This window comes from Sapientia aquatica (assembly GCF_004358105.1).
GTDB classification, from domain to species: domain Bacteria; phylum Pseudomonadota; class Gammaproteobacteria; order Burkholderiales; family Burkholderiaceae_D; genus Solimicrobium; species Solimicrobium aquaticum.
On the sequence record NZ_SMYL01000004.1, the window covers coordinates 1 to 57,671 of the forward strand.

Consider the following 57,671-nt stretch of genomic DNA (forward strand, 5'->3'; position numbering starts at 1 on the left):
CAACGTTGTTGACTTAAATCCAGACAAAACTAACAAGGAAACATTAAATCATGAGGAGGTATATCAAGAACTGAAACTGGCGGCATAAAAATTTACTTTTAGGCGACAACTAGCTTGAAAAACTCCGTGGTATTCCGTTGGAGTCGATCCCGAAACAAGAACCTGCATTATCAGTTCATGGCTGGAATGGCGTTGTTTCATCAATTGACATGCTGATTTATTGTGGCTCCAGAATATTGGATATAGGAATTGATAGGATTCAAGCTCCTCTGGTGGCCAACATGCTCATGAGTTTATCGATGTGGGATGTCGAGTTAGCCGAAACATTTTTCACAGAGGGCGTCAAATTTCTCTACAAACCTAATGGGCTCTTAATAGATTTTGCAAAACAACGAGGCTGGGATACTTTGACGGAAAGAAATGACAGCACATTCTGGCACCACGGTGTCGTCGATTCATTTGACGGAGTTGAGTCTCATCACGCGTCTTGGCATAGCATAAATGGGGGAGAAAAAAAAATTGAGAAGCTTATATGGTCAGCTCAAGTAGCAATATTGCTTCCCAAAATTGAAATGCATCGTCACAAATTGGCACCGATAATTTGTGAAAAAGTCAAATTTCCTTATAACGAAGATGGCTATATTTTCCAAGATGTAAATGATGTCGAAATTGGAAGCCTGGCCTATTTTGCGTCGAACCCGAGAATGATAACTCCAGGCCGCATTCCTGAATTCGCAAAAAAATTACGAAATCTACGCAATGATTTAGCACACATGAGAATTTTGGAAGAACATCGCGCAACAGATTTGGAGCTGCTTTCTTCTTTTGATCCCCGCAAACGATAGGCTAACAGAAATATCGGTGGATTTATGGCGTATTAATACTTACCGCAACTCAGCATAGTGCCCAGCGTTGAAAACGTATTAAAAACAGCTGGTATTCGATTCAAATTTTACGTATTTAAATAATTAAAACTATATATGGCTATCAAAAAATCTGATCTTTATTCATCACTATGGGCATCTTGTGACGAACTGCGTGGCGGCATGGATGCCAGCCAGTACAAGGACTACGTCCTGTTCATGCTGTTCATCAAGTACGTCTCGGACAAGTACGGGGACTCTGATGACTTTGCACCTCCAGTCACCATTCCGCCCGGAGCCAGCTTCAAGGACATGGTCGCCCTCAAGGGCAAGAGCGATATCGGCGACAAGATCAACACGCAGGTCATTCAGCCGCTGATCGACGCTAACTCGCGCCTTGCCCGCAGCGACTTCCCTGACTTCAATGACCCGAACAAGCTCGGTGAAGGTCAGGCGATGGTGGATCGCCTCAGCAACCTGATCGGCATCTTCCAAAAGCCCGAACTGGATTTTTCGAAGAACCGTGCCGAGAACGACGACATCCTGGGCGATGCCTACGAATACCTGATGCGGCACTTCGCCTCTTAGAGTGGCAAGAGCAAGGGCCAGTTCTATACCCCATCCGAAGTCAGTCGGATCATGGCCAAAGTTGTCGGCATCTCCCCATCCAATGCCGTGGCCTCGACGACTGCTTATGACCCCACCTGCGGTTCGGGCTCCTTGCTGCTCAAGGTGGCTGCCGAAGCTGGCAAGCACATCACGCTGGAGGGGCAGGAAATGGACGTGACCACCGCTGGTCTCGCCCGTATGAACATGATCCTGCACGACTTCCCGACGGCCAACATCCTGCAGGGCAACACGCTGGCATCGCCCAAATTCAAGGACGGTGAGTCACTGCGCACCTATGACTACGTCGTCGCCAATCCACCATTCTCAGACAAGACCTGGAGTACCGGCCTTACCCCGGCCAGCGACGCCCACCAGCGCTTTGCGTGGGGCGAACCGCCCAAGAAGCAAGGCGACTATGCCTACCTGTTGCACATCATTCGCTCACTGAAAAGTACCGGCAAAGGCGCATGCATTCTCCCGCACGGCGTCTTGTTCCGGGGTAATGCCGAGGCTGTCATCCGTGAGAAGCTGGTGCGATCCGGCGTCCTCAAAGGCGTCATCGGCCTTCCGGGCAACCTGTTCTATGGCACAGGCATCCCCGCCTGCATCTTGGTGCTGGACAAGGAAAACGCATCGGCCCGCAAAGGCATCTTCATGATTGATGCATCGAAGGGCTTCATCAAAGATGGCCCCAAGAATCGCCTGCGCGAGCAGGACCTTCACAAGATCGTCGATGCCTTCACCAAGTTGGCTGAGCTGCCACGTTACTCGCGCATGGTGCCGCTCACTGAGATCGCGGACCCGAAGAACGACTACAACCTCAATCTGCCGCGTTACATTGACAGCACTGAGCCTGAAGACATCCAAGACATCGATGGCCATCTGCGGGGCGGCATTCCTGAGCCTGATCTCAACGCGTTGGGCGACTACTGGAAGGTGATCCCCTGTGTGCGCAGCGCCCTGTTCGAATCAGCCGGTCGCGCTGGTTATGCACAGTTGAGGCTGCCCATCTCCGAGGTGAAGACCACCATCTTTGCGCATCCTGAGTTCACTGCATTCAATCAGGCAGCCACCAAGGTGTTTGCTGAGTGGAACCAGGCCAGCACCCCGTTGCTGAAGGCCTTTGCGCAAAACGGCCACCCAAAGCAATTGATCGAGGCTTTGTCTGAGGATTTGCTTACCCGATTCAAGTCGACACCCCTGGTCAATGCCTATGACGTGTATCAGCACCTCATGGATTACTGGGCAGAGACGATGCAAGACGACTGCTACCTGATCGCGGATGCAGGCTGGCACGCTGGTGCGCAGCCGCGCGAAATTCTTCAAGTCAAGAATAAGGACGGCAAGCTGGCTTGGCCCGAGGCACATGACTACAAGAAAGGCAAACGTCGCTTTAAGTCTGATTTGATTCCAGCCCCGATTTTGATCGCCCGTTACTTCATTACCGAGCGCGACGCCATTGAAACGCTCGAGGTCAAACTGGCCGAAGTCGAGCAGCAACTTCAGGAAATGATGGAAGAAAACAGCGGCGAAGAAGGGCTGCTGGCCGAAGTCATTGAGGGCGAAGGCGACAAACAAAAGATAACCGCCAAGGTCGTCAAAGCACGGTTGAAAGAAATCGGCAAAGACCCCGACTACGCGGACGAGCGCAAGGCGCTGCAGGACTACGCAGCGCTGCTCGACAAGCAAACCGATGTGAAGGGCAAGCTGAAAGCCGCGCAGGATGACCTTGAGGCCAAGCTGGATGCCAAGTACCCCAAGCTGACCGAGGAGGAGATCAAAACGCTTACGGTGGACGACAAATGGCTGGCGACCTTGGCCGATGCCGTGCAAGGCGAGCTTGATCGAGTTTCTCAGACGCTCACAGGCCGCATCCGCCAGCTTGCAGAGCGGTACGCCACGCCGTTGCCGACGCTAACTAAAGAGCTCACAACACTTTCAGCGCGGGTGGATGAGCACCTGAAAAAGATGGGGGCGGTATGGAACTGATACCTGGCTACAAGCAGGCCGAGATCGGCATCATCCCGGATGACTGGGATATTCGTCCGCTCTTGAGCACCGTCCGCATCGCAAACGGCCAAGTCAGTCCGAAGGTTGAGCCCTACAAGTCGATGGTTCTGGTTGCACCAGACCACATCGAAAGTTCAACAGGGAAACTCCTCGCTAAGGAAACCGCAGCCGAGCAGGGAGCGATTAGTGGGAAGTATTTCTTCGAGAACGGAGACATCGTTTACAGCAAGATTCGTCCATATCTGCGCAAGGCGATTTTGGCTGACTTCTCCGGGTTATGCAGCGCGGACATGTATCCACTCAGACCAGCCACGGACATTTCAGCCCGCTACATCTTGGCCGTCATCTTGGGCTATCGCTTTTCCAAGTATGCCGAATCCGTTTCGGTTCGCAGCGGAATGCCCAAGATTAACCGAACAGAAATGGCAGATTTCTCACTTGCTGTTCCGCCTCTCCCCGAACAACGCGCCATCGCGGAGGCGCTAAGCGATGTCGATGCGTTGCTCGCCACCCTTGACCACATGATCACCAAGAAGCGTGACCTCAGACAGGCGGCCAGGCAGCAACTGCTAACTGGTAAAACGCGGCTGCCAGGGTTTAGTGGTGAGTGGAATAAAAGAGCACTTGGGGGGCTTGGGTCAATCTACGGCGGGTTAACCGGAAAAACCAAATCAGACTTTGGGGTCGGTACTGCTAAGTACATCACTTTCATGAATGTGATGACCAATGCGGTTATCGATTGCACGGTTTTTGAGCAAGTTAACGTGGCAGCCTCTGAGACTCAAAACAGTGTGCTACGCGGCGACTTGCTTTTCAACGGCTCCTCCGAAACGCCTGAAGAGGTTGCATTTTGCTCGCTGATGGCTGAAGAGGTGCCGGATTTGTATCTCAACAGTTTCTGCTTCGGATTCCGTCTTTTCGACGATCAGCAAGTGGACGGTCTATTTTTGACTTATTACATCCGTGCCAATCCGGGGCGCGAAATGATGAAGTCGCTCGCACAAGGTTCAACGCGGTACAACCTCTCTAAAACAGCTCTGCGTGAGGCAGCGGTTCTGCTGCCCCTGAAAGATGAACAAGTCGCCATCGCCGAAGTTCTTTCTGGACTGGACGCTGAGCTGATTGCACTTGAAGCACGTCGCGATAAATGCCGCAACATCAAACAAGCCATGATGCAGGAGCTGCTCACCGGCAAAACGCGGCTGATTGCCAAGGAGGAAAGCCATGTCTGAACAAGCCCGCTCTGAGCGCAAGACGCAGAACCGCGTTGCAGCCCTGTTTTCGGATACGAGTCGCCCTGACTGCCTTGGCTACGATCACTTGGGTGAGTGGAGCAAACGCGACAACAACCGACCCATCGAAGCTGACACATTGCGCAGCAATCTCAAGAAGCGTGGCTATTCTGATGCGCACATTTCTGCGGCTCTGCAGAAGCTGCAGACTGCAGCAGATTCCACTGGCATCACCCTCTATCAAGCCAGTCTGCGCACGTACCAACTGTTGCGCTACGGCGTGCCCGTGCAGATTGCAGCCGGTCAGGCACACGAGACCGTGCATATCATCGATTGGGAAACGCCCGGCAACAACGACTTTGGCTTGGCCGAAGAGGTTACCTTGCGAGGTGGCTATGAACGACGGCCTGATCTGGTGGTGTACATCAATGGTGTCGCCATTGCAGTCATCGAACTGAAACGCAGCTCGGTGGAGGTGGCCGACGGTGTTCGCCAGCTCATCACCAATCAGGAAGAGATCTTCAACAAAGGCTTTTTCAGCACTGTGCAGCTTGTGCTGGCGGGCAGCGACTCCCAGGGGCTGCGATACGGCACCACCGGAACACCGGAGAAGTTCTTTGTAGAGTGGAAGGAGCGCAAAGACAAAAGCGCCACCACATCCGAGCCGCTTGCTGAGGGCGCGCTGCTAGATAAGCCGCTGGCGCAGATGTTTTACAAGGTGCGTCTTCTGGATCTGATCCGCAACTTCATCATCTTTGATGGTGGCCAGAAGAAGGTGCCCCGCGTTCATCAGTACCTCGGCGTGAAAGCCGCCCAGGAGCGAGTCAAGCAGCAGGAAGGCGGTGTGATTTGGCACACCCAAGGTAGCGGCAAGAGCATTCTGATGGTGCTGATTGCCAAGTGGCTGCTGGAGTTTGACCCGCACGCCCGCATCCTGGTCATCACCGACCGCGATGAATTGGACAAGCAGATCGTGGGTGTGATGAAGAATGCTGGCGTGATTGGCGAGGATGCCGCATCGCCGCGCATCACCTCCCGCGCGGAATTAGTCGAAAAGTTGGGTGCGGCCACGCCGCGCCTGATGTGCGCGCTGATCCACAAGTTTGACACGACCGATCTGAAGGGTGAGCCTCCCAAAGTGGTGGGCCGTGTCTACGTCTTCGTCGATGAATGTCATCGCACGCAAGGTGGCGACATGAACAAGCAGATGAAGCGTTGGCTGGAAGCCGCGATCTTCATCGGCTTCACCGGCACGCCACTGCTGCGCAAAGACAAGCAGACCACCCGCGAGGTGTTCGGCACCTACATCCACACCTACAAATTCGATGAAGCGGTAGCCGACAAGGTTGTGCTTGACCTGAAGTACGAAGCGCGTGATGTGCCGCAGCGCCTGACGTCAAAGAAAGCCATCGATGCGTGGTTTGATCAGAAAACTAAAGGGCTGAACAACTTTCAGCGTTCTGTTCTGCGCAAGCGCTGGGCGACGATGGAAGAGCTGATGAGTGCCGGTGAGCGCAAGCAACGCATCATCGCCGACATCATCCACGACTTCGGTGTGCAGCCGCGCCTGAACAATGACCGGGGTACGGCCATCCTGGTGGCAGCCTCCATCTACGACGCCTGCCATTACTTCCGCCTGCTTCAGAACACTTCGTTCGGCAAGTACTGCGGAATCATTACCTCTTACGAGCCCAATCACAACGCGATCTCGCGCGAGCCCAAGGATAGTGACGAGCGCTACAAGTTCGACACCTACACCCAGCACGTCCTGCAGAAAGATCAGACCACGAAGGACTATGAGGACAAGACCAAGCAGCGCTTCATCGACGAGCCTGCTAATCTGAAACTGCTGATCGTGGTGAGCAAATTGCTGACTGGGTTCGATGCGCCTTCTTGCACCTACATCTACCTCGACAACGAGCTGCGCGATCACAACCTGTTCCAGGCTATCTGCCGCACTAACCGGCTCGACGGGGACGACAAGGACTATGGCCACATCGTCGACTACAAAGAGCTGTTCGAGAAGGTGCAGGACTCCATCGCCGTTTACACCTCGGACGAGTTGGACATCGACGATGGTGGTGACGACGGCAATGTCACCGTAAAAAACTGGCTGAAGGAAGGCAAGGCGCAGCTCGATGCTGCCCGCGAGGCTTTGCGCTATTTGTGCGAGCCGGTGGCCACACCGCGCGAGATGGAGCAGTACCTGCATTATTTCTGCGGTGATGCCAACGATCCGGAGGCGCTGCTGAACACCGAGCCGCTGCGCATTTCGTTCTACAAGTCGGCAGCTGCGTTCCTGCGAGCCTATGCGGCAATTGCCCAGAACCTCGAAGAAGCAGGATATTCAACGGCTGACATCGCTGCCCTCGAAAAAGAAATTGAGTTCTACAGCGACACGCGCACTGCGATCAAAAAGCATTCAGGCGAAGAGCTGGACATCAAGCCTTACGAGGCGGACATGCGTCACCTCATCAACACCTACATCCAAGCAGATCCGGCTGAAGATTTGGGTAACCTGAGCTCGCTCTCACTGACCGAGCTGATCATCGAGACCGGCATTCACGACGCCATTGCCAAGAAGCTCAACCAAAAGGGAAAGCTGTCTCGGAATGCGATTGCTGAAGGCATCATCAACAACGTCCGCAAGACGATCATTCGTGACCAGCTGACTGATCCGAAGTTTTACGACGAGATTTCCAAGCTCCTCGAAGACTTGATCAAGCAAAAGCGCGACGACACCGATGCCTACGAGAAATTTCTCCATAAGGCAGAGGAGTTGGTGAAGAAGATGGCGGCAAAGAATACGGGTAGCCATCCCCATGTACTCAACGGCCACCCTGAGGCCATCGCCCTTTTCAACAATCTGGCTAGCATTGCTGCAACAACTTTCGTTTGTCCGACTGATGAGGATAGCAAGGCGACGCTCGCGCTTGAACTTGATCGGGCGATGCGAGAGCAGGCACCAGCAGGCTGGAAAGGCGACGACACCCGGGAGAAGCAGGTGCTGAATGCCTTGTTCCCCCTCATGTCGCGGGATCGAGTTGCCACTCAGGCTATTTTTGAAATCATCAAGAACCAACCGGGGTACTGATGAACGAGACGATCCAACTAGGCGAGATTTCGATAACGGTGACCAGGAAGGACATCAAGAATGTCCATCTCACCGTTCATCCGCCTGATGGACGTGTGACCCTTGCCGCTCCGAGCAATACACGCCTAGAAGTAGCGCGCGCCTACGCGATCTCCAAGTTGGCCTGGATTCGTGAGCAGCAGAGAAAACTGGAATGTCAGGCGCGGGAAACACCACGCCAGTTTATTGAACGCGAGAGCCATCGTGTTTGGGGGCGTCGCTATTTGATGACGGTCGATTATCAAGATGTGAAGCCCTCAGTTTTCCTCAGCAACAAGCGGATCAAGTTGATTGTTCGTCCTGGCTGCAGTGCAGAAAAGCGCGCAGAAGTGATGCATGAGTGGCACAAATCGCTAATGCATGAGGTCGTGCCACCACTGATTCAAAAGTGGGAGCGGAAGCTCAAGGTGAACGTTTCGGGCTACTTCCTGCAGCGGATGAAAACCAAATGGGGCAGTTGTAATCACGCAGCGGGAAATATCCGCCTCAATACGGAATTGGTGAAAAAGCCGAAGGATTTGCTCGAGTATGTCATTGTGCATGAAATGGCCCATTTGATTGAACCAACGCACAGCGATCGCTTTATTGCAATTCTTGATGAGCACTACCCTAGATGGCGCGAAGCACGTCTTGAACTCAATGAGCTACCACTGGCAGTGGAAGTTTGGAATAAGTGAACCACAATAAAATCAAGTTTCATCAGCACTTTTAAATTGAGTGTCAAAATTACCTAGAAAAATTATATGTCAATTCGAACAGCAGTATGGAAAGTAGGATCGCAGCCCCAAGTGCTTGCCGAATCAGAATTAGCAAGTGAGAAGTTGTTGGAAGATATGATTGTATCTGCTCCAAATTTGCTTTCTGAAGATTGGCTGCTCATTGGAAGGCAAGTTTCAACGTCTTTTGGTGGAATAATCGATTTATTAGCGATTGCTCCGGATGGTGGCCTGGTGGTCATTGAAATTAAACGCAATCGCACACCTCGGGAGGTGGTCGCGCAAGCCCTAGATTACGCAAGTTGGGTTCACACACTGAATGCTGAAGAAATAGCAAATATTTATTCGAAGTTTGCTCCTGGCAAAAATTTATCAAATGAATTCCAAAATAAGTTTGGACATGATCTGGATGCGGACTCAATAAATGAAAGTCACCAGATAGTGATTGTTGCCGGATCACTTGATGACAGTACAGAGCGTATCATCAATTATTTGAGTGATCGAGAAATCGCCATCAACGTTTTATGTTTTCAGGTCTTTTCAATAGGATCAGAACAACTCATTAGTCGCGCTTGGCTGCATGATCAACTCCAGGTGCAGGTCACGTCATCAGCATCAGTTTCAGGACCAACAGAACCTTGGAATGGGGAGTTTTACCACTCGTTCGGAGATTCAGAAAGCCGCTCATGGGAAGATGCCAGAGAATTTGGATTTATTTGTGGAGGCGGAGCTCCGTGGTACAGCAGAACGCTAAAATTACTTTCTCCTGGGGATAGAGTTTGGGTAAATATTCCTGGTTCAGGCTATGTGGGTGTTGGTAAAGTGATCGGAAAAATGCAACCTGCAATCGATTTTAAAGTTCAAACTCCAAACGGAGAGCAGTCAATTCTCGAAGTTGCGAAACGCGGAAGCTATCATTCTGAGCAAATCAATGATGCCGAGCGCTGCGAATATTTTGTTCCAATCAGCTGGCTGCAAACTGTGACTTTGCAGGAAGCAATACAGGAAATCGGACTTTTCGGAAATCAAAATACCATTTGTCGGCCTTCGACCTCAAAATGGCGTTCTACCGTCGAACGATTGAAGTTATTTCTACCAAAGTGGAACGGGTGAATGGCCGCCTTTTTTAGTATTGATAAAGTTGCTGAGTTCGGTGTCGGTGAAAATCAGTATGGCGGAGCTTCCCTGATTTCGTAGACGCTCAAAATTTCTGAGGGCGACAGATGACGCATACCAGGTTCATTGGATAGGATGGTTTTTTCAAGCTCAACTTGGGAGATCAATAAATTGAGGTAAGTGCCATTTTCCACCATCCTTTGTGCAACACTCGGCCAGCCCAACACCCAGCGGTTGGCGATGCCGATGGCAATTCTACCTAATTGTTCAACCTCGCTGGCAAGATCTGCGCCATACATTTCCCGGTCGTATAAATTTTCCATGAACAAATTATCCTAGTTAAGCCAATTTATAAATTTTCAAATTGTTCGGAATTTATTTGGTTAATCCATCAAGGTAATCAGCATATCTTTGCATCATTACTTTGCGCTCTTCAAGAAACATAGCCCTGTCATAGGCCTCGCCATAGGTGTCACCAGAGGCGTGTGACAATTGTCGGTCCGCTACTTCATGCCGATAGCCCAGTCTTTCCTTAATTACGCCCATTGCAAGTGACCTGAATCCATGGCCGGTCATTTTTCCGCTATAGCCCATTCGCTTTACTGCGGCCAATATCCCGAAATTAGTCGCAGGTATTTCATGATCACGGATATTAGGGAATAAAAATTTACTGTTCCCGGTATGTTCGTGAAGTTCTCTTAGCAGGGTCCAACCTTGCTTTGGAAGAAAAACTTGGTGGTCGACTTTACGTGGATTCAATTTCTTTTTACCCATTTTCATCCGCTGCCAAGGTATCGCCCATTTTTCATTTACCAAATCGATCTCTGACCATTCTGTCGTGGTCAATTCACTGGTTCTCACAAAAGTAAGCATCATTAATCTAAACATGATTCTAGTTGGCGCATACATCCGGCCTTCGATTTTTTCAAATGCTCGAATAAAGTCTGGTAACTCATCAACGGTTATCGCCGCATGATGCCCCTTACTGGTTGATTTAAGGGCGCCGCGCAAATGAGGGATTGGGTCGGCGTCAGCTTTGCCAGTCGCAATTGCATACCTAAATATTTGCCCACAAACCTGACCTTGGCGTTTTGCCATGTCAGTAGCACCGCGTTTTTCAATCTGGCGCAGCATTTCCAACAGAACCGGGGCCTTAATATCTGACACAGGAAGCTTTCCGATTATCGGAAAAACATCTTTTTCCAATCTATGGAGAACGTTTGCGGATGTTCGTGGTTGCCAGGAATCATTTTTATTTGCATGCCATTCGCGCGCCACAACCTCAAATGTGTTGGCGGAGGCAATCGTAGAGGCCATTTTTTCCTCCTTCCTAGCGTGCGCAGGATCGATGCCCTTAGCAATTAATCTACGAGCATCCAATCGCTTTTGGCGCGCCTCTTGCAACGTCACCTCTGGATAGGAGCCAAAAGATAATTTATTTGATTTACCGTTGGATGGCTGGGTGAATTTCATCCTCCAGAGCTTCGCCCCCAGCGTAGTGACCTCTAAAAATAGGCCTTCGCCATCGAATAATGAATAGCTTTTATCCTTAGGTTTGGCATTTTTTACCTGTATATCAGTAAGTGGCTTTACGATTTTTGGCATTTTTTAGACCTTCTCATTTTAAGCACAGTGCGTATGTGCTTAAGAATGGTCTAATGAGGGTAGGATGTCAATAAATGTTATAACACGCTAAAAAACAAAAAACCCGCATGAACACTGGGTTTCAGGCGGGTTATTGTACGTTTTAGGACATCTTAAAACATGTTTTTGGTGGTGATAGGTGGATTTGAACCACCGACCCCAGCATTATGAGTGCTGTGCTCTAACCAACTGAGCTATATCACCAAGAAGCTGAGCATTATGACTTTGGGGCGTTTTGCTGTCAAGAAAAAAGTGCTTTTGGGGCGTGATTTTGCTTGATTTGTGGCTCTTTTCACTAAGATTTCTGGCTTAAATTCACCGGATTACTCTTGTCTGCCGAACTCGTCGCCTAGTTCACGGCCGCGGTCGGAGGCGGCTTTTAGGGCGGTGACTATGGCGGCGGCTATGCCGCTGTGGTCCATGCTGGTGATGGCGGCGTGGGTGGTGCCGCCTTTGGAGGTGACGCGCTCGCGCAGGACGGATACTGGGTCGGCGGATAGCGCGGCTAGTTGGGATGCGCCGGTGAAGGTGGCGATGGCGAGCTGGGTGCCTTGTTCTGTGCTTAGGCCCATTTCTTGGGCGGCTTTTTGCATGGCTTCGATGAAGTAGAACACGTAGGCTGGGCCGCTGCCGGAGATGGCGGTTACTGGGTCGATTAGGGCTTCGTCGGCGATCCAGACGGTGCTGCCTACGGCGCTCAGGATTGCGTCGGCGATTTCACGTTGGGCTAGGTCAACGTCTGGCATGGCGTAGATGCCTGTGATGCCTTGGTTGATTAACGCTGGGGTGTTGGGCATGGTGCGCACAATGGCGGGGTGGTGGCCTAGCCAGCGCGATAAATCTAGGGCACGGATGCCGGCGGCAATCGAGATGATGAGTTGCTTGCCTATGTGCGGTAACAATTGGGCGGCTACTTCGCGCATTTGCTGTGGTTTGACTGCCAACACAATAACGTTGCTAGAAGTAAGTTGTGCGTCAATCTGCAAGGCGGTGCTGACGCCAAATTTGGTCTGCAATTGGGCCAGATTCGCGGAATTAATGTCGATGACGTGGATGTTGCTGCCTTCGACGCCTTGTTTGCACAGGCCGCTGATGAGCGCTGTGGCCATGTTGCCGCCGCCGATAAAGGCGATTTTGGTGCCGTTCAATTGATTATTTCGCATAGTTTCTATTTCCAAAAATGGCGCTTCCGATGCGCACGATGGTACTGCCTTCAAGAATGGCGGCGGCTAGGTCAGCCGACATGCCCATGGATAAGGTATCTAGCTGCAAGCCATGCTCGTTGAGTTGGTCTTGCAGCAACTTCATCTGACGATACGGCGCGCGTTGCAACTCCAGTGTAGGCAAAGGCTCGGGGATTGCCATTAAACCGCGCAGGCGCAGATGTGGTAGGCGGGCAATTTGCTGAGCTAAATCAAGCGCTTGGTCTGGCGTGGCGCCGCTTTTGCTGGCTTCGCCGCTAATATTGATTTGCAGGCAGATGTTGAGCGGGGGAAAACCGGCGGGGCGTTGCTCGGACAAGCGTTCGGCAATTTTTAAGCGATCTACCGCATGCACCCAAGCAAAGTGTTGGGCGATTTGGCGAGTTTTGTTGCTTTGAATCGGGCCGATAAAGTGCCATTCCAAGCCTAAATCGGGCGCTAATTGCAGGGTTAAGGCGATTTTATCGATAGCTTCTTGCAAATAGTTCTCACCAAAGGCGCGCTGCCCTGCTTGCGCGGCATCGAGCACGGCGTGGGCATCAAAGGTTTTGGAGACCGCTAATAGTTGAATTTGCGATGGCGGACGCTGCGCGGTGTGCGCGGCGTCGGCAATCTGTTGCTGTGCGGCTTGCAAGTTACTCGTGATTGTGGACATAATCGGGATAATTTTATTTCTTGCGTATTGGTAATATTTTCATGCGGCCTTGAATCGGGCCGATGTGATCAATTAGGCGCGGATTTACTGCAATTTTATGTATCGACTTTCGTGCAACGACTTATTTAATCAGCTTTTACAGACTGCCAGGATTATAAATGGATATCTCCGAACTACTCGCCTTCTCCGTTAAGAATAACGCATCCGATTTGCACTTATCCGCTGGCTTGCCGCCGATGATCCGTGTGCACGGCGACGTTCGTCGGATCAATTTACCGCCATTAGAGCATAAAGACGTGCACGCGCTGATTTACGACATCATGAACGATGGACAGCGCAAAGAGTACGAAGAATTTTTGGAATGCGACTTTTCGTTTGAGATCCCGGGCTTAGCACGTTTCCGTGTGAATGCGTTTAATCAAGAACGTGGCCCCGCCGCCGTTATGCGTACCATTCCGTCCAAGGTGCTGACGCTGGAGCAGTTGAATGCGCCGAAGATTTTTGCCGATTTAGCGTTAAAGCCACGCGGCTTGGTGTTGGTTACTGGCCCAACCGGTTCGGGTAAATCGACGACCTTGGCGGCGATGGTAAACCACGTCAATGAAAACGAATACGGCCATATTTTGACCGTCGAAGACCCAATCGAATTTGTGCACGAATCGAAGAAATGCCTAATCAACCAACGTGAAGTCGGCCCGCACACTATGTCGTTTAATAACGCGCTGCGCTCTGCACTGCGTGAAGATCCTGACGTCATTCTGGTCGGTGAGTTGCGTGATCTGGAAACCATTCGTTTAGCGTTGACCGCTGCGGAAACCGGTCACTTGGTGTTTGGCACTTTGCATACGTCATCCGCCGCCAAAACCATCGATCGTATCGTGGACGTGTTCCCTGCCGAAGAAAAAGAAATGGTGCGGGCGATGTTGTCCGAATCATTGCAAGCGGTTATTTCGCAAACGCTGTTAAAAACCAAAGACGGCGCAGGCCGCGTGGCGGCGCACGAAATTATGCTCGGCACACCAGCGATTCGAAATCTGATTCGCGAAAGTAAAATTGCGCAGATGTATTCCGCAATTCAAACCGGTAGCAACATCGGTATGCAGACCTTGGATCAGTGCTTAACTGAACTGGTTAAACGTAATCAAATTTCACTTGGCGCAGCGCGGTTCGCGGCCAAAATCCCAGAAAACTTCCCTGGCTAATTAAAAGAGAGAATCCACGATGGAACGCGATCAAGCCACCAAGTTCATGACCGATTTATTGCGTCTGATGCTAACTAAAAACGGCTCAGATTTATTTATCACGGCTGACTTCCCACCCGCCTTTAAGATCGACGGCAAAGTCACGCCGGTATCGAATCAGCCATTATCGGCCACGCACACGATTGAGTTAGCGCGCGCGATTATGAACGATAAACAAGCGGCGGCTTTTGAACAAACTAAGGAATGCAATTTTGCGATCAACCCAGCAGGTTTGGGGCGCTTCCGCGTGTCTGCATTTGTGCAGCAAAGCCGTGTTGGCATGGTGTTGCGGACGATTACTACAACGATTCCCAAGTTTGAAGATTTAGGCTTGCCAACAATTTTGAGCGAAGTAGCCATGACCAAGCGCGGTTTGGTCATTATGGTGGGTGCGACTGGCTCAGGTAAATCGACCACCTTGGCCGCCATGGTGGGGCATCGTAACGCCAACAGCTACGGCCACATTATTACGGTTGAAGATCCGATTGAATATGTGCATCCGCATAACAATTGCATCGTCACCCAGCGTGAAGTTGGGATCGATACCGAAGACTGGTCGGCGGCGTTAAAGAACTCCTTGCGTCAAGCCCCCGACGTGATTCAGATTGGTGAGATTCGCGACCGCGAAACCATGGATCATGCGATTGCTTTCGCTGAAACCGGTCACCTATGTTTAGCCACGTTACACGCCAACAGCACCAACCAAGCGCTAGACCGGATCATCAACTTTTTCCCTGAAGAGCGTCGCCAACAATTGCTCATGGATTTGTCGCTCAACTTGAAGGCCGTGATTTCGCAGCGTTTAATTCCGTTGCGTGGCACCAAGGGTCGCGCCGCGGCGCTAGAGATTTTGCTCAATACACCGTTGATCGGTGACTTGATCTTTAAAGGTCAAGTGCACGAGATTAAAGAGGTGATGAAAAAATCGCGCGAACATGGCATGCAGACATTTGATCAATCCTTATTCGAACTGTACGAAGCGCAAAAAATTTCGTATGAAGATGCGTTACGTAACGCCGATTCGGTCAATGAATTGCGTTTAGCAATTATGTTGCACGGCAAAGAAGCCAAAGAGCGTGACCTCAACAGCGGCACGCAACATTTAGGAATTGTATGACCAGTGTTTATGATTTTTCAGCAGTGAGTTTGTCGGGCCACCCAGTGTCATTAAGTGAGTATCAAGGCAAAGTTATTTTGATCGTCAATACCGCAAGCTTCTGCGGCTTTACTCCGCAATACCAAGGATTAGAAAAGCTGTATCAGCAGTTTAAAGATTTGGGCGTGGTGGTGCTAGGTTTTCCGTGCAATCAATTTGGTATGCAAGAGCCAGGCGACTCGGAAAAGATTGGCGCGTTTTGTGAGAAAAATTACGGCGTGACTTTCCCACTATTTGAAAAAGTCAATGTGAACGGCGACAAAGCGCATCCCTTATTTAATTACCTCAAAGAGCATGCGCACGGCGTGCTGGGCAGCGAGGCGATTAAGTGGAATTTCACCAAATTTTTAATCAAAAAAGACGGCACCGTATTCAACCGCTACGCGCCATTAACCAAACCCGAAGATTTAATTGGCGACGTACAAAAACTGTTAGCCGAATAAGTTAGCCAAGCACCTATTTACACTACTTAAATTAATTACCCATGAAAAAATTTATCCAGTTCTGCGCCGCTGCTGCGTTAGCCTCATTAATCAGCGCCAGCGCCGTTGCACAAACAACCAAGCCAACCAAAGAATCGCTAGAAAAGCTATTTGAATTGACCGAAGTGCACGCGATGATTCCACAGATGCAAAGTCAGCTCGACAGCATGATGAACACCATGTCGCAAGAAATGTTAAAGGGTAAAAACATCACGCCAGAACAGCAAAAAGCGCTGGATACTTTCCGCGCCAAAGTAGTTAAAATCGGTCGCGATGAAATTAGCTGGGATGTGATTCAGCCGCGTATTTATGAGATTTATTCCAGCACACTAAGCCAATCGGATGTAGATGGAATGATCGCGTTTTACCAATCTCCGGCAGGACAATCGTTCATCAAAAAAATGCCGCAGATTATGAATCAAACGATGGTGATGATGCAAAAAACGTCGGTGCCATTGATGAAGAAAATCGAAGCTGCGGGCAATGAATTCCAACAGGATATGCAGCGCTTGGCTGCGCCGGTTAGCCCAGCTGCAGCTGCTGCGCCTGCTACTGCTACTGCTCCTGCCGCTCCTGCTGCTCCTGCTGCTCCAGCTGCACCAGCCGCTCAATAAACTCGTTTCATTTATGCATAAAAAAAGCACGAACATCGTTCGTGCTTTTTTATTTCTAACGCTCACCTGCGATTAACTACCCATTAGACCAAGCGTTGCCAAATCGCCGTTGTGGCGGCAGCTTGATTCATAGAATAAAAATGTAAACCCGGTGCGCCACCGGCTAATAGTTTTTCGCATAATTGCGTCACCACATCCAAACCAAACGCTTTGATTGAAGCGCTGTCGTCGCCGTAGCTGGCTAATTTCAACCTTACCCAACGTGGGATTTCTGCGCCGCACATTTCCGAGAAACGCATCAATTGGGTGTAATTGGTAATCGGCATAATGCCGGCCACAATGGGGACATCGATGTTTAATTTATGGGCTTGCTCGACGAACTGAAAATAGGCGTCGGCGCTATAAAAATATTGAGTAATCGCGCCATCCGCACCCGCGGCGACTTTGCGGGCAAAATTAGCTAAATCGTCTTGCGGCGAACGCGCTTGTGGATGCATTTCTGGGTAAGCGGCGACGTCGATACGGAACCAGTCGCCGGTTTCTTTGCGAATAAATTCGACCAACTCGTTGGCATAACGAAACGCTCCACCAGCACCGTACCCGCTAGGTAAATCGCCGCGCAAGGCGACTAAGCGGCGGATATCGTTGTCTTTATATTGCTGCAAAATTGCGCGTATCGATTCGGCGCTACCACCGACACACGATAAATGTGGCGCGGCGTCTAAGCCTTCGGCGCGCATTTCTAACACGGTGTCTAACGTGCCTTGCTGAGTGGTTCCACCAGCACCGAAAGTAACTGAGAAATAGGTCGGATTTAAAGCGGCTAACTTAGTGCGAGTAGCGCGTAATTTTTCGGCACCTTCGGGAGTTTTAGGCGGGAAAAATTCAATACTAAAATTAGGTTGTGACATAAAAAAGTCTTTACATTATTGGGCGCAGCGATACGCTCTGTTATCGCTGGGCTGTTTTAATTCTTCAATATCAGAGTGGACAATGCCCAAGAAATGACGCTGTACAACATCGCCGCGAATACCGCCGACCAAAATCCGGCCACATGAAAGCCAGTAAACATCGTCGCCACCATCCAAAACAGCAAACCATTAATCACCAGCACAAACAAACCCAAACTCACGACGGTGACGGGCAAAGTTAGAATGATTAAAATTGGACGTAAAACGGTGTTCACAAAGCCCAAAACGACTGCAACTAATAAGGCAGTAGCAAAGCTGTCGATACTGACTGAATGCATTAAATAAGGCAATGCCAGCAAAGCTAGGGCATTGATTAACCATGTTACCAATAAACGCATACCATCTCCTTAACAATTGTTCTGCATAATTTGCTGCGCCAGAATACTCCTGGCGCAGCAAAAGAACAATTAATAACGATAATGATCGGTTTTGTAAGGACCTTCTTTTGGCACGCCGATGTAGGCGGCTTGCTGGTCGGTCAATTCACTCAATTGGGCATTGAGCGTTTTCAATTGCAAACGCGCGACTTTTTCGTCCAAATGTTTTGGCAAGGTATATACGCCAACTGGGTATTTGTCTGGGTTAGCAAACAATTCAATCTGCGCAATCGTTTGATTGGCAAACGACGAGCTCATCACATACGACGGGTGACCGGTTCCGCAACCCAAGTTCACTAAACGACCTTTAGCCAACAAGATGATGCGTTTTCCGTCTGGGAAAATGACGTGATCGACTTGCGGCTTGATGTTTTCCCACTCGTATTTTTCTAACGAAGCGACATCGATTTCATTATCAAAATGGCCGATGTTGCAGACGATCGCTTGGTTTTTCATCGCGGTCATGTGGTCATGCGTGATCACATGGTAGTTACCAGTTGTGGTGACAAAGATGTCGCCGAGTGCTGCAGCGTAATCCATCGTCACAACGCGGTAGCCTTCCATCGCGGCTTGCAATGCGCAGATTGGATCGATTTCAGTGACCCACACTTGGGCCGACAACGCACGCATCGCTTGAGCGCAACCCTTGCCTACATCACCGTAACCAACGATGACTGCGACTTTACCGGCGATCATCACGTCGGTAGCGCGCTTGATACCATCAACCAAGGATTCGCGGCAGCCGTACAAGTTATCGAATTTGGATTTGGTGACGGAATCGTTCACATTAATTGCTGGGAAGGCCAATTTACCTTCTTTGTGCATTTGGTATAAGCGGTGCACGCCAGTAGTCGTTTCTTCGGTCACGCCTTTGATCGCGGCTAGACGTTTGGAATACCACGTTGCATCTTCGGCCAAATGTTTTTTGATCGAATTGAACAGGCAGATTTCTTCTTCAGACGTTGGGTGATTCAACACGCTGCTATCGGTCTCAGCGCGGGTGCCCAAATGCAGCAACAACGTCGCGTCGCCGCCGTCGTCCAAAATCATGTTGGCGTGGTGATCGTGCCATTCAAAAATACGATGGGTGAATTCCCAGTATTCGTCCAGATTTTCACCCTTGAAGGCAAACACTGGATGACCCGCTTCGGCAATCGCTGCCGCCGCTTGGTCTTGAGTAGAGTAAATATTGCAAGAAGCCCAACGCACTTCGGCACCCAAAGCGGTCAATGTCTCAATCAACACCGCAGTTTGAATCGTCATGTGCAACGAACCAGCAATACGTGCGCCACGCAACGGCTGGCTAGCGGCAAATTCTTCACGAATCGCCATCAAACCGGGCATTTCTGTTTCAGCAATAGCGATTTCTTTACGACCCCATGCCGCCAAACTGATGTCAGCGATGAAATAGTCTTTGGATAGTTCTTTGGATAAATCTTTTGAAATGGCGTTCATCACGCCCTCCTTTCAGTTGAAAAAAGTAACGTGAGCGCGGTTGCGGTAGATAATTCCAAGCCTGGCAAAAATGTACTTGATACAACAACCTCAAGCAATTTCGTCGCAACGCTCCTTGGAGACCGAGAGTATACAATAAAAATCATGCCGCCGAGGAACAGCCGACGCATGTTAAGTACAAAACCGGTTCAGATCAGTGTAGGAAAGAATTTAGGAAGTTGTAGGGGGATTTGATTGTAAATTTACAAACCGCGATTTGTGAAATTTGCATACAGGGCGATTGAGGTTGGTTTTGAAGTTGGCCTAGCATCTGCCGCCGCCACATTAACTGAGTAAAAATAGATCAGAAATGACCGATGTTTGCGCCGCAAGCAAGTTTCGCTCGCTTCCTATTTTTTAGCCAGTTTATGCGGGGTTTCAGCGGCGGCTGAGTCGATTTTTTTGCTTACTGTTTTGGCGAGGAAAAAAAGGTAATTAGCCGTCGGATGGAGCAAGGAATTCGATGCGTATGCTCATCACTTGCGGAAGGGTGTTCGCATTTAGGCGCACAGTCCCTATCGGAACACATTCCCCCGCCGCCAACATACCCTCAGCGATCCAATAAGCAAAAAAGAAAACCCAACCTCACTCCTCCAAGGCCTGCAACAAATATAACTTAGCGTAAATTCCGCCCACGATTTCCATCAACTCCGTATGACTCCCCCGCTCCACCAACTTCCCATGATTCAACACAATAATCTGGTCCGCATCGCGTATCGTAGAAAGCCGATGTGCAATCGCAATAATCGTCACCTTGCCGCGCAATTCAGTTAGCGCTGTCTGCACCACCTGCTCGGTCTCACTATCAATATGCGAGGTCGCTTCATCGAGCAACAACAATACTGGCTCACCCGCCAAGGCGCGGGCAATTGCCAATAATTGTTTTTGACCAGTCGATAACTTCGCCCCACCTTCGCCTAACTCAGTGTCATAACCTTGCGCGAGCTGCTCAATAAATCCGTGCGCATGGGCGCTCTTTGCGGCAGTTTGAATTTGCCAGTCGGTTAAATCCCGCCCCATCGCAATATTGTCGCGCACGCTCGCGGCTAACAAAAAAGGCTCTTGCGGCACTAGGCCAACTTTGAGTCGGAATTCTTCTTCCGACACCGCGGCGAGCGGCAAGCCATCCAACTCAATTCGTCCCGATTGCGCGGTATAAAAGCGCAGTAACAAACTCAGCAAGGTTGATTTGCCGCTACCGGTATGACCGACCACGCCATAAAAATGACCGGCTTGAATCTTCAAATTAATGTTGTGTAAAACCGGATGCGCGGGATCGTAGCCAAAACTAATGTCGTGGAATTCGACTTTGCCACTGGTGAGCTTTTGCGCCGAGTCGGGATATAACTCGGTCTCTTCTTTTAACAAGGTATTGACCCGCGCCGCCGAAACCACGGCTTGTTGAATCTGACCAAACTGCATGGTGATTTGAATCAAGGGATCAACAACCCGTGCAATATAGCTGACGAAGGCGTACAAAATCCCCACCTCAATGCCGCTAAAAGTGCGCTGACTAAAACTGTAAATCACCACCACCAACAAGACCGAATTCATCAAATCCAAGGCAGGTCGCAACAGCCACGCATTGGCACGTAATTCTGCAATCCGCGCTTGATAATGTTCCCGATTGGTGGCATCAAACCGACTGGCAAAACGTGCGTCGGCCAAGCTGGCTTGCAGCACACTCATGCCTGCAATACTCTCGGCTAATTGCGCGTTAATGTCGCTGCGTAATTGGCGCGTTTTAGCCACCGCTGGAGCACTCCAACGTTGATACAACGTAACAATCACTATCATGCCAGGAATCAGCGTGGCGACGATTAACATCAAGCGCCAATCCAACCACGCCATTGCAGTCAAAGCGCCCAACACAACGATGGAGCTATCTAACATCACGAATAAGACTTGGACGTAGAGATTCTTTACCGCCTCGGTATCGTTGGTGACGCGACTGACCAATTGACCGGTAATGGCTTTATCAAAAAAACGCATCGGCAAGCGCAATACGTGGGCATAGACTTGTTCGCGCAAACGCCGCACCGAGCGCATGGCCACGCCAGCTAAACGCAGCAATTGTTTGTAACGCATCCAAGTCGCTAAGCAACCGGTTAATAAATTAGCGCACAAGAGCAAACCTATCATGGCCCAATCAGCGTGCTTAGGCAGCAGGTAATTATCGATAAAGGCTTTGCCTAATAATGGACCAGCGGCCTCTAATAGCGCGGCGATAGCGAGTAATGCAATCCCAATCCAAATGTGCGAACGATCAACGTAGGCGGCGCTTTTTAATAATTGAACGGCTTGCAGACGTTCGTCGCCAGTTAATTTTTTAGTTTCCACATTAGAGCTCATCTAGCGACTCCTCTAATTGCTGGTAACGCCATTGGCTGGCGTACCAACCGTTTTGTTCGACCAATTCGGCATGACTTCCCTGTTCAATTATTTTTCCATCGCGCAGCACGACAATGTGATCCGCATCGGCTACCGCACTCAAACGGTGGCTGACAATGAGCACTGAGCGGCCCACACGCGCGCCACGCAGATGTTGCAAGATGCTGGTTTGAGTTCCGGTATCGACTGCCGATAAGGCGTCATCTAATAACAGTAAAGGACTGTTGGTTAATAAGGCACGCGCAATCGCCACGCGCTGACGCTGTCCTCCAGATAAAGTCACACCGCGCTCACCCACGGGCGTGTCATAACCTTGCGGGAAGCGCAAAATATCTTCATGCACTGAAGCGAGTTGCGCGGCTTGTTCGATGTCGGCTTGGGTAGCATCTGGCTTGCCAAGAGCGATGTTGGCCGACACGCTGGCGGAGAATAAAAACGGTTCTTGCGCGACCCAACTAATGTGACCGCGCAGATTGTCTAGCTTGTATTTGTCGAGTTGATGCTGGCCCCAGCGGATGCTACCTTGTGCGGCGGTGTATTGGCGCAACAGCAAACGTATCAAGGTTGATTTACCCGCACCGGTTGGGCCAACTAAGCCAACTGTTTGGCCCTGCTGCAAACTTAAACTTACGCCTTGCAAAGCCGCTTTAGCCTGCTCGGAATAAGCAAAATGCACCCCATCAAATTCAACCCTACCCTGCGGTGCGGCGGTGATTGTGCCTTTGTCTTCTATCGTCAATGGCAAGCTTAAAATCGGCCCCAGGCGCTTCCATGCCGCGCGTCCACGTTCGATAATGGAGAGCACCCAACCCGCGGCAAACATCGGCCAAATGAGCTGGCCTAAATACATCGTGAAACTGGTCAGCGAACCAATGCTCATTTGCGCATGCCACACTAAATAGCCGCCCAAACTTAAGGTCAAAAATCCGGCTGATGTCAGCGCCAAACCAACCGCAGGTTCGTAAGCTGCTTCCCAACGCTGCGCGCGCAAACTGGCGTCGGCGGCTTGCTCGGCTAGCGCCGCAAAGTGAGTTGCGTTGCGCGCTTCCAAACCGAGTGCGCGCACCGTTCTGACTCCAGCAATGCTTTCTTGTACTTGGTCGTTCAATTGACTAAAGCAAGTTAGCGCTTGATGCGACGCGTCGTGCACTTCTTGCGTAATTTTTTTAAAAGCAATTGCCATGAACGGAAACGGCAACAACGCAATCAACGTTAAGCGCCAATCAACGCCCAACAACATCATGCCCAGCACCATCAGCAAGGTCATCGTCCCATCAAAGCCGGCTAGCATTGCTTCGCCAGCGGCTAATTCAATCGCGTCAGCGTCATTAGTCCCTAAGGCCATTAAATCGCCGGTGCGCTGTTGCTGGAAGAAGTCCGGCCCTTGCAAACACAAGCGCTTATATAGCTCGGTACGTAAATGCACGCCGAGTTGATACGACGCGACAAAGAGTTGCATACGCCAGCCGACGCGCAAAAAATAAATCACGATTCCCATCAGCAGCAAGATACCCAACTCTTGCAAAATCACGCTCTGATCGAGTTGGCCCTGGACCAATTGATCGACCAAATGTCCGACGCGCCGAGGAATGAGCACCGTCAATATCCCAACCGACAACAGCATTGCGGCGGCGGCAATGTAATGGCGGCGGTGACGACCGACAAAGTCAAAAATTAATTGATAAAACGACACAGAATTCTTTCGCTGAATGATTTTTATAGAATAGGTTGAATTCGAGGAAGAAACAGACGGAAACAAAAAAACGTGCAGTTTGCGCTGCACGTTTCGATGATTTATTACTCATTACGTGGTCAGTTGACCTTATTTTACGGCATCTGAACTTTTTGTTGGTTGCAACATTTCCCACATAAAGGTGTACTGCAACGCATTCATATCTGCCCGTTGCGCGTTGTTGGCCGCGCCGCCGTGACCGCCTTCGGTGTTTTCGTAATAACGCACGTTGGTATGACCTTGGTCTAACATTTTGGCCGCCATTTTACGCGCGTGGCCAGGATGCACGCGGTCGTCGCGCGTCGATGTGATGAACAGCACATTCGGATACGCGACTTCCTTATGCACGTTGTGATAGGGCGAGAATTTACGGATGTAAGCCCACTCTTCTGGCACATCCGGATTACCGTATTCACCTACCCATGACGCACCCGCAAGTAATTTATTAAAGCGCTGCATATCGAGCAATGGCACTTGGCTAATCACCGCATTGAACAACTCAGGATGCTGGGTCAACATCACACCCGCTAACAAGCCGCCATTGCTGCCACCTTGCATACCAAGATGCTTGGCGCTGGTGACTTTGGTATTGATTAAGTCTTGTGCAACGGCGGCGAAATCGTCGTAAGCCACTTGGCGATGTTCTTTCAGCGCGGCTTCATGCCAGGCCGGACCAAACTCGCCACCACCGCGAATATTAGCGACCACATACACGCCGCCTTTATCGAGCCAACCCAATCCAATACCTGCCGAATACGCAGGCGTTAATGAAATTTGAAAACCGCCATAGCCATACAAGAAAGTCGGATTGGATCCATCCAACACCATGTCTTTGCGGTGAATAATGAAATACGGGATCAACACGCCGTCTTTTGATGCCGCTTGTTTTTGCTCAACTTGATAAGGGCTGGCATCGAAGAATGACGGGGCTTTTTTCAACACTTCGCGCTGATCGTTACCGGCTTGCGCGAGCATGTACGTGCTAGGCGTGAGGTAATCGGAATAGCTTAAAAAATACCCATCCGAATGTTCGTCATCGACCGCCGCAATCCCGACGCTGCCAATGGTCGGTAAATTGACTAAGCGCGCTGTCCATTTGCCGTCGGCAAACTTCCATTCGGTCAAACTGCTTTTAACGTTATCCAAGGCTTGCACCAACAAGAAATTTTTGGTCGCAACCGATTCCGCCAACGACGTGCGCTCGGTTGGTTGGAACAAGGTCGTAAAGTGCCGATCGCCTTTTTTAAACGCATCAAAATCAATCGCGATCAAGGAGCCAGAAGGATATTTACCGTCTTTGGTGGCCCAGTCTTCGCGCAGCGTTACCAGCATTTGTGTGCCATAGAAACCGACGCCCGCTTTGCCCGGCACATCGAGTTTTACCAGCTTGCCGTGCTCGATTACGTATTGCTCACTGTGGAAAAAATCGACCCCGCGCTCAGCCAATTCATGCCGCACACCGAGGTGATTGCTGGTGTAGGCAGAAACGCTGATATCGGTCTTTTCGCCCGTCAATAATACGGCCGCTTTCGCGAGCGGTTTGCCGCGCTGCCAAACTTTGACGATGCGTGGGTAGCCCGATTCGGTCAAGCTACCTTTACCAAAATCGGTCGCCACAAATAGACTATTTTTATCGCGCCAGTTCACACTGCTTTTGGCTTCTGGCAAAGTAAAGCCGTTTTTGACAAACTGCTTGCTAGCCAAATCAAACTCACGCACCACGACCGCATCGGCGCCGCCGCGCGACAAATTAATTAAGCAACGATCAAATTCTGGTTCACGGCACACGCTGCCTTTAAATACCCAGTTCTCTTTTTCGGACTTGGCCAAGGCATCCAAATCCAGCACGGTTTCCCACACAGGATTGTCAGTGCGGTATTGCTCTAATGTGGTTCTGCGCCACACACCGCGCTGATGATCGCCGTCCTGCCAGAAGTTGTAATAAAACTCGCCCATTTTATTAATGCCGGGGATTTTATCTTTGGAATCTAACGCGGCTTGGAGCTTAGTGCGCAGGGTAAAAAAATCTGGCTGCTGTTCTAATTCGGCGCGCGTAATCGCATTGCGCTGCTTTACCCAATCCAGGGCTTTTTCATCGGTGACTTGCTCTAGCCATTGATACGGATCGGCTGCCGCCGGTTGAATCGGCGCATTGGTTTGGTCGGCCGATTGCGCGATATGGGCGTTCGTTAGCATGGCAAAAATTAGGCCTAATTTGGCTATGGTGGTTGATTTCAATTGTCGTCCTCGCTGTTGTCGTTATGAATGGTGAGCAATGAAGCTGGATTTGGTGTCGCCGTGATTGAAACTCTGCTTAGCCTAACCGCCTTGTTGGTGAACTTCCTCAAGATGCGCATTCTAACAACATCGTTGCGCCAACCGAATTCACCAATCCAGCGAACGAATCCAATTCACTCAAGCCGCGCATCTGCGTTTCAATCAAGCAATATATTCTAAAGCGTCTGCGCCCGTTGTTTGCTCGTATTTTTGCGGCAATTCCCAAACTTTATCTTGCAATTGCTTCAATAAACATTTGATTTGTAATGCGAATCATTATCATTTACAATAGCGCGCTTCGCTTCTTAATCGCTACGGCAGTACTTTTCCCCGAGTTTTCGCATGTTCAAAAAAATCTTGTTTCAACTGCATTGGTTCCTCGGCATTACCGCCGGTCTCGTGTTGCTCTTAGTTGGCGTCACCGGCGCGATGCTGTCGTTCGACAAACAATTAATGACCCTAATCAATCCGCATGTCATGCGCGTGCAGCAGGTCAATGAACAACGTCTGCCCATGCAAGAGCTGATCGACCGAATCGCTCAGCAAGAACCATTAAAACGCATCGCTGCGATCACCATCGACGCCGATCCAAGTCGCGCCGCGCAAATTGGCTTTGCACTCCCGCCTGAGGCCAAGAGCAAGCGCGGCTTTGATAGCCAATACGTTAATCCCTACACCGGCCAATTGTTAGGCAAGGCGCAGGGTGAAGCGTTTTTCCTCACCGTGATGAAGTTGCATCGCTGGTTGGCGTTAGACGAAGTTGGCAAACAAATCGTGGGCGCTTCGACGGTGACCTTGATTTTTTTCTGCCTCTCCGGCTTATACCTGCGCTGGCCGCGCAAGGTGTTGAGCTGGCGCAGTTGGTTTCACCTGAACTTTAAACGTACTGGTCGCGGATTCTTGTGGGATTTACATTCGGTGATAGGAACGTGGTGTTTGGCGTTCTATTTATTGTCTTCATTGACCGGTTTATATTGGTCGTATGGCTGGTATCGCGACATGCTTTATCAAGTCACGGGCGCGGAAAAACCAGAGCATATGCGCGAGCGTAAAAAGGAACAAAATGGTCCTGCAGTCGCGGAGAACAAATCAAAGCCGAACAAAGAGATCCCCGTCCCACCGAGCAACGCCAATCAAATCTGGGCTAGCTTTATGTCGGTCGGCGCAAACTTTCAAAATGTCAGCTTCCGCTTCCCGGAAAAACCCGGTGGCGATATCACTATCAGTTATCTCAAAAAAGCCGCAGCGCACGATTATGCGACCGACAAATTAAGCATTAACTCCGAATCGGGCGCAATTATTAAGCAAGATAATTACCAAGATCGCAGCGCTGGTCAGCAACTAATGAACAGCATTTTTGCCCTACATAATGGCAGCTATTTTGGTCTGACCGGAATGATCTTGATGATGTTGGCTAGCTTATGTATGCCGTTATTTGCGGTCACTGGCTGGATGTTGTATCTCGATCGGCGCGCCAAAAAACGGGCACTACAGCAAGAGAAAAATCAGCTCAGCAGCAATCCGGTTGCCACGGCAACTAGCCAGCCAATGTTAATCGCGTTTGCCAGCCAAACCGGCTTTGCCGAACAGCTTGCTTGGCGCACAGCAAAATTATTGCAACATGCTGGTCTGCCAATCGCCGTTAAATCGTTGGCCGACATGCAGCATCATCAACTCGCCAATTACAGTCAAGCGTTGTTCGTGGTGAGTACCTTCGGCGATGGCGAAGCACCGGATTCGGCGCGTCATTTTATGAAAGCGTTCGCGCAACAAAATACTTTACGCGAGCTGCGCTTTGGCCTTCTGGCGTTGGGCGATCGTCAATATCAACGCTTTTGCCAATTTGGCCGTCAATTAGAAGATTGGCTGCAAGCGCAAGGCGCAACAACCTTGTTTGAGCGCGTGGAAGTCGATCAACAAGATAAAGCGGCGTTGAATTTATGGCGCTCGCATTTAAGCGTGCTGGCACCAATTACAGGCGAACAATTGATCGAGCCGGACGTATTTCACGAGTGGACCTTACGCTCGCGTGTTTGCGTTAATCCGGATGGCGTCGGGATGCCGATTTATCGTTTGGAATTGACTTCAGAAGAAAAATTACCTTGGGAAGCAGGTGACTTACTGGAAGTGCTGCTGCCCGACGAAAAGACGCGACGCCAATATACGATTGCTTCTTTACCGACCGATAAATCGGCGCAGCTTTTGATACGCCAAGTGCAGTTGACCGAACACAACGAAGCGCGATTAGGAAAAGGTTCTGGTTGGCTGACGCAGTATTTGCCGTTAGGCGCAGAATTCAAAGCACGCATTAAAAACAATCCCGAGTTTCATCTGCCAGCGACAGCCAAGCCGTTAATTTTGATCGGTAACGGCACCGGTATTGCAGGCTTAATGAGTCATTTAAAGCAGCGCATCGCGCAGGGCAATCATTGCAACTGGCTTATTTTTGGCGAGCGCAATTTAGAGCATGATTTCCATTATGGGAATGAGTTAATGGCGTGGAAAAAACAAGGTTGGATTAAGCAATTGGATGCCGTTTTCTCGCGCGATCAAGTCGGCACCAGCTCCAATGAAAAGCATTACGTTCAACATCGATTGCAACAACGCGCACAACAATTAACGGAGTGGGTGGAACAAGGCGCGGCGATTCTCGTGTGTGGCAGCTTGCACGGAATGGCCGGCGAAGTAGATGCGGTATTACGTGGTGCGCTGGGTGAGGAACAGGTCGATCAACTGATTGCTCAGCGACGCTATTTACGCGACGTTTATTAAATCGAGCGCTGAGTAAATAGCACTTTTCGGGTAGGTACTATTTCGCCGCGACTTTGTTTTGCGCTGGCACGCTTTGCTCAACCCAATTCAACATGTCTTGCCAAATCCGCGCAACCTCGGCGTCGCTCGGCATTTGCTGCGAGTTGGGCAATTCAATCGTAACTACCGGAATATCTTTATGCAGCCCGCCGTAATTACCCAACGAACCGGGATAGACGCCAACCCGATTAAACAACAAGCGCCCGAATTTGCTCGGCGGTGTTCCGGCTCCGTCAAAGTCCAACACGCCGAATGGTGCATGCACCGAGATAATCACATCCGGTTGAAATTGTTCGATCTGATTAAATATCCAGCGGCTTTCTGGCTCAGACAAAGCGGCTTTGCCGGGAAAGCGACGCGGATCGCTTTTGGTCTTTTCGCGCCAATATTGCGGCGCTTCTTTATTCCAGTTTGGCGTTGGGAAGTTGCGGTTTAAATCGACGCCGTTGGCGTTCACACGAGTTGGTTTTTGCGCGAGCAATCCATCAGGATTAATGGCGGGAGCGATTTTCCAATGGAATTCATTACCGCCTTGTTTATTTAATTTGTCGATCCATTGAAAGACAATCGCGAACGCGGTTTTTTCGTCGCCATGGATTCCACCAATGAGCAATATTTTGATCGGCGCTTTGTCGCCATTTTTGCTGGTTGCCGTTTTTACGGGATATTCTTTGATTAAAAGGGGGAAGCCCTTTTTAGACTGCGCGCCGCTGGCAACCAACTGGCTGCGCTGACATTGCGCTAAAGTGACTTTGGGCAAACGCTTTACTAATGGCGTGCACCATTGGCTCAAGGTTTCTTTAGATTTATCCGCTTTGGCTGGAGAGGCAAAGGAGGCAGCGCTGGCTGCCAACCCGGAACAAAAAATCACACTTCCAATCAGAACTGCTCTATTAAAACTAGTAACAATGCGCACTGGAGTGTGATTCCTTACATGTTGATGGATTATTTTAAACCGGCTGCGTCGCGCAACAAGGCGGCTTTGTCGGTGCGCTCCCACGAGAACTCAGGTTCTTCGCGACCAAAATGACCGTATGCTGCCGATTTTTGATAGATCGGACGTAATAAATCCAGCATTTGCACAATACCCTTTGGACGCAAATCAAAGAACTGGTGCACCAATTGTGCGATTTTATCATCCGGAATCACGCCTGTGCCTTCTGTGTACACCGTGATGTTAATCGGCTTAGCCACACCGATGGCATAACTAATTTGAATTTGGCATTGACGTGCCAAACCCGCCGCCACGATGTTCTTAGCCACATAACGCGCCGCATATGCCGCCGAACGATCCACCTTGGTGGGATCTTTACCCGAGAACGCACCGCCGCCGTGTGGGCAAGCGCCGCCGTAGGTATCAACGATGATTTTGCGACCAGTCAAACCGCAATCGCCTTGCGGGCCGCCGATCACAAAGCGACCAGTTGGGTTGATTAAGTAGCGGGTGTTTTTGAGCCATTCTTTTGGCACAACTGGATTAATAATGTCTTCAATGGCCGCTTCTTCAATCGCTTTATGCGTCATTTCTGGCGAATGTTGAGTGGACAAAACGATGGTATCAATGGCCACAGGACGACCATCCACATAGCGCAATGTCACTTGCGATTTGGCGTCAGGCCGCAACCAAGGTAGGCGACCATCTTTACGCAATTGCGATTGGCGCTCAACGATGCGGTGCGCGTAGTAAATCGCAGCAGGCATTAATTCAGGCGTTTCGTCGCAAGCATAACCAAACATTAAACCTTGATCGCCCGCGCCTTGATCTAAATCCAGACCACGGCCTTCGTCCACACCTTGAGCGATGTCAGGCGACTGTTTGTCGTAGCACACCATCACGGCGCAGCCTTTATAGTCGATGCCGTATTCGGTGTTGTCGTAACCGATGCGTTTAATCGTATCGCGCGCAACGTTGATGTAATCGACGTTAGCGTGGGTGGTGATTTCGCCCGCCAAAACGACCAAACCAGTATTGCAAAGCGTCTCGGCAGCAACACGAGCGTGGGGGTCTTGGGCTAGAATCGCGTCCAAAATCGCGTCCGAGATTTGATCGGCGACTTTGTCGGGATGGCCTTCTGAAACGGATTCAGAGGTGAAGAGGTAATCATTTGACATCGCAGTTTCCTTTACTTTCTTGCTGATGGTTGACCATGTCGCAGAAAAAATGGAGCCTGCGACGCTTTAGCGGAGATTTATAGACCGCCTCGCAAGTTGTCTGTTAACTCGGCGGTAAGATTCAGTTTCATAACATTCTGCTACGCATCGATTCGCTTACCAATGAGGTAAATCAATCAATGATTTTAGCTTAGTCAAAAATAGGGGATTTACCAGATTTTTTGGCCAATTCGGGGATTGCTACGGCTGAATTTCATGCTATTTTACGCGTCTTGCAATTTTTTTGCATTACACCATTGTTTTCCGAGACCATATGCTGGTTGCTTTATTCCGATTACTGTCATTTTTACCACTGCCAATTTTGCACGCCATTGGTGCGGCCTTAGGTTGGCTGGTCTATCTATGCAGCCCGTCGTATCGCAAGCGGTTAAAGCAAAATATTAGCCAAGCGGGTTTTGCCGAATTCACCCTTAGCTCGGTGCCGGAAGCGGGTAAAAATATCGCCGAACTGCCCTTTATTTGGTGCGCCTCACCGCAGCGCGTGCTAAAAACGGCGCGTATCGAAAACTGGGAAGTCGCTCAACAAATGTTGGATGCCAAAACCGGCGTGATTTTTTTAACCCCGCACCTAGGTTGCTTTGAAATTATCGCCCAAGCGATTGCCGTCAAAACGCCCCTCACCGCTTTGTACCGCCCACCGCGCAAGCAAGCCTTGCAGCCACTCATGGAAGATGCACGCGGACGGACTAATTTATTGCTAGCGCCTGCCAATCTATCTGGTGTGCGCAGCATGTTAAAGGCTCTAAAGAGTGGTGCAGCAGTCGGCTTATTGCCCGACCAAGTCCCGCAAGAAGGTGAAGGCGTTTGGGCCAATTTTTTCGGTCGTCCGGCCTACACCATGACGCTGTCATCCAAATTGCACACCATGACCAATGCGCCCATTATGCTGACCTATGCGGAACGCTTATCCTGGGGGCGCGGATTTCTGATTCGGTTTGTGCCATTTTCTAGTTTGGTCAGCGAAGAAATTGCTGGCACTCCGACCGAGCAAGCCAGCCAGATAAATCTAGCGATGGAAAAACTGATCGCGCATTGTCCCGCGCAGTATTTCTGGAGCTACAACCGCTACAAAGTACCGCCCAACGTTGCGCCGCCAACCTCACATTCTGACAATAAGACCAATTAAAATCATGCAAATATTATTAGGCTTCATGTGGCTTCTGCATTTTTTACCGCTACCGATTTTAGGGCGCTTTGGCGAAATCATCGGCACCATTTTCTATTACATCCTACCCTCGCGGCGTCACATCACCTTAACCAATCTGCGCCTGTGCTTCCCAGAAAAATCGGAAGCCGAACGCAAAACTATCGCCAAACAACATTTCCGCGCATACGCTCGCAGCGTGTTTGAGCGCAGTATTTTGTGGTGGAGTTCGGAAGAGCGCGTGCGCAAATTGATCCATGTCGAACCCGCCGTTCCCAAAGAGATGATCGCCGCTGGGCCAGTGATTTTGTTGTGCCCGCATTTCGTTAGTTTGGATGTTGCCGGAATTGGCTTGGTACTCGAAACGCCGATTTGCTCGATTTATGCACCGCAGAAAAACAAAGTGTTTGATGAAGCCTTAAAAAATGGTCGTAATCGTTTTGGCTTAGTGCGTTTATTATCCCGCGCTGAGGGCGTCAAGCCTATCATTCGTGCGATGCGCGAGGGGTATGGATTTTTAATGTTGCCGGACATGGATTTCGGCATCAAAGACGCTGAATTCGTGCCATTTTTTGGTGTGCCTGCTGCCACCCTAACCGCACCAGCCCGCATCTCAGCGGCCACCAATGCCAAGGTGGTTCCGGTGATCGCCACCATGCTGCCGAACTATCAGGGTTGGCGCGTTAGCGTGCATCCCGCTTGGGAAAACTATCCTGGCAAAGACATCGTTGCTGCCACGCGCTTTATGAATGAATTCTTGGAGGAGCAAATCCGCTTAACCCCGGCGGAATACTTCTGGTCACACCGCCGCTTTAAAACGCGCCCCGAAGGCGAAGCGGATTTATATCGCCAATAATCCCAACCGCACTGCATCATCCACAGCGAAGTATTACCTAAAAAATAATAATCGCTAGGCCAAGTTATCTTTTTAGCCAACAAATTTATACTAAATTGCTACTAAAGACAGAGCCGCCTATAATCCAATTTACTTTCCGGCAAAAGCTGTTCTAACAATCGTCCACCAACTTGAAAATGAACACAGCATGAAAATAAAATTCACAAAAATGCATGGCGCTGGAAACGACTTTTTAGTATTTGATGGCATTCATCAAGCAATCAATTTCACCCCAGAACAATGGAAAAAATTGGCTGACCGCCGCTTTGGCGTTGGTGCAGACCAAATGCTGGTGGTAGAACGCTCTGAAATCGACGGCGTCGATTTTCGCTATCGCATCTACAATTCGGACGGCGGCGAAGTCGAACATTGCGGCAACGGTGCACGCGCTTTCGTCAAATTTGTGCACGAAAAAAAGCTCATTAAAAAAACCCGCATTCGGGTCGAAATCATGAAGGGCATTATCGAGCTAAACCTTGAGGCCAATGGGCTCATCACGGTAGCGATGGATTCGCCTGAATTTGAGCCAGCCAACGTCCCATTTGATAGCAGCGATCTGAAACCTAAAACCGAAGGTCAAGCGCAACTTTGGCCGCTAGAGATCAACAAAAAGAAAACCTTGTTTGGCGTGGTCTCGATGGGCAATCCTCATGCGGTGCAAATCGTCGCCGATGTTGATGCCGCGCCGGTTGAAATCGATGGCCCAGTGATTGAAAATCATCCGCGCTTTCCCCAGCGCGTCAACGCCGGCTTTATGCAAATCATTGATGCGCACCATATTAAGTTGCGCGTGTTTGAACGCGGTGCTGGCGAAACCTTAGCCTGCGGAACTGGCGCTTGCGCGGCAGTCGTATCGGGCATTCTGCGCGAAAAATTAATCTCACCTGTCACGGTGACCGCGCGCGGCGGCGAGCTGCTGATCCGCTGGGATGGCGTCGGGCACGAGGTATTTTTAACCGGCCCAGCGGTGACAGTGTTTGAAGGCGAATTTCATATTTAACCAAGGACTGAATTCATGGATCACAACGAAGTTGCGCAGTATCTGGCCGACAATCCACATTTTTTTGAAGAGCACGCTGAGCTGTTAGGTACGATTAAACTAACCAGCCCATTGCTTGGTCGGGCAGTGTCTTTGCAAGAACGCCAAATGGAAGTGGTGCGCGATAAATACCGCCAACTGGAATTGCGCTTATCGGATTTGCTGCGCTTGGCGCAAGAAAATGATCACGCCATCACTAAGTTTCAACGCTGGACCAATTCGCTTTTGTTAGCGCGTAATGATGTGGACTTGCCGCATTTATTGTGCACCAATTTGCAGGATATTTTTGCGCTACCGCACGCGACTTTGCGCTTGTGGGATGTTGCCGATGAATACAATCACACTTGGTTTGCTAGCCCGACAAGCGACGCGATTAAATTGTTTGCGCGCAGCTTGAAGGCACCATTTTGCGGCACGAATAACGACTTCGAAGCGGCGACTTGGATTGATGCGCCGATCGCCTCGATCGCGATGTTGCCATTGCGAGTAGAGAATGACGTGGTTGGTTTATTGGTGTTCGGTTCGCCAGAAAAAGAGCGCTTCACCAGCAATATGGCGACCGACTTTTTAGCCCAATTGGGCGAAACCGCCAGCGCCGCATTAACCTGCTTAATTAAGTAACGCAGGCTATCGTGGAAACCGCGCCGATTCTTAATCCGGATTGCCAGGGTTTCCTCGATCATCTGGCCAATATTCGCCATTATTCGCCGCACACCATCAGCAGTTACCGCATGGACTTGATGAGCTTATCAACGCTGCTGGCAACTCAGCAGCCTAGTCAAATCACTGCACTGCAAATTCGCAAACTCACCAGCCAGTTACACAGCCAACAGTTATCGGCGCGCTCAATTGCGCGTCATTTATCGTGCTGGCGGGGTTTCTTTGCGTGGTATTCCAATCGCTACGGATGCGATCACAATCCGGTCATGGGTATCAAAGCACCTAAGCGTGAAAAGAGCTTACCTAAAGCCTTGTCGGTGGATGAAGCGGTGCATTTGGTCGAGCACAATCTGGGCAGCAGCGCTAATCAAGCGGCCGACCATGCGATGTTTGAATTGTTATATTCCAGCGGTCTGCGGGTTTCCGAATTGGTCAGTCTTGATGTCGGGTATTGCCGCGAGCCACAGTACACTTCGGTAAGCTGGATTGATCTAAATGAAAAGATGGTGCATGTCACGGGTAAAGGCAATAAAACCCGCGAAGTGCCGATTGGCGGCGCGGCGATTACCGCGATTGAGCATTGGTTAGCGCAGCGATCGACATTGGTCAAAACCGATAAAAACGCGCTGTTTTTAACAAGTCGTGGAACGCGCATTTCTCCACGCTTAGTGCAATTGCGGCTTAAAGCGCACGCCCAGCAAATTGGTATCAAGAGTAATGTCCATCCGCATGTTTTACGCCATTCGTTTGCCTCGCACGTATTGCAATCGTCCGGCGATTTGCGTGCGGTACAAGAACTTTTAGGCCACGCTTCGCTCGCATCCACGCAAGTCTATACCGCGCTCGACTTTCAACATTTATCCCAAATTTACGATGCGGCACATCCACGCGCCAAAGCAAAGTAATCCTCACTATTATTTCATTCTGAATCAAGATAATTATGGCACTCACTCCTAGCACCATCCTGACCGGCTTTTTAGGCGCGGGCAAAACAACGTTATTAAATCGCATTTTGCACGAAGACCACGGCTTTAAAATCGCCGTGATTGAGAATGAATTTGGCGAAGAAAATATCGACAACGAGATCTTGCATCGCGACACCAATGAGCAAATCGTTGAAATGAATAACGGCTGCATTTGCTGCACCGTGCGCGGTGATTTAATCGTGGCGCTAACCAATCTAGCGGCCAAGCGCGACGCAGGTGAAATCAGTTTTGATCATTTAATTATCGAAACCACAGGCCTAGCCAATCCCGGCCCGGTGGCGCAAACGTTTTTTGTAGACGATCAAGTCGCAACACATTTTATGCTGGACGCGATCATCACCGTGGTCGATGCAAAACACGGCATGCAGCAACTCGATCAACATCAAGAGGCGCAGCGTCAAGTTGGCTTTGCTGACAAAATTTTTATCAGTAAATCCGATTTAGTGGGTGCCCAGCAAGTGCAAGAATTAACCGCGCGGCTAAAGCGTATGAATCCGCGCGCACCAATTAGCACGGCCCACTTCGGCGAAGTCGCCATTGCCGATGTGTTGGATCTGCGTGGTTTTAATCTGAACGAGAAACTCGAGATTGACGCCGATTTCCTCAAAGACGAATCGCACGATCATCAGCACGACGAACATTGCGCGCACGATGATCACACCCATTGCGGCCACGATCATGGACACGATCACCACGCACATCAGCATTTAGACGATATCTCATCGTTTGTCTTCAAAAGCCAACGTCCATTTAATACCGCATTGCTGGATGAATTCTTAAACGAAATCATTAACAATTTTGGGCCGCAGATGCTGCGTTATAAAGGGATTTTGTACATGCAGGGCGCGGACCGCAAAGTTGTTTTCCAAGGTGTGCATCAAATTATGGGTAGCGATGTTGGCCGAGCTTGGGAAAATGATGAAATAAAGGAAAGTAAAATTGTCTTCATAGGCAATAATCTACCAAAAGCTATTTTTATTAGCGGTTTGGAGCAATGTCTGGTATAAACTAGCGGATTGCTGATTTTGAGGTTTTTTTCACAAAATCAGCCGGGTGGTACGGTCAACAAAACGTGACTGTTCTTATATCAATATCTGTCGTATCGAGAGTATGCGAAGTGGCAACTAAAACTACCAAAACAAGTGCAGCAAGCAATAAACAAGTAGCCCTACTCACTGAGGAAGAAATTCTTAAGATGGGTGAGAAGGATTATATGAACGAAGCCCAGTTGGCTTTTTTTAAAGCGCGTTTGCAACAGTTAGAAAAAGATCTGCTGAAAAATGCTGATGAGACGACTGAACACTTGCGTGAAACCGTCTTAGTACCTGACCCAGCAGATCGTGCAACGATTGAAGAAGAACACGCTTTAGAACTGCGCACTCGTGATCGCGAACGCAAATTGCTCAAAAAAGTACAGCAATCTATCGCCCTAATTGATGCGGGTGAATACGGCTGGTGCGAAGAAACTGGCGAACCAATTGGTGTGGCGCGGTTATTAGCGCGTCCAACGGCGAATTTATCGTTAGAAGCTCAACAACGGCGCGAATTAAAGCAAAAGTTATATGGTGATTGATCTCTGTGGACTTTAGTCACAACTTAAAAACAGGTAGCTCGCTTCAATAGCAGCTACCTGTTTTTACATCTTGAGATCGAATTTACACTGTTCGTTATTGGGGAAAATTTGTTAAATTTCATTTATAAAATCACCAAATAATGTATTATTGTTGAGCAAAATTCGCGGTATTTTATTTGGTCTCACATTCCAAACAACGTTTCTTTCGCAAAATGTTAATCGATTAGGCTGTATGGTTTCTACGTTAGATCGAATATACTTATTTTCTTTTAGCAATACTTCGGTTAATCGGTACAACTTTCTCGTTCACACTTAATCGCACAGGGATCTGGCAGTGATTTTTTCGATTTTCGGTAAAAAAAATGGTGCAAAAAAAGCTACTTCAGCCGAGAACACGTCGGCCAAAGATAGCTTATTGACCACGACCGGATTAACCGATAACACGAGCGAAGAGTTCGCCAACTCAATCATGGCGCAACGCCATAAAGCACGCGCCACCGAGCGTAAAATCGACGCGATCGAATACGAAATGTCACGCGACATTGTTAAAAGAAAAGGCGAGCCGCAGCCCGAATACATCCCGCAGCAGCCTAACGCCAATACCGATTTATTCGACGTCGATCATCCCTTAGACGTTAAAAGGCATCCGGACGACGATCATTTCGAGACGACCATGCCATTAATGGGCGCAGCAACCGAGTATCTGCTTGGTGCCAATACCGAAGGGATGAACAAACATCACGGCGCGATAGAAAATATTCCTGCCTTAGAGGAAGCCGCTATTTTGTTCGCCAGCGAGCAAATCGAAGCGACTGAAATCATCCTCAAAAATTTGATCGAAAACGAAAATTACAACGCGCTCAATCCTACCGCGTGGTTGATGTTATTCGACCTTTATCAAATCACGAACGAGCAAACTAAATTCGAGCAATTAAGCTTGGATTACGTCAGCAAGCTTGAAATCTCTGCGCCGATTTGGGTCACGCCGCAAGCGCAAAGCGCGCCCAAAGTCGAAAAAGGCTTTGTGCCTGGCGTTTCGTTTTCAGGCAAGCTCAACGACCAAATCGGCAAACAAGTTGATAAATTAATTGGACTAGCCAAGCAAAGCCAGCAACTGCGCCTAGAGTTTGTGCGTATCACCGAAGTCAGCGCCGAGGGCTGCGAGTTGCTGCTAAAAGGCTTTCAAGCCTTGAAGAAAGCCAAGCAAGAATTGACCGTCGTTGGCGCCGCTGATTTGATTAAATATGTGCGCTCATTAATCGCTGTTGGTCGGCGCGATGCCAGCGAAGCGCCTTGGTTGCTCTTATTAGAGTTACTTCAATTGGTCAATGACGAAGCCGGTTTTGAAGAGGCCAGCATCGATTACTGCATTACCTACGAAGTTTCACCGCCGTCTTTCGAAGCACCCAAAAACAAATCAACCGCACCCTCGGTTGGCATCTCGATTGAATTCGTCGAAGCCGAGCGCTTTGCCCTACCGAAAATCATCGCTGGTAATACCGATGAATTAATCGGCAATATCGCCGCTTTCGCCAAAGAGCACCATTCTGTTCAACTCGATTGTTCGCAGTTAGATCGGATCGATTTTAGTTCTTGTGGCAGCCTGCTCACCGGGCTGATTCCGATTTCGAAACAGCTCAATGTGTCGATCGAATTCCACGAAGCCAATCATTTGGTGATTGCGCTATTAAACGCGATGGGCTTTAAAAACGTCGCCATCATATTCCCGCGCAAGCGTTAATTTCTCGTCAAGTAGCTCAATTCGTACCACCGCAAGCAAGCGCATCGAAGTTGAAATTTGCTTGTAATTTCCAATTCTTGCCCCAAACTCCAGCCTATCGTTTGCAAATCAATTCATTCTGCTGAGTAAGCATATGAATTAATTTTCAACATTCTTCAACATAAAGGCAGGTATGGAACAATTTCACGGCACAACTATTTTGTCCGTCCGGCGCGGCAACAGCGTCGCCCTCGGCGGTGACGGACAAGTCACTCTAGGTAATATCGTCATGAAGGGCACCGCACGCAAAGTGCGTAAGCTGTACCACGGCAAAGTGCTCGCAGGCTTTGCTGGCGGAACAGCCGATGCATTTACCTTAATCGAACGCTTTGAAGCAAAATTAGAAAAACACCAAGGCCATCTCATGCGCGCTTCAGTTGAGCTCGCCAAAGACTGGCGTACCGACCGCATGTTGCGTCGCTTAGAGGCGATGTTGCTGGTCGCTGATCGTGAAACGACCTTAGTCATTACCGGCAACGGCGACGTGCTGGAACCCGAAGATGGCATCGGCGCGATTGGTTCGGGCGGCACTTTTGCTCAATCCGCGGCCAAAGCCTTGCAAGAAAACACCGAATTAACACCGGTCGACATCGTTAAAAAATCACTCACTATCGCTGGTGAATTGTGCATCTACACCAATTTGTCGCACACCATCGAAACATTGGACTAATCCAACATGAATAATTTAATTAGCATGACTCCCCAAGAAATCGTCTCGGAATTGGACAAGCACGTTGTCGGTCAAAACAAGGCCAAACGCGCTGTGGCAATCGCCCTACGCAACCGCTGGCGACGTCAGCAAGTGGCCGAACCACTACGCAACGAAATCACGCCCAAAAATATTTTAATGATCGGACCAACAGGCGTTGGTAAAACCGAGATCGCACGTCGCTTGGCTAAATTAGCCGACGCGCCATTTATCAAAATCGAAGCAACCAAATTTACCGAAGTCGGCTACGTTGGACGCGATGTGGATACGATTATTCGTGATTTGATTGAAATCGGCGTAAAGCAAACTCGCGCCTCTGAAATCAAAAAAGTCCGCGTGCGCGCCGAAGACGCGGCCGAAGATCGTATCCTCGATATTCTGTTACCGCCAGCACGCGATTTTGGCTTAAATCCAAGTGAGCCCGCGCCAGACAACAGCACACGCCAAACGCTGCGTAAGCGCCTGCGCGAAGGTTTGATGAACGACAAAGAGATCGAAATCGATGTCGCCGAGAACGCACCACAATTAGAAATTATGGCGCCGCCCGGCATGGAGGAAATGACCGAGCAGATTAAGACGATGTTTTCTGGTGCCAATAGCGCGCGCAAAAAACCACGCAAATTATTGATTCCTGAAGCGCTGAAATTATTGACCGATGAAGAAGCGGCAAAGTTACTCAACGAAGACGATATTAAGAAAAATGCGATTCAAAGCGTCGAGCAAAACGGCATCGTGTTTTTGGATGAAATCGACAAAATCGCTAGCCGCTCGGAGTCGGGCGGGGCCGAAGTTTCGCGCGCGGGTGTGCAACGTGATTTGCTGCCATTAGTCGAAGGCACCACCGTCAACACCAAATACGGCATGATCAAAACCGATCATATTTTATTCATCGCATCGGGCGCATTCCATTTAGCCAAGCCATCGGATTTAATCCCTGAACTACAAGGTCGTTTCCCGATTCGGGTTGAATTGGAATCGTTATCGGTAGCCGACTTTGAACAGATTTTAACTAGCACCGACGCTTGCCTGACCAAGCAATATCAAGCGCTGTTAGAGACGGAAGATGTGAAGATTAATTTCGCACAAAGCGGTATCAAAAAGTTGGCCGAAATCGCTTACTCAGTGAACGAAACCACCGAAAATATCGGCGCTCGTCGCCTGTACACCGTGATGGAAAAACTGCTGGAAGAAATCTCGTTTAACGCCAATAGCGGCAACGGCGAAGTCATTGAAATCAATGGCGACTATGTGCAAGAACGCTTAGGCGCGCTGTCTGTGGACGAGGATTTATCGCGCTACGTGTTGTAAATTAGGCCAAAATAAAAAACGGATCCTACTTCAAAATGGGATCCGTTTTTTTATGTTTTTTTGACTACCTTAATTTAGCTCGGCTTTGGAATCCCGCGCTAGCAGTCGTTTCACCATCTCGGCAGTGCTATCACCGTCAAACAACACACCGGCCACCGCATTGGTAATTGGCATATCCACGTTCAATTGGCGACTTAATTGCTGCACCGCTTGCGCGCATCGAACGCCTTCGGCCACGTGTCCTAACTCTTGCACAATTTGCGCTAAGGGCTTACCTTGCGCCAGACCCAAACCCACGCGGCGGTTACGCGACAAATCGCCGGTGCAGGTCAAAATCAAATCGCCCATTCCGGTCAAGCCCATGAATGTTTCCATGTGCCCACCGAGCGCCTGACCGAGCCGTGTAATTTCAGCCAAGCCGCGGGTAATCAACGCAGCACGAGCATTCAAGCCCAAACCTAATCCGTCCGCCACGCCAGTTGCAATGGCCATGATGTTTTTAACCGCGCCACCGACTTCGACACCGATCACATCATCGCTGGAATAGACCCGCAGCGCCGGCCCATGCAAGGCGCTCACAACGAGTTCCGCCAATTCTGGGAAGTGCGACGCAATCGTCAAAGCGCATGGTTGGCCTTTAGCGACTTCCTGTGCAAAAGAGGGGCCAGACAAAACGCCACAAGGAATTGATAAGCCTAATTCTTGCTGCACCACTTGGTGCGGTAACAAAAAGCTGCCCTCTTCCAAACCTTTGCATAACCAAACCAAATTCGGAATGGAATAAGCGCGCAAAGTTTGAGATAGCGGACGCAAACCCGCGACCGACGAACCAATAATCAATAAGCTCTGTGGTTGTTGAACATGCGCGATTGCGTGATCCAGATCGGTGCTGAGAACAAGTTCGGGTGGGAGGTTAAATCCTTGGTGCTGGCGGGTTTGCTCTGCTTGAGCGATCGCATCGCTGTTTCGGCCCCACAGCACAACCTGATGGCGCGCTGCCAGTGAGATTGCTAATGCACTTCCCCAAGAACCTGCGCCAAGTATGGTGATATTCATGATGTTTTAAATAAGCGCATCACGCCCAAAATGGCGCAAAGTGCAGAAATTAGTAATGAGTAGTGAATTTGATCTTTGATGCGAGTTCATTACGAACTACACACCCCAAATATCACTGACTTTGACGTAGCCGATCGAACCGTCGGCGTGCTTAACTTTTGCCCACGTTGTGCTAACTGGTTCGACCAATTCAAGCAACACGCCCTTGTCGGCAGAAAACACGACCTCAGCAGAATCATCTGGATTAGCGCGAATTTTTGCATTTAAATTGCGTACCAAGATGTTTTTACGCTCGACTAATTGCTTGGTTTCGATCCAAGACAAGTCGCCAGCAAAGTCGCGCACCTTGGACCACAGGCCGTAATTAATCACGACCTCAACCGGCATACCGCGTGGCGCGACGTAGAGCTTTTGACCGCGGGACGACGGCGCGTCGTACATCACAACGGCGGTTGGGCCAACATTCTTAAACTCAACAGCAAGCGCAGCTCCAGCTTGCAAGCATGCGGCCAGCGCTACTAAAAGAACCAAGCGAGTTTGAGTTTTCATACCAGCTCCCTGCGATTTGTGATGGATAACGATGGCGTTTAGTGAAGTCGAATTCTACTAAATACCTTAGCGGTGATCGGGCGCACTCAGGCGCATTTAGCATTACGCCGAATAATCACGGTGGACTATTCGGCGTAAGTAAAACCAATTTCTACTAATTAAGAATTAATGCGTAGTTGGCTGAGTTTCCTCTGGAACTGCTGCGGTTGCCGCAGCTTGTTCAGCCGCAGCGGCTTGCAAACGTTGCTGGAAGAATACTTCGAAGTTGATTTCGGCCAAATGAATTGGAGGGAAACCAGCGCGAGTAATAGCGTCAGCAATATTTGAACGTAAATATGGATAAACAATATTTGGGCAACCGATACCAAGCAATGGTGCTAATTGGTTTTCAGGAATATTGCGTGCTTCAAAAATACCCGCTTGTTTGCCTTCAACTAAGAACGCTACTTTATCTTTGATTTTTGCTGTAACAGTCACTGTCACAGTCGATTCGTAGATACCATCGGTCAATGGTTGTGCTGCAACGTCAACAGCAACTTCAATTGCTGGGGCTTCTTGTTCTAAGAAGATCGCAGGCGAATTTGGTTGTTCTAAGGACAAATCCTTGAGGTAGACGCGTTGGATTTGGAATACTGGCTGCAAATTTTCTTCAGACATGAAACACTTTCTATAAATTAGTATGGAAACTGCCGGAACGACTCAGAGCAGTGGTAAAAATTAAGATTAGCGACAACACTAAAACTTCTAACCTATCAAATCTCAATAGCGCTTCGTAACTGAGGACATCTATCTACTTATCAAGATCTTGCTTTGTATTAAGTTACTGATCTAACGCATTATCACGCAGGATGAAGCAATTCGTCCAGTTTTCCGCTTCTATCAAGTACCGATAAGTCATCAAAACCACCCACGTGCGTGTCGCCAATGTAAATCTGAGGAACGGTACGACGACCAGTTTGCTGCATCATTAAGTCGCGCTGCGCCGGGTCTAAATCAATGCGGATCTTTTCGATCTGCTCGACACCTTTCGAGTGCAATAAACGCTCGGCCATAATGCAATAAGGGCAAACACCGGTGCTGTACATCTTTACATTCACGCTCATCTTACTACTCCACGTTGCTAAAATTTTACCAATCAAATCATTCAAAAAACTTACTTAACCACTGGCAAACCCTGCGCTTGCCAAGCCGACATACCGCCGTCCATGCTGACCACTTGGGTAAAGCCGGCGCGCGTGAGCATAGCAACGGCGGTGGCCGAACGGGTGCCGCTGGCACAAACCACAATCACTGGATTGGCTTTTTGTTTTTCTAATTCCGTCATGCGATTGGATAAATCGTTGAGCGGAATGTTTTTGGCTGACTTAATGTGACCGACTTCAAACTCAGCAATATCACGCACATCGATGACGTTACTTTTGTTTTGATTCATTAACTGCGTCGCTTGCAGCAAAGAGACTTTGGCGCCACGGCGTTGCAACGATGGAATCAGTAACGCGCCGCCAGAAACGAGGACCAAAGCAATTAAGAAAATATTATCAATAATGAATTTCACACAACATCCAATAGGCTAAGTTAACCGTGCCATTATAAAATAGATGGCGAAACTATGTACTAATACTGTGCCAGAGTTGAATAAACGGTGAGAAAATACGCTGGCTTTAATAAAATCCGTACAGCAGGCGCGGTTAATCCAGTCCAATCAGTAGTCAATTTGTTTATTTTGTTTTTAATTTACTATTTTTAAAGAAATCATTATGTATAAACTCGTTTTAATGCGTCATGGCGAATCCACTTGGAACCTCGATAACCGTTTTACTGGCTGGACCGATGTCGATTTGACTGAAAAAGGCGTGGCCGAAGCGCGCGCGGCGGGTCAACTCCTCAAAGAATCAGGATTTAGTTTCGATGTGGCCTATACATCCGTATTAAAACGCGCCATCCGCACCTTATGGAACACCTTGGATACGATGGATTTAATGTGGATTCCAGTGCAGCACGATTGGCGCTTAAACGAACGTCATTACGGCGCATTGCAAGGTCTAAACAAAGCCGAAACCGCTGCCAAATACGGTGACGAACAAGTTATGGTGTGGCGCCGCAGCTATGACACACCACCTTTGCCGCTGACCAAGGATGATCCGCGTACCGATTTCAACGATCCACGTTACGCCACATTAGATGCCGCGCAAATCCCATTGACCGAATGTTTGAAAGACACTGTCGCGCGTGTGATGCCAGCGTGGGAAGACAGCATCGCTCCTGCGATTAAATCTGGCAAGCAAGTATTAATCTCCGCCCACGGCAACAGCTTGCGCGCGTTGATCAAAATGTTGGATGGTGTGAGCGACGAAGATATCGTCGGCTTAAATATCCCTAACGGTCAGCCATTAGTGTACGAATTGGATGCCGATTTAAAACCGATCAAGCACTATTACCTAGGCGACCAAGAAGCGATCCAAGCAGCGTTGGCAGCCGTAGCGAATCAAGGTCGGGCAAAATAATTGTTCACTCATTCCGCGTTTAGCACAGCAATCAAACTCGTCGCGCTCTTATTGGCTGCAGCTTGTGTGGGCACAAGCTGGGCTGGCACAACTGGACGCGACGAGCAAAAACGCGCCGCCGAATCGGAACACGCTGAGCTGCGCAAAAAGCTCAACGACCTTAAGCAAGACATTCTGAAAACAGAATCCGACAAACAGCATGCCGAAGATGAATTGGCCGAATCCGAAGCAGCCATTTCTACCGCCAATCGCAAGCTGTTCGCTCTCAATGCCGAGCAGCAGCAAACTCAGCAAAAAATCATTGATTTAGCCAATCAACAGCAACAATTGCAACAGCAAGTCGATCAGCAGAAAAAGCAGTTTTCTACCCTGCTGCGTCAGCAATACCAAACCGGCAATAGCGACCGAATCAAATTCCTGCTGTCTGGCGACAATCCCAATCGCATCAACCGCGATTTGCAATATCTCGGGTACGTCTCGCAAAGCCAAAATCGGCTGATAACTCAATTGCGCGAAAACTTAGCCGCCGTCGAGAGCAACAAGCTCGCGACCGAACAAGCCAAGCTTGATTTGGACGACATCGCCAAAGAACAAGAACAACAAAAAGCCGATCTAGTTAAACAGCAAAACAAGCGTGCGGCGCTCATCAAACAGCTTTCCAGCAAACTGACTGCGCAACGCAAAGAAGCGGGACAATTACAGAAAAACGAAACACGTTTAGCGAGTTTGGTCGATAAATTAAATCGACTAATCGAAGAACAACGCAAAGCCGAATTGCTGCAACAAGAAAAGCGCCGAGCCGCGCAATTGGCGCAAGAAGCAAAACGCAAGGCCGAGGCCCAACAAAATGCGGCTGCGTCAAAACAAGGAAATCAAAAAACGCCAGCCAAGCCGGTGGTTACCGCGCCAGAATCGATTGAAGTCACCAAGACACCCGAAAAAATCAATGATGGCAGTCAATTTGCCCAGCTAAAAGGCCGCTTGCGTTTGCCAATCAAAGGGGAATTAACCGCCAAATTTGGTAGCCAACGTGGGGAAGGCACGGTCTGGAAAGGCTTATTCATCCGCGCCTCAGAAGGCACCGAAGTCAAAGCGATTGCGTCGGGCAAAGTCATTTTTGCTGAATGGTTGCGCGGCTTTGGTAACCTGATCATTCTCGATCATGGCGGCCAATACATGAGTATTTATGGCAATAACCAAGCCGTCCTTAAGCAAGCGGGAGAGTCAGTTAACGCTGGCGACGTCATCGCCAGCGTGGGAAACAGCGGCGGCAATGAACAATCAGGTTTATACTTCGAGCTTCGTTTCCAAGGTAAAGCCATCGATCCACTCGGTTGGGTCAACCTGAAATAACAATAGAAAACAAAGATTTACTTGGAATCCAGACCAAATTACAGTAAAAACTAATGAACTGGCATTAACTGCTTGAGCATAAGCGCTGAAGAGTTATTGCCAACACTTACATACGATCAGGCGAAAAAATGGGTAATAAATTAAAGAATTTGGGATTAATCACGTTGGGATTAGTGGCCGGGGTCGCCGCTTCATTGCAGTTTTCTGCAATGGCTCAAAAAAACGTTGCGCCGCTGCCGATTGAAGAATTACGCCAATTGGCCGATGTGTTTGGCTTAATCAAATCCGATTATGTTGAGCCGGTGGATGACAGCAAGCTGATCTCCGAAGCCATCTCGGGCATGGTTTCTTCCCTCGACCCGCATTCGGTTTATCTGGATAAAAAAGCCTTTAAAGAGCTGCAAGAAAGCACCCAAGGTAAGTTCGTCGGCTTGGGTATTGAAGTCGGCATGGAAGACGGCTACGTCAAAATCATTTCGCCAATCGAAGATTCTCCTGCTGACAAAGCAGGCGTCAAAGCAGGCGATTTGATTACGAAATTGGATTCCTTGCCAGTCAAAGGCATGAGTTTGGACGAAGCCGTTAAACACATGCGCGGCGAACCGAATACCAAAATCACCATCACCATTGCGCGTAAAAACGTCGATAAGCCCATCGTCTTGACGATTACCCGCGACCTCATTAAAACCCAAAGCGTTAAGGGCAAAATCATCGAACCCGGCTACGCTTGGTTGCGCGTATCCCAATTCCAAGAACCTTCGCTCGACGATCTGGTGAAAAAGATCAACGCCTTGTATGCACAAGATCCGCACATCAAAGGCTTGGTGCTCGATTTGCGTAATAATCCGGGTGGTTTGGTTCCTAGCGCGATTGGGATTTCAGCGATCTTCCTGCCTAAGGATGTAACCGTCGTCACGACCAATGGCCAGATTCCCGAATCCAAAGCCAATTACACAGCGAGCCGCGAATATTATTCGACTCGCAGCGGCCCTGATCCATTAGCCAAACTGCCGGAAGGTATTAAGTCCGTGCCGATGGTCGTGCTGGTAAATACTGGTTCAGCGTCGGCTTCGGAAATCGTTTCTGGCGCTTTGCAGGATTACCACCGCGCGACCATTTTAGGGACCCAAACCTTTGGTAAAGGCTCGGTACAAACCATCCGTCAAATCAGCGCTGACACTGGCGTTAAAATCACCACAGCGCGCTACTACACACCAAGCGGCCGCTCGATTCAAGCCAAAGGTATTACACCGGATTTGAATGTGGAAGAAACGGCCGAAAACGACGGCATCAACAGCCTGCGTTTGCGCGAAGCGGATTTGCAAAAGCATTTGAATAACGATACCGACGCCAAAGCAGGCACCGAGAAGCGCGATGAAGCCGAAGACGAAAAACGCGCCATCGAATTAGAAAAAACGCTCAAGCCATTGGAGTACGGCAGCGCCACTGATTTCCAATTGATGCAAGCGTTAAACCATTTAAAAGGTTTGCCTGTCCAGTTAGCGAAGCCAGCCGATAAAGCCGATAGCAAAGAAGACGGCAAGGACGATACTAACGGCGATAAAAAATCCGAAGTACCTAGTGCGCCATCTGCTCCGGCAGCACAAGATTTGAAGTCAAACAAACCTAAGAAATAACAGCGAGACCGCTTTGGATGATCAACAGTTACTGCGTTATTCACGCCACATCTTGCTCAACGAGATTGGCATTGAAGGGCAAAGTAGGCTCTTGGCCGCCAAAGCGCTCATCATCGGCGCCGGTGGACTAGGTTCACCCGCCGCGTTTTATTTGGCTTCTGCCGGAGTTGGTTCGATCACCATTGTCGATCACGACCAAGTCGATCTAACGAATCTACAGCGCCAAATTCTGCACACCGAAGACCGCGTCGGCATGAATAAAGTTGATTCTGCCAAACTGACTTTAACCCAACTTAATCCTCACATTACCATCAACGCATTAGCTGAAAAAGTCGATGCGGCACGTCTTCATGAATTAATTAGCGCTGCCGATATCGTGCTCGATTGTTCCGATAATTTTGCAACCCGACACGCGGTCAATGCGGCTTGCGTGGCGCACCGCAAGCCCTTGGTATCCGGCGCGGCAATCGGCTTTGACGGACAATGCAGCGTGTTCGATTCACGCAATGAAAATACGCCGTGCTACGCCTGCATCTTCCCAGCGGATTTGCATGTCGAAGAGGTCGCTTGCTCGACTATGGGGGTATTCGCTCCGCTGGTGGGCATTATCGGCACGACTCAAGCGGCGGAAGCGCTAAAAGTCATTATGCATCTGGGCACAAGTCTGGCGGGTAAATTACTAATGCTAGACGCTCGCACCATGGAATGGCAACAAATTAAAGCGCAACGTAATCCACATTGCGCCGTATGCGGCAGCAGTACCAAAACCGAAAATCACTAAGGAATCATCATGGCAAAAAAACCGAAACAAGACGAGATCGATCCAGAAACAATGGCGATCATTGAATGGTGCATCGAAGTCGAAGGCTTCTTAGTGGCCGGCGGCGCAACTCAAGAACAGGCGCAGGAACATATTGAGGAAGAAGTCGAATGGTTTACCGATTTATACTACGACGGATTGACGCCAGAACAAGCGGCCAAAGAAGCCTTGGCTGATCCGCAGCCGTAATCGTTATGCGCCACAAAAATAACATCAGCCCGCCAAAAACGGGCTGATTTTATTTGATCAACACCGCCTTCATCACTCCACGCAGTGCGTTGCATAAAACGAGTTCGTCTGCCCGTTCAATGTCGTCAATAGTAAGCTTGCGCTCGCTTGCTAACCACGTCGGATCATCCAACAAAACAGAACGCATCACGCCCGGCAAGACGCCGCTGCACAAAGGTGGCGTGTACCATTTACCATCGAGCTTAGCGAACACATTTGTACGCCCGCCTTCCGTCACTTCACCTAATTCATTGCAGAACAACATATCGAATGCGCCTTGCGTCTCTGCCTGCTGCCAAGCGTGATCGTAGTCAGCGCGCAGGGTGGTTTTGTGTTGCAACCAAATGTCGTTGGATTGGGTACGTTGCGCGGCGAGCAGGACCTTCACCGGTTCTGTCATTGGCGCTAAGACCGCGCTTTGAATGGTAATTTCGCCTACGCCATTAAGGCTTAATTTCAATCGATGCGCAGTCGCCACTGGCAAGTTGGCGCAATAAGTTTCTAGCTGTTGTTGAAGAGTGGATTCAGTAACCGCAATCCCAAAATAGCGCGCACTGCTTTGCAGTCGGCACAGATGTCGATCTAGCTGGCGGCAACCGTCTTCACGGGTTGCATACATCGTTTCAAACAAAGCGAACTGCGCTGGCAACGAGGTTAAAAAGCGCGCCTTTAACAGGCTTTCTTGATACTCATCCGCAGCAATGCTATCAAACACAATCCCTGCACCAACGCCCATGACACCTTGGCGAATATACGAGGAATCGGGCTCCGTTAACTGCAAGGTACGAATCGGGACGGACAAACAAAAATCGGGCAAAGTGATGTCATCGCTTTGGGGATGAGGATCAAACCAACCAAGCGCGCCAGTGTACATTCCACGCGGCTCGGTCTCGACTTCATCGATGATTTCCATCGTGCGTAATTTAGGTGCGCCGGTAATTGAGCCGCAGGGATAAAGCGCGCGCAGTACTTGTCCCAAATTCACATCAGCACGACATTGTGCCGTAATTGTTGACGTCATTTGTAAAACAGAATTAAAGCGCTGCACCTCAAACAATTGCGGCACACGCACCGAGCCAAGTTGCGCGATTCGACTTAAATCATTACGCAACAAATCGACAATCATAACGTTTTCAGCGCGGTTTTTATTGTCCGTGGAAAGCGCCTGGCTGCGCTCGGTGTTGAGCTGACTATCGAATTCTTCGCTATCCGTCGCCGACGCGGCGGCCGTGCCTTTCATCGGACGCGCATACAAAGTACCTTTCTGATGGCGCACAAATAATTCCGGCGACAATGACAATATGGCCGAGCCATCAGGCAAAGCAATCAACGCTCCGTAGGGTACAGCTTGGCGCTCACGCAGCCGGATGTAGAGTGCAAAAATACTACCGTAAGTCTCAAAATGAAAACGAAAGGTGTAGTTGACTTGGTAGGTATCGCCCGCCGCAATGTAGTGCTGAATGAGCTCAATGGCCGATGTAAATTCGGCTTCATCAACGCTTGCGCGCAAGTTCGCAATGCCAGCTACTGAGGCAGTTTCGGCATCAGCTATTTGAGCTTGCAACCACTCAGTGACTTGCTCTTGACTTAGTTTTTGACAGGTTCGGTACAACAGAATACGCGATGGAGTTGCTTGCAATTTTTCGCTAATCGCATCGATTTCTTGCAGCTGCGCACCCAACTCATACGAGAAAGCAGCCAGCACAAAATAGCCTTCAGCGAGAGCATTTTCCAGCTCATCAATGGCGTTAGAAAATTGCTGCTTACTTGCCCAAACTATTTCGCGCACAAACTCCGTATACAAACGTGACGTTGCCTGTGTCGCGGTGGAATGGCTATCATCAAGCAGGGCAAAACTAGGCATGAGAATCGGGATAAAAAGAGAGATGCGACAACGCATTAAGAGAGTAAAAACGCGATCTGCTGCGCGGCATTCTCAAGCGGGTTTTGTTTGAAGGAGGTTTTAACAAAGCGCTGCCAGCGCCCCAGCAACATGGCAACGATCAAATTAGCGCGCACAGCTACTTCGGCTTCATTAAGTTCACCCGCCACCACCGACAATCGCAAGGCTTGCTTTAATGCGAGTTCAATCCGATCAACAAACTGATTCATACGCAATTGCAAACGCTCGTCTTCGTTGATTAAGGCGTCGCCGATCATCACCTTGGTCATGCCGGGATTGCGGGACGAAAAGCTCAACAACATCAAACTAATTTCCTGCGCTTGCATCACACCATTTTCTTGTTGGGTGGTGATTTGATTGATCAGGCCAAACACGCTGCTTTCGATAAACTCAATCAAGCCTTCAAACATTTGCGCCTTGCTGGCGAAATGACGATACAACGCGGCTTCCGAAACACCGATGCGCGCGGCCAACGACGCCGTGGTGATTTTCTCTGCTTTAGGGTTCTCCAACATGCTCGCCAGAGTTTGCAAAATATGCAGTTTCTTTTCGCCCGGTTTAGAAGTTGCCATGGTCTCTACTTGGTTAAGGAAAGTCGTGATAATTGCGCTGGTAATTGTTTAATCGAACGCAGTTTTACATCTACAAAATGAGGCTTGGCAAAGCGCTTATTGGCCGCCAGCTTTAGGTACTGGGTAATCCAAACTGTTTTCATGCCAAGCTGTTTGGCGGTTTTTAAATTGTCGCGCGTGTCTTCAATTAAAACACAATGTTGCGCCGCTAATTTTTGTTTGGCTAGGATTTTCTTCAGTAACCAACGACTAGGTTTGGGACGCAAACGTCCGTGCACCCGCATCGATTCAATCGCAATATGCTGTTCAAAATGACTCTGCAAGCGCAAGTGCCGCACTACTTGACGAGCGTAATGGCGCGGAGCATTGGTAAACAGTACTTTGCGTCCCGGCAAACGTTGCAATAACTGCTTTAAACCAGCTTCAAAGCGCAGCATGTCAGGCAAATTAGCGAATTCATGCGCTTGCTGTAAAAACTCGGCTGGATTGACTTGGTGATGCTCAATCAACCCTAACAAGGTCGCGCCGTATTTTTTCCAATACAGCACCCGCGCCGCATCTACCGTGGCATCGTCGGCCGGTTGTTCTGCGCTTCCCAGCAAGGTCGCCATGTACGCATTCATGTTTGCGTGCATGGCGGGAAAGACCGCATGATTGGCGTTATGCAGCGTGTTGTCCAAATCAATCAACCACGTAATGGTTGGCCGAGAACGGTGCAAATAGTTACTCAATGCGGGTTCTAAATTATTAGCTTAATGACTGCGTATCATGGTGCCGAACGCTTGCTCTGTCAGCACTTCCAACAACAGCGAATGCTCGATGCGCCCGTCGATAATATGCACAGTGTTGACACCCGATTTAGCGGCATCCAAAGCAGAAGAAATCTTGGGCAACATGCCGCCTGAAATCGTGCCATCGGCAAACATCTCGTCGATTTCGCGTGCGGATAAATCGGTCACCAAATTACCCTGTTTGTCCAACACGCCGGGAATATTGGTCATCATGATGAGCTTTTCGGCTTTTAAAATTTCCGCAATTTTGCCGGCCACTACGTCTGCATTGATGTTGTATGCCTGACCGTCAATGCCGAAACCAATTGGCGAAATAATTGGGATGAACGCGTCGTCCTGCAGAGCTTTGACCACCGCCGGATTGATCGCGTCGATTTCACCAACAAAACCGATGTCGAGGAATTTACCTGGGTTCTCACGATCGGGCATTTCGTAACGCCGTGCACGAATCAAGCCACCGTCTTTGCCGGTTAAACCAACTGCTTGGCCGCCGTAATGATTAATCAACATCACAATATCTTGCTGCACTTCGCCGCCCAACACCCACTCGACTACTTCCATGGTTTCTTCGTCGGTGATCCGCATGCCTTGGACGAACGTGCCTTGCTTACCGATTTTCTTTAACGCGCTATCAATTTGTGGACCGCCGCCGTGCACCACGACGGGGTTCATACCGACCAATTTCAACAAAATCACGTCGCGTGCGAAACCGTGTTTCAAGCGTTCTTCTGTCATCGCGTTGCCACCGTATTTGACTACGATGGTCTTGCCGTGGAATTTGCGAATATACGGCAACGCTTCGGCCAAGATTTCGGCCTTGATGTGCGGGGCCAGGGTGTCGGTAGCGATTTCACTAATGACGGGCAAATCCGATGGCAGTTCTGAGTCGATGTTGGTGGGCAGGATGGCGGGCGGTTCGGTAGGCAGAGTAGTCATGTCAAATCCTAAAAAATTATCGATGAGATTTTACCGTGAAATGGTTTTTGCAATCGTGAAATTCTTGTAATAAATCAACTAATACTTTAGGCTAACGCACAAATGACCGATCCCACTCTCTTCCAACAGCTCGAAGCCATGCGACCCGCCTTGCTGCGGTTTGCATTATTACAATTACGCAATCCCGAATTGGCCGAAGATGCCGTGCAAGATGCGTTGCTAGCGATCTTGGAAAAGCCCGATCAATTTGCAGGCAGTTCTAGCCTACGTACCTACGTCATTGGGATACTCAAGTTTAAGATTATTGACAGCTTGCGCGTGGCTGGACGCACCGTTCAGATTGAGACTGAACCAGATCAATCCGAAGACGATGTCATTGATCATTTATTTACCGCCAACGGCCACACGGTCGATCCGCCACAAGCTTGGGGCAATCCAGATGCGGTGTTGCAGCAGCAAGACTTTTTTCGGGTGATGGAAATCTGCCTAGAGAAGTTACCAGCGCAAAACGCACGGGTATTTATGATGCGCGAGTGGTTGGATTTGGAAACCGAAGAAATTTGTAAGGAATTGCAGTTGAGTTCGTCTAATCTCTGGGTGATTCTTTATCGCGCCCGCTTACGGTTAAGAGAATGTCTTGATATCAACTGGTTTGCCAACCAATAGACGTTGGTGAATAACAAAGACTGAATGAAGTATTGGAGTGTTAGCATGGGCATCAAACCAACTTGCAAAGAAGTACATCGCTTGGTATCCGAGCAAATGGATCGCGATTTAAACATCGTCGAAAAAGCACGGATGCGCGTTCATTTAATGATTTGTGATGCCTGCACCAATTTCAGCGCTCAGATGCAGCTCATTCGGCGCGCCATGCATCAGTTTCCCTTGGACAAAGACGGCAAATGAGCATTTGCCCGCGCTGCGCGAGTCAATTTACCTGTGCAATGGCCGACAATACTGGCCAACCTTGCTGGTGCACCACCTTACCCATTGCGCCTGTGTTACCGATTTATCCCGAGCTAGCTGGCCAATCTGGCGCCAGCTGCTTTTGCCCGATCTGTTTAAAGGAATGGAGCCAATCCGCTGCAACAGAAAACGCGGTTGCGCCTACCCAAAAGCCATAACGCACCTAAGATCGGTAAATTTCGCTTCTTAAAAACCCTGTTTCATCACCAAAATCACGTCTTTTGCCGCATAGATTGCGCTTTTTATCTGCTCAAAAATATAATTCGGTCACATAATTGGTTGTTAATGGTGAATCAACTTTATAGAGGACAAGATATGACAACGGAAACTAGCGTACCTGCAACCTCCGCGCCAACGAGCGGCTCGGCTTTTTCAACGTTATTAGCGATTTTTACCGAACCGGCCAAAGCATTTGTTGCGGTGGAAAAACGCTCCATGATCTTGCTACCCCTAATTTTGATGGTCGTGGGCATGGTCGGCATGCTGTTTTTCTACTATCAAAGCGTGGACATGAGTTGGTTGCAAGACAAAATGTTCGCTGGCAAAGACATGGATCCAGCTCAACTTGAAGCGGCTAAAAAAATGGTGAGCAAAAACATGCTGCTCACCACATCCGCCATTGGCGGTGCAATCGGCCCGTTGATTATGTACGCCATCGTGGCGACCTATTTCACAATTGTTAGCAAGATCACCAATGTACCAATCAACTTTGGCAAATGGTTTGCCTTTGCCACGTGGTCTGCAGTTCCGGGCTTATTGGCTATCCCGCTGGGCCTATTACAAATTGTGTTAGCGCAGCAAGGGCAATTGGCGCCTAACCAATTAAATCCACTGTCGCTCAATCAATTGTTTTTCCATCTCGACATGAACGCGCATTGGGCCACCTTACTCGACACAATCAACGTCACCACGTTGTGGACGATGTTTGTTACTGTGGTGGGCTTCGAAACATGGACTAAAAAATCACGTGCTACGAGCATCGCTGTGGTCGTTACACCGTACATCGTGGTGTTTGCGATTATGACTGCGATCAATCTAGCTCACTAAGTTCAGAAATTAAGTTAGCAAATTAGCTCAAAAATCGAACCCGCTCAGCAAGCGGGTTCGTCAATTAACTCAAACCTACAACGGCAGGAACTTGTTATGAAACGACGCTGGCTAATCTGGTCTGGTATTGCTTGCTTATTCGCAGTGCCTTTTATTCTCAAACTGGTTCACAGCGATCCTGCCCAGCAGGTCGATACGCAACAAGTTAGTCCGCGTGAAATTAAAGCGTCGATTCTGGCTTCCGGTAACTTGGTCTATCAAGAGCAAGCTTTGCTGTCGCCCGAAGTGATCGGTAAAGTGAAATCAATTTTGGTCAAAGAAGGCGATCATGTTGAAGCCAATCAAATCGTGCTCATGCTCGATGACCAAACCTACCGCGCTGAAATCGCGCAGCAACAAGCGATGGTGCGCCAACAGCAAATAGATATCGAACATCAACAGCTAACCATCGGAAATCAAGCCAGTCAATACCAGCGTAAAGAAGACATGCATAGGCAAAAAATGGTGTCCGATTCGGCCTTAGATGATGCGCGCTTTGCTTATGACGCATCCAAAATCGAATTACGCAAAAGCCGCGAAGGCCTGCAACAAGCTCAAGCCCAGCTGAACCAAAGCATGGAGCGTTTAGCCAAAACGAGCATTCGCTCACCCATCTCTGGTACGGTCACAGCAGTTGATATTAAAGTCGGTGAGACCGCCGTGGCGAGTCAGATCGGCATTGCAGGTTCGAGCTTAATGACTATCGCCAACACCAGCAGTTTGATGGCCGAAGTCAATGTCGATGAAGCGGACATTGCGCGCATTAAGTTAGGCCAAGAAGTACAAATCCACACCGCCGCCTACCCTGAAACACCGCTGACCGGCGTGGTGAAAACGATTCCGCTGTCTCCTAAAAAAGCCGAAGCCGGACAATCTGGCACCACCTTAGCAAAAAGCTACTCGGTCAAGGTCAGCATCGACAATCCAAACGGCTTAGCCCTGCATCCTGGCATGACCTGCCGCGCCGAAATCTACACCGCCACCTCGGGCAAATCGCTCTCAGTGCCATTGCAAGCGATCTTGTCGAACAACGATCAGCAAACCGACACCGGCGAGAATGGCGCGAAATCGAGTAAAAACAAAGCCAAAGTCGCGATTGAAAATTACGTCTTTGTGGTGGATGGCGGTATTGCGAAAAAACGCTTAGTGACGCTCGGAATATCGGACGACTCCAACCAAGAAATCGTCTCTGGTCTGAAGCAAGGTGACAGCGTTATCGTTGGCCCCTACAAAATTTTGCGCCACTTAAAGCCCGACGAAAAAGTTCAGGTTAATTCGTCCACGGCGGATGCGCCTAAGGCCACTGCCACCGCCAAACCAGCGGCAGATAAAAAATGAACGAGCTCATTCGTTTAGTCGATATCGGCAAACAATACCAAATGGGCGGCGAAACGATTGCCGCACTCGACGGAATTAATTTGACCATTGCGCGCAATGAATACATGGCTTTTATCGGCTCGTCCGGCTCGGGCAAATCAACCATGATGAATATTCTGGGCTGCTTGGATACGCCGAGCAAAGGCAGCTACTTTCTCAATGGGCGGGATGTGGCCAGCATGAGTCAGTCGGAATTAGCGCAAACCCGCAACCGCGAAATTGGCTTTATTTTTCAAAGCTTTAACCTGTTACCACGCGCGACTGCATTGCAAAACGTGATGCAGACGCTAATTTATCGTGGGGTGCGACCAGCAGAACGTGAAAAACGCGCTCGACACGCGTTGGAGCGCGTCGGCTTAGAAAAGCGGGTCGATCATTTACCGAATCAACTCTCTGGCGGCCAACGCCAGCGGGTAGCGATTGCGCGGGCTTTGTGCGGCGAGCCGTCGATTTTATTAGCCGATGAACCAACCGGTAATTTGGACTCCTCCACCACCGCCGACATTATGGCCTTATTCGATACGCTGCATTCCGAAGGGCATACTTTAATCTTAGTCACGCATGAGCCAGAAATCGCTAACCATTGCCAACGCACGGTGCGCTTATCGGACGGCCATGTGTTACTCGATCAAACCAAACCGGCGCAACAAAACGTGGAGGTAAATCCACATGGTTAGTTTTCTCGAAAGCATTCGCTCAGCCTTGCTCAGTATTCGCGCCCACGCGCTGCGCAGCTTTTTAACCGCGCTGGGCATCATCATCGGCGTGGCATCCGTCATCGCTGTGGTTTCGATCGTGCAGGGATTTTCGTATTCGATCAGCGACCAATTTAAGGGCTTGGGCTCAAATAGTTTGACCGTGCATGCCTACACGCCCTTTGAGTTAGCGATGCAAGGTACCA

54 protein-coding genes, 1 tRNA gene, 1 pseudogene and 1 riboswitch (1 of these 57 running past the window's edge) are annotated in these 57,671 nt (G+C 49.5%); of the genes and pseudogenes, 34 read left to right on the top strand and 22 right to left on the bottom strand.

Annotation, left to right across the window (positions count from 1 at the left end; genetic code table 11):
- Positions 1-137 precede the first annotated feature (137 nt).
- From E2I14_RS09460 to E2I14_RS09485, 7 genes and pseudogenes are all read left to right on the top strand, one after another.
- Entirely contained in the window at positions 138-845 is a 708-nt protein-coding gene (locus E2I14_RS09460; protein ID WP_133327827.1) for a hypothetical protein, read from the top strand.
- 135 nt (positions 846-980) lie between these two features.
- A complete protein-coding gene (locus tag E2I14_RS19680; RefSeq protein WP_227544683.1) occupies positions 981-1,451 on the top strand; it encodes a type I restriction-modification system subunit M N-terminal domain-containing protein in 471 nt (156 codons plus the stop codon).
- 12 nt (positions 1,452-1,463) lie between these two features.
- A pseudogene (locus E2I14_RS09465) lies at positions 1,464-3,461 on the top strand (N-6 DNA methylase); the annotation flags it as partial.
- Complete coding sequence (locus E2I14_RS09470; protein WP_133327829.1) at positions 3,452-4,714, top strand: restriction endonuclease subunit S; 1,263 nt, start codon at positions 3,452-3,454, stop codon at positions 4,712-4,714. The pseudogene E2I14_RS09465 and the gene E2I14_RS09470, both read left to right, overlap by 10 nt.
- A complete protein-coding gene (locus tag E2I14_RS09475) occupies positions 4,707-7,808 on the top strand; it encodes a type I restriction endonuclease subunit R (protein WP_133327830.1) in 3,102 nt (1,033 codons plus the stop codon). The genes E2I14_RS09470 and E2I14_RS09475 overlap by 8 nt, the downstream gene beginning before the upstream one ends.
- Positions 7,808-8,524 (top strand): M48 family metallopeptidase, encoded by a 717-nt coding sequence (locus E2I14_RS09480; RefSeq protein WP_133327832.1) that lies wholly within the window; start codon positions 7,808-7,810, stop codon positions 8,522-8,524. The genes E2I14_RS09475 and E2I14_RS09480 overlap by 1 nt, the downstream gene beginning before the upstream one ends.
- A 66-nt stretch (positions 8,525-8,590) precedes the next feature.
- Positions 8,591-9,676, top strand: a complete 1,086-nt coding sequence (locus E2I14_RS09485) for an endonuclease NucS domain-containing protein (protein ID WP_133327834.1) — start codon at positions 8,591-8,593, stop codon at positions 9,674-9,676.
- A gap of 53 nt (positions 9,677-9,729) precedes the next feature.
- Here E2I14_RS09485 and E2I14_RS09490 read toward each other — a convergent pair whose 3' ends face one another.
- The 5 genes from E2I14_RS09490 to E2I14_RS09510 form a co-directional block, all read right to left on the bottom strand.
- The gene (locus E2I14_RS09490; protein WP_133327836.1) at positions 9,730-10,002 is read right to left on the bottom strand and encodes a hypothetical protein; all 273 of its coding nucleotides are present in this window, start codon (positions 10,000-10,002) and stop codon (positions 9,730-9,732) included.
- A 52-nt stretch (positions 10,003-10,054) separates the two neighbouring features.
- The gene (locus tag E2I14_RS09495; protein ID WP_133327838.1) at positions 10,055-11,284 is read right to left on the bottom strand and encodes a tyrosine-type recombinase/integrase; all 1,230 of its coding nucleotides are present in this window, start codon (positions 11,282-11,284) and stop codon (positions 10,055-10,057) included.
- Positions 11,285-11,450: 166 nt separating this feature from the next.
- Positions 11,451-11,527, bottom strand: a tRNA-Met gene (locus tag E2I14_RS09500).
- A 119-nt stretch (positions 11,528-11,646) separates the two neighbouring features.
- Positions 11,647-12,486, bottom strand: a complete 840-nt coding sequence (gene proC, locus E2I14_RS09505) for a pyrroline-5-carboxylate reductase (protein WP_133327840.1) — start codon at positions 12,484-12,486, stop codon at positions 11,647-11,649.
- A complete protein-coding gene (locus tag E2I14_RS09510; RefSeq protein WP_133327843.1) occupies positions 12,476-13,180 on the bottom strand; it encodes a YggS family pyridoxal phosphate-dependent enzyme in 705 nt (234 codons plus the stop codon). Before E2I14_RS09510 ends, proC begins: the two co-directional genes overlap by 11 nt.
- 158 nt (positions 13,181-13,338) lie before the next feature.
- Here E2I14_RS09510 and E2I14_RS09515 point away from each other — a divergent pair, with 158 nt between their 5' ends.
- Genes E2I14_RS09515 through E2I14_RS09530 form a run of 4 tightly spaced genes read left to right on the top strand, consistent with a single transcriptional unit; the run spans position 13,339 to position 16,673 of the window.
- Positions 13,339-14,382 carry a type IV pilus twitching motility protein PilT gene (locus tag E2I14_RS09515; protein ID WP_133327845.1) on the top strand — a complete coding sequence of 348 codons (1,044 nt, stop codon included), beginning with the start codon at positions 13,339-13,341 and terminating at the stop codon, positions 14,380-14,382.
- A 19-nt stretch (positions 14,383-14,401) separates the two neighbouring features.
- Positions 14,402-15,538, top strand: coding sequence for a PilT/PilU family type 4a pilus ATPase (locus E2I14_RS09520; protein ID WP_133327847.1), 1,137 nt, complete (start codon positions 14,402-14,404; stop codon positions 15,536-15,538).
- Positions 15,535-16,020 (top strand): glutathione peroxidase, encoded by a 486-nt coding sequence (locus E2I14_RS09525; protein ID WP_133327849.1) that lies wholly within the window; start codon positions 15,535-15,537, stop codon positions 16,018-16,020. The genes E2I14_RS09520 and E2I14_RS09525 overlap by 4 nt, the downstream gene beginning before the upstream one ends.
- A 41-nt stretch (positions 16,021-16,061) precedes the next feature.
- Positions 16,062-16,673, top strand: a complete 612-nt coding sequence (locus E2I14_RS09530) for a DUF2059 domain-containing protein (RefSeq protein WP_133327851.1) — start codon at positions 16,062-16,064, stop codon at positions 16,671-16,673.
- Between the two features lie 83 nt (positions 16,674-16,756).
- Here the strand turns inward: E2I14_RS09530 and metF are convergent, their stop codons facing one another.
- The 6 genes from metF to E2I14_RS09560 form a co-directional block, all read right to left on the bottom strand.
- A complete protein-coding gene (gene metF / locus E2I14_RS09535) occupies positions 16,757-17,584 on the bottom strand; it encodes a methylenetetrahydrofolate reductase [NAD(P)H] (protein WP_133327853.1) in 828 nt (275 codons plus the stop codon).
- Positions 17,585-17,640: 56 nt separating this feature from the next.
- A complete protein-coding gene (locus tag E2I14_RS09540) occupies positions 17,641-17,982 on the bottom strand; it encodes a phage holin family protein (RefSeq protein WP_133327855.1) in 342 nt (113 codons plus the stop codon).
- Positions 17,983-18,051: 69 nt separating this feature from the next.
- Positions 18,052-19,476 (bottom strand): adenosylhomocysteinase, encoded by a 1,425-nt coding sequence (gene ahcY / locus E2I14_RS09545; protein ID WP_133327857.1) that lies wholly within the window; start codon positions 19,474-19,476, stop codon positions 18,052-18,054.
- A gap of 25 nt (positions 19,477-19,501) precedes the next feature.
- Positions 19,502-19,599, bottom strand: a riboswitch (S-adenosyl-L-homocysteine riboswitch).
- A 501-nt stretch (positions 19,600-20,100) separates the two neighbouring features.
- Positions 20,101-21,867, bottom strand: a complete 1,767-nt coding sequence (locus tag E2I14_RS09550) for an ABC transporter ATP-binding protein (protein ID WP_133327859.1) — start codon at positions 21,865-21,867, stop codon at positions 20,101-20,103.
- Positions 21,857-23,599 carry an ATP-binding cassette domain-containing protein gene (locus E2I14_RS09555; protein ID WP_227544685.1) on the bottom strand — a complete coding sequence of 581 codons (1,743 nt, stop codon included), beginning with the start codon at positions 23,597-23,599 and terminating at the stop codon, positions 21,857-21,859. The genes E2I14_RS09550 and E2I14_RS09555 overlap by 11 nt, the downstream gene beginning before the upstream one ends.
- Before the next feature lie 129 nt (positions 23,600-23,728).
- Complete coding sequence (locus E2I14_RS09560; RefSeq protein WP_319945927.1) at positions 23,729-25,876, bottom strand: prolyl oligopeptidase family serine peptidase; 2,148 nt, start codon at positions 25,874-25,876, stop codon at positions 23,729-23,731.
- 381 nt (positions 25,877-26,257) lie between these two features.
- Here E2I14_RS09560 and E2I14_RS09565 point away from each other — a divergent pair, with 381 nt between their 5' ends.
- On the top strand, positions 26,258-28,687 hold the full coding sequence (locus E2I14_RS09565) for a PepSY domain-containing protein (RefSeq protein WP_133327861.1): 2,430 nt from the start codon (positions 26,258-26,260) through the stop codon (positions 28,685-28,687).
- Positions 28,688-28,724: 37 nt separating this feature from the next.
- Here the strand turns inward: E2I14_RS09565 and E2I14_RS09570 are convergent, their stop codons facing one another.
- Both E2I14_RS09570 and metK read right to left on the bottom strand, forming a co-directional pair.
- Positions 28,725-29,597 (bottom strand): M14 family zinc carboxypeptidase, encoded by an 873-nt coding sequence (locus tag E2I14_RS09570; RefSeq protein WP_133327863.1) that lies wholly within the window; start codon positions 29,595-29,597, stop codon positions 28,725-28,727.
- 74 nt (positions 29,598-29,671) lie between these two features.
- The gene (gene metK, locus E2I14_RS09575; protein ID WP_133327865.1) at positions 29,672-30,838 is read right to left on the bottom strand and encodes a methionine adenosyltransferase; all 1,167 of its coding nucleotides are present in this window, start codon (positions 30,836-30,838) and stop codon (positions 29,672-29,674) included.
- A 295-nt stretch (positions 30,839-31,133) separates the two neighbouring features.
- Here metK and E2I14_RS09580 point away from each other — a divergent pair, with 295 nt between their 5' ends.
- The 10 genes from E2I14_RS09580 (at position 31,134) to hslU (ending at position 40,992) form a co-directional block, all read left to right on the top strand.
- Complete coding sequence (locus tag E2I14_RS09580) at positions 31,134-32,024, top strand: lysophospholipid acyltransferase family protein (protein ID WP_264757057.1); 891 nt, start codon at positions 31,134-31,136, stop codon at positions 32,022-32,024.
- 4 nt (positions 32,025-32,028) lie between these two features.
- Positions 32,029-32,898, top strand: a complete 870-nt coding sequence (locus E2I14_RS09585) for an LpxL/LpxP family acyltransferase (RefSeq protein ID WP_133327869.1) — start codon at positions 32,029-32,031, stop codon at positions 32,896-32,898.
- A gap of 187 nt (positions 32,899-33,085) precedes the next feature.
- Entirely contained in the window at positions 33,086-33,937 is an 852-nt protein-coding gene (dapF, locus tag E2I14_RS09590) for a diaminopimelate epimerase (RefSeq protein WP_133327871.1), read from the top strand.
- Positions 33,938-33,952: 15 nt separating this feature from the next.
- Positions 33,953-34,597: a DUF484 family protein gene (locus E2I14_RS09595; RefSeq protein ID WP_133327873.1), complete on the top strand. Its 645-nt coding sequence runs from the start codon at positions 33,953-33,955 to the stop codon at positions 34,595-34,597.
- Positions 34,598-34,608: 11 nt separating this feature from the next.
- Positions 34,609-35,541, top strand: coding sequence for a tyrosine recombinase XerC (xerC, locus tag E2I14_RS09600; protein ID WP_227544687.1), 933 nt, complete (start codon positions 34,609-34,611; stop codon positions 35,539-35,541).
- Positions 35,542-35,576: 35 nt separating this feature from the next.
- Entirely contained in the window at positions 35,577-36,629 is a 1,053-nt protein-coding gene (locus E2I14_RS09605; protein ID WP_133327875.1) for a CobW family GTP-binding protein, read from the top strand.
- Positions 36,630-36,739: 110 nt separating this feature from the next.
- Positions 36,740-37,195, top strand: coding sequence for an RNA polymerase-binding protein DksA (gene dksA, locus E2I14_RS09610; protein ID WP_165967808.1), 456 nt, complete (start codon positions 36,740-36,742; stop codon positions 37,193-37,195).
- Positions 37,196-37,529: 334 nt separating this feature from the next.
- The gene (locus tag E2I14_RS09615) at positions 37,530-38,936 is read left to right on the top strand and encodes a hypothetical protein (RefSeq protein WP_133327877.1); all 1,407 of its coding nucleotides are present in this window, start codon (positions 37,530-37,532) and stop codon (positions 38,934-38,936) included.
- Between the two features lie 172 nt (positions 38,937-39,108).
- Positions 39,109-39,645: an ATP-dependent protease subunit HslV gene (gene hslV / locus E2I14_RS09620; RefSeq protein WP_133327879.1), complete on the top strand. Its 537-nt coding sequence runs from the start codon at positions 39,109-39,111 to the stop codon at positions 39,643-39,645.
- Positions 39,646-39,663: 18 nt separating this feature from the next.
- A complete protein-coding gene (gene hslU / locus E2I14_RS09625; protein WP_319945929.1) occupies positions 39,664-40,992 on the top strand; it encodes an ATP-dependent protease ATPase subunit HslU in 1,329 nt (442 codons plus the stop codon).
- A 69-nt stretch (positions 40,993-41,061) separates the two neighbouring features.
- Here hslU and E2I14_RS09630 read toward each other — a convergent pair whose 3' ends face one another.
- The 5 genes from E2I14_RS09630 to E2I14_RS09650 form a co-directional block, all read right to left on the bottom strand.
- Positions 41,062-42,048: an NAD(P)H-dependent glycerol-3-phosphate dehydrogenase gene (locus tag E2I14_RS09630; protein ID WP_133327881.1), complete on the bottom strand. Its 987-nt coding sequence runs from the start codon at positions 42,046-42,048 to the stop codon at positions 41,062-41,064.
- Between the two features lie 96 nt (positions 42,049-42,144).
- The gene (locus E2I14_RS09635) at positions 42,145-42,597 is read right to left on the bottom strand and encodes an SH3 domain-containing protein (RefSeq protein ID WP_133327883.1); all 453 of its coding nucleotides are present in this window, start codon (positions 42,595-42,597) and stop codon (positions 42,145-42,147) included.
- A gap of 165 nt (positions 42,598-42,762) precedes the next feature.
- Entirely contained in the window at positions 42,763-43,254 is a 492-nt protein-coding gene (gene secB / locus E2I14_RS09640) for a protein-export chaperone SecB (protein ID WP_133327885.1), read from the bottom strand.
- A 182-nt stretch (positions 43,255-43,436) separates the two neighbouring features.
- Entirely contained in the window at positions 43,437-43,700 is a 264-nt protein-coding gene (gene grxC / locus E2I14_RS09645) for a glutaredoxin 3 (protein ID WP_133327887.1), read from the bottom strand.
- A gap of 50 nt (positions 43,701-43,750) precedes the next feature.
- The gene (locus E2I14_RS09650) at positions 43,751-44,152 is read right to left on the bottom strand and encodes a rhodanese-like domain-containing protein (protein WP_133327889.1); all 402 of its coding nucleotides are present in this window, start codon (positions 44,150-44,152) and stop codon (positions 43,751-43,753) included.
- 202 nt (positions 44,153-44,354) lie between these two features.
- On the opposite strand from E2I14_RS09650, the gene gpmA reads away from it, so the two are divergent.
- From gpmA to E2I14_RS09675, 5 genes are all read left to right on the top strand, one after another.
- Positions 44,355-45,101, top strand: coding sequence for a 2,3-diphosphoglycerate-dependent phosphoglycerate mutase (gene gpmA, locus E2I14_RS09655; protein ID WP_133327891.1), 747 nt, complete (start codon positions 44,355-44,357; stop codon positions 45,099-45,101).
- Positions 45,102-46,454: a murein hydrolase activator EnvC family protein gene (locus tag E2I14_RS09660; protein WP_227544689.1), complete on the top strand. Its 1,353-nt coding sequence runs from the start codon at positions 45,102-45,104 to the stop codon at positions 46,452-46,454. It abuts the gene before it with no gap.
- Between the two features lie 128 nt (positions 46,455-46,582).
- On the top strand, positions 46,583-48,091 hold the full coding sequence (locus E2I14_RS09665; RefSeq protein ID WP_133327893.1) for a S41 family peptidase: 1,509 nt from the start codon (positions 46,583-46,585) through the stop codon (positions 48,089-48,091).
- Between the two features lie 13 nt (positions 48,092-48,104).
- Positions 48,105-48,872, top strand: coding sequence for a HesA/MoeB/ThiF family protein (locus tag E2I14_RS09670; protein ID WP_133327895.1), 768 nt, complete (start codon positions 48,105-48,107; stop codon positions 48,870-48,872).
- Positions 48,873-48,881: 9 nt separating this feature from the next.
- Entirely contained in the window at positions 48,882-49,100 is a 219-nt protein-coding gene (locus E2I14_RS09675) for a hypothetical protein (protein ID WP_133327897.1), read from the top strand.
- A gap of 49 nt (positions 49,101-49,149) precedes the next feature.
- On the opposite strand, the gene E2I14_RS09680 is transcribed toward E2I14_RS09675, so the two are convergent.
- The 4 genes from E2I14_RS09680 to argB are packed head-to-tail and all read right to left on the bottom strand — an operon-like array spanning position 49,150 to position 53,284.
- A complete protein-coding gene (locus E2I14_RS09680; protein WP_133327899.1) occupies positions 49,150-51,003 on the bottom strand; it encodes a chorismate-binding protein in 1,854 nt (617 codons plus the stop codon).
- 35 nt (positions 51,004-51,038) lie between these two features.
- A complete protein-coding gene (gene slmA, locus E2I14_RS09685; RefSeq protein ID WP_133327901.1) occupies positions 51,039-51,614 on the bottom strand; it encodes a nucleoid occlusion factor SlmA in 576 nt (191 codons plus the stop codon).
- 5 nt (positions 51,615-51,619) lie between these two features.
- Positions 51,620-52,345 carry a pyrimidine 5'-nucleotidase gene (locus E2I14_RS09690; protein ID WP_227544690.1) on the bottom strand — a complete coding sequence of 242 codons (726 nt, stop codon included), beginning with the start codon at positions 52,343-52,345 and terminating at the stop codon, positions 51,620-51,622.
- A 21-nt stretch (positions 52,346-52,366) separates the two neighbouring features.
- The gene (argB, locus tag E2I14_RS09695; RefSeq protein WP_406675705.1) at positions 52,367-53,284 is read right to left on the bottom strand and encodes an acetylglutamate kinase; all 918 of its coding nucleotides are present in this window, start codon (positions 53,282-53,284) and stop codon (positions 52,367-52,369) included.
- 159 nt (positions 53,285-53,443) lie between these two features.
- On the opposite strand from argB, the gene E2I14_RS09700 reads away from it, so the two are divergent.
- From E2I14_RS09700 to E2I14_RS09730, 7 genes are all read left to right on the top strand, one after another.
- Complete coding sequence (locus tag E2I14_RS09700) at positions 53,444-54,007, top strand: sigma-70 family RNA polymerase sigma factor (protein WP_133327903.1); 564 nt, start codon at positions 53,444-53,446, stop codon at positions 54,005-54,007.
- Between the two features lie 45 nt (positions 54,008-54,052).
- Positions 54,053-54,247, top strand: coding sequence for a zf-HC2 domain-containing protein (locus E2I14_RS09705; protein WP_133327905.1), 195 nt, complete (start codon positions 54,053-54,055; stop codon positions 54,245-54,247).
- Entirely contained in the window at positions 54,244-54,465 is a 222-nt protein-coding gene (locus E2I14_RS09710) for a cysteine-rich CWC family protein (RefSeq protein WP_133327907.1), read from the top strand. Before E2I14_RS09705 ends, E2I14_RS09710 begins: the two co-directional genes overlap by 4 nt.
- Positions 54,466-54,622: 157 nt before the next feature.
- Positions 54,623-55,354: a YIP1 family protein gene (locus E2I14_RS09715; protein WP_165967809.1), complete on the top strand. Its 732-nt coding sequence runs from the start codon at positions 54,623-54,625 to the stop codon at positions 55,352-55,354.
- 96 nt (positions 55,355-55,450) lie between these two features.
- Positions 55,451-56,731 (top strand): efflux RND transporter periplasmic adaptor subunit, encoded by a 1,281-nt coding sequence (locus E2I14_RS09720; RefSeq protein ID WP_133327910.1) that lies wholly within the window; start codon positions 55,451-55,453, stop codon positions 56,729-56,731.
- Positions 56,728-57,447, top strand: coding sequence for an ABC transporter ATP-binding protein (locus E2I14_RS09725; RefSeq protein WP_133327912.1), 720 nt, complete (start codon positions 56,728-56,730; stop codon positions 57,445-57,447). Before E2I14_RS09720 ends, E2I14_RS09725 begins: the two co-directional genes overlap by 4 nt.
- Positions 57,440-57,671, top strand: the 5' end (the start) of a protein-coding gene (locus E2I14_RS09730; RefSeq protein WP_133327914.1) for an ABC transporter permease. 998 nt of this gene lie beyond the right edge of the window; 232 of the gene's 1,230 nt are visible here — the first part of the coding sequence; it begins with the start codon at positions 57,440-57,442; its stop codon lies beyond the right edge, outside the window. The genes E2I14_RS09725 and E2I14_RS09730 overlap by 8 nt, the downstream gene beginning before the upstream one ends.

What these genes read in the sequence shown, in the direction of transcription:
- E2I14_RS19680 (WP_227544683.1), top strand. Translation starts at nt 981, where the DNA reads ATGGCTATCAAAAAATCTGATCTTTATTCATCACTATGGGCATCTTGT.
- E2I14_RS09470 (WP_133327829.1), top strand. Translation starts at nt 3,452, where the DNA reads ATGGAACTGATACCTGGCTACAAGCAGGCCGAGATCGGCATCATCCCG.
- E2I14_RS09475 (WP_133327830.1), top strand. Translation starts at nt 4,707, where the DNA reads ATGTCTGAACAAGCCCGCTCTGAGCGCAAGACGCAGAACCGCGTTGCA.
- E2I14_RS09480 (WP_133327832.1), top strand. Translation starts at nt 7,808, where the DNA reads ATGAACGAGACGATCCAACTAGGCGAGATTTCGATAACGGTGACCAGG.
- E2I14_RS09485 (WP_133327834.1), top strand. Translation starts at nt 8,591, where the DNA reads ATGTCAATTCGAACAGCAGTATGGAAAGTAGGATCGCAGCCCCAAGTG.
- E2I14_RS09490 (WP_133327836.1), bottom strand. Translation starts at nt 10,002, where the DNA reads ATGGAAAATTTATACGACCGGGAAATGTATGGCGCAGATCTTGCCAGC.
- E2I14_RS09495 (WP_133327838.1), bottom strand. Translation starts at nt 11,284, where the DNA reads ATGCCAAAAATCGTAAAGCCACTTACTGATATACAGGTAAAAAATGCC.
- proC (WP_133327840.1), bottom strand. Translation starts at nt 12,486, where the DNA reads ATGCGAAATAATCAATTGAACGGCACCAAAATCGCCTTTATCGGCGGC.
- E2I14_RS09510 (WP_133327843.1), bottom strand. Translation starts at nt 13,180, where the DNA reads ATGTCCACAATCACGAGTAACTTGCAAGCCGCACAGCAACAGATTGCC.
- E2I14_RS09515 (WP_133327845.1), top strand. Translation starts at nt 13,339, where the DNA reads ATGGATATCTCCGAACTACTCGCCTTCTCCGTTAAGAATAACGCATCC.
- E2I14_RS09520 (WP_133327847.1), top strand. Translation starts at nt 14,402, where the DNA reads ATGGAACGCGATCAAGCCACCAAGTTCATGACCGATTTATTGCGTCTG.
- E2I14_RS09525 (WP_133327849.1), top strand. Translation starts at nt 15,535, where the DNA reads ATGACCAGTGTTTATGATTTTTCAGCAGTGAGTTTGTCGGGCCACCCA.
- E2I14_RS09530 (WP_133327851.1), top strand. Translation starts at nt 16,062, where the DNA reads ATGAAAAAATTTATCCAGTTCTGCGCCGCTGCTGCGTTAGCCTCATTA.
- metF (WP_133327853.1), bottom strand. Translation starts at nt 17,584, where the DNA reads ATGTCACAACCTAATTTTAGTATTGAATTTTTCCCGCCTAAAACTCCC.
- E2I14_RS09540 (WP_133327855.1), bottom strand. Translation starts at nt 17,982, where the DNA reads ATGCGTTTATTGGTAACATGGTTAATCAATGCCCTAGCTTTGCTGGCA.
- ahcY (WP_133327857.1), bottom strand. Translation starts at nt 19,476, where the DNA reads ATGAACGCCATTTCAAAAGATTTATCCAAAGAACTATCCAAAGACTAT.
- E2I14_RS09550 (WP_133327859.1), bottom strand. Translation starts at nt 21,867, where the DNA reads ATGAGCTCTAATGTGGAAACTAAAAAATTAACTGGCGACGAACGTCTG.
- E2I14_RS09565 (WP_133327861.1), top strand. Translation starts at nt 26,258, where the DNA reads ATGTTCAAAAAAATCTTGTTTCAACTGCATTGGTTCCTCGGCATTACC.
- metK (WP_133327865.1), bottom strand. Translation starts at nt 30,838, where the DNA reads ATGTCAAATGATTACCTCTTCACCTCTGAATCCGTTTCAGAAGGCCAT.
- E2I14_RS09585 (WP_133327869.1), top strand. Translation starts at nt 32,029, where the DNA reads ATGCAAATATTATTAGGCTTCATGTGGCTTCTGCATTTTTTACCGCTA.
- dapF (WP_133327871.1), top strand. Translation starts at nt 33,086, where the DNA reads ATGAAAATAAAATTCACAAAAATGCATGGCGCTGGAAACGACTTTTTA.
- E2I14_RS09595 (WP_133327873.1), top strand. Translation starts at nt 33,953, where the DNA reads ATGGATCACAACGAAGTTGCGCAGTATCTGGCCGACAATCCACATTTT.
- E2I14_RS09605 (WP_133327875.1), top strand. Translation starts at nt 35,577, where the DNA reads ATGGCACTCACTCCTAGCACCATCCTGACCGGCTTTTTAGGCGCGGGC.
- hslV (WP_133327879.1), top strand. Translation starts at nt 39,109, where the DNA reads ATGGAACAATTTCACGGCACAACTATTTTGTCCGTCCGGCGCGGCAAC.
- E2I14_RS09630 (WP_133327881.1), bottom strand. Translation starts at nt 42,048, where the DNA reads ATGAATATCACCATACTTGGCGCAGGTTCTTGGGGAAGTGCATTAGCA.
- E2I14_RS09635 (WP_133327883.1), bottom strand. Translation starts at nt 42,597, where the DNA reads ATGAAAACTCAAACTCGCTTGGTTCTTTTAGTAGCGCTGGCCGCATGC.
- secB (WP_133327885.1), bottom strand. Translation starts at nt 43,254, where the DNA reads ATGTCTGAAGAAAATTTGCAGCCAGTATTCCAAATCCAACGCGTCTAC.
- grxC (WP_133327887.1), bottom strand. Translation starts at nt 43,700, where the DNA reads ATGAGCGTGAATGTAAAGATGTACAGCACCGGTGTTTGCCCTTATTGC.
- gpmA (WP_133327891.1), top strand. Translation starts at nt 44,355, where the DNA reads ATGTATAAACTCGTTTTAATGCGTCATGGCGAATCCACTTGGAACCTC.
- E2I14_RS09665 (WP_133327893.1), top strand. Translation starts at nt 46,583, where the DNA reads ATGGGTAATAAATTAAAGAATTTGGGATTAATCACGTTGGGATTAGTG.
- E2I14_RS09675 (WP_133327897.1), top strand. Translation starts at nt 48,882, where the DNA reads ATGGCAAAAAAACCGAAACAAGACGAGATCGATCCAGAAACAATGGCG.
- E2I14_RS09680 (WP_133327899.1), bottom strand. Translation starts at nt 51,003, where the DNA reads ATGCCTAGTTTTGCCCTGCTTGATGATAGCCATTCCACCGCGACACAG.
- slmA (WP_133327901.1), bottom strand. Translation starts at nt 51,614, where the DNA reads ATGGCAACTTCTAAACCGGGCGAAAAGAAACTGCATATTTTGCAAACT.
- E2I14_RS09700 (WP_133327903.1), top strand. Translation starts at nt 53,444, where the DNA reads ATGACCGATCCCACTCTCTTCCAACAGCTCGAAGCCATGCGACCCGCC.
- E2I14_RS09705 (WP_133327905.1), top strand. Translation starts at nt 54,053, where the DNA reads ATGGGCATCAAACCAACTTGCAAAGAAGTACATCGCTTGGTATCCGAG.
- E2I14_RS09710 (WP_133327907.1), top strand. Translation starts at nt 54,244, where the DNA reads ATGAGCATTTGCCCGCGCTGCGCGAGTCAATTTACCTGTGCAATGGCC.
- E2I14_RS09715 (WP_165967809.1), top strand. Translation starts at nt 54,623, where the DNA reads ATGACAACGGAAACTAGCGTACCTGCAACCTCCGCGCCAACGAGCGGC.
- E2I14_RS09720 (WP_133327910.1), top strand. Translation starts at nt 55,451, where the DNA reads ATGAAACGACGCTGGCTAATCTGGTCTGGTATTGCTTGCTTATTCGCA.
- E2I14_RS09725 (WP_133327912.1), top strand. Translation starts at nt 56,728, where the DNA reads ATGAACGAGCTCATTCGTTTAGTCGATATCGGCAAACAATACCAAATG.